This window comes from Cryobacterium soli (assembly GCF_003611035.1).
Taxonomy (GTDB): Bacteria; Actinomycetota; Actinomycetes; order Actinomycetales; family Microbacteriaceae; genus Cryobacterium; species Cryobacterium soli.
On record NZ_CP030033.1, the window covers coordinates 1,260,072 to 1,316,428 of the forward strand.

Below are 56,357 nucleotides of genomic sequence, written 5' to 3' on the forward strand. Positions count from 1 at the left end.
GCCACGACGGCCATCGCGGCTGGATCTACTACCTGGCCGTTGCCCCCTCCGAGCAGGGCACGGGCCTGGGCCGGATGCTGATGGACGCGGCCGAGGCCTGGCTCGTCGACCATGGCGCCGTGAAAGTTCAGCTCATGGTTCGGCAGACCAATGTGGCCGTCACCGGGTTCTACGACCGGCTCGGCTACGCGGATGCCGACGTGCGCGTGCTCGCCAAACGGCTCGACTGAGCGGCAGCCACCCCGTGGACCTCGCCGAATACGCCTCGCACGATGCTGTGGGCCTCCGCGACGCCATCCGCGCCGGTGCGGTGTCGGCGGCCGAGGTCGAGCGACTCGCCCGCGATGCCGTGGACTCGGTCAACGCCGACCTGAACGCCCTGGCCCGCCCGCTGTTCGACCCCGCGCTGGCGGCCGAGGCGACCGGCCCGTTCGCGGGCGTTCCCTTCCTGATCAAGGACAGCGGGCCGTTCGCTCGCGGTGTGCAGTTCGCGCTGGGCAGCCGGAGCATCCGGGGGGTCGCGGCCGGCGCCGACCATGAGTTGATGGCGCGTTTCCGCGCCGCCGGACTGGTGGCGATCGGCCAGACCACCGCCCCTGAATTCGGGCTGAACTTCGCCACCGAACCTGTGCGCACCGGCCCCACCGTGAACCCCTGGGCACTCGACCGCGGGGTCGGCGGCTCCAGCGGAGGCAGCGCGGCGCTCGTGGCCGCAGGAGCGGTTCCGCTCGCGCACGCCAACGACGCCGCCGGGTCGATCCGGGTGCCCGCGGCCTGCTGCGGCATCGTGGGCCTCAAACCCAGCCGGGGCCGCACGCCCAGTGGTCCCCTGGCCGGTGAGGCCGGCTTCGGATTGATCGGCGAATTCGCGCTCACCCGCAGCATCCGGGACACCGCCCACCTGCTCGATGCCGTGGGCTCCCCCAGCATCGGGGAGAAATACACCCTGCCCGCACCGATCGTTCCGTTCGCGAGGTCGCACCGGCAGGATCCCGGCCGTCTGCGCGTCGCCCTGGTGACAGAGGCCTGGTCGGGGGTGCCGGTGGACGCGCAGGTCGCCGCCGCGGCCATAGCCGTGGGGCGCACCCTCGAGTGGATCGGGCATTCGGTCGCCGACGCCCGACCCGAGATCGATCCGGACGATATCGTCGAGGCCGAGATGCTGGCCGTGCTGGCCAGCGGCGCCGCCCTGCTGCGTGCCCCGCGCCGCCCGGACCCGGCTCGGCTCGAGGCCGTCTCCCGGGTGGTGCTCGACGAGACGGCCCGGGCCAGCGCACTCGATGTCGCGGCCGCCATCGACGCCCAACACCGGGTGACCCGGGCGATCGGCCTGTTCTTCACCAGGTACGACCTGCTACTCACCCCGACCGTGGCCCAGCTGCCGCTGCGGGTAGGAACCCTGGACTACAACGAGGCCGGCCACACGGCCCGGTCGTGGATCCGCCGCATTCTCGAGTTCGGACCGTTCACCGCGCCGTTCAATATCTCCGGACATCCCGCGATCAGCCTGCCGCTCGGCCAGAGTCGCGAGGGACTGCCGATCGGGGTGCAGCTCGTGGCGGCGTACGGCCGCGACGACCTGCTGCTGCAGGCGGCGGCGCAGCTCGAGCAGGCGCTGCCGTGGGCCGACCGGCTGCCACCGATCCACACCGACCAGGTGTGAACGGCGACCGACCCCGGGGCCGGTCCGGCAGTTGCGGGCCGACCCGCCGTAACGCTTGGAATTGGGCCACGAGCGTGCTTCGCTGGGGACATGTCCAATCGAGGGAACACGCCCGACGAGCCCGGCACACCGGACCGTTCGCCTGACACGCGCGCGCCGGCCGACCCCGGCGGCCTGCCGATGTTCCCGCTCGGGTCGGTGCTCTTCCCCTATATGCCCCTGCAGCTGCGGGTCTTCGAGGAACGGTACCTGATGATGCTGGCGCGCATCCTGGAATCTGAGCCGGCCGAATTCGGCGTGGTGCTCATCGAGCGCGGCCAGGAGGTGGGCGGCGGCGAGCACGCCTTCAGCACCGGGACCGTGGCGCAGGTGATCGAGCTCGTGGCCCCGGAGGGCTTTGTCGGCCTCGTGGCCCAGGGCGATCGGCGCATCGAGGTCGTCGAGTGGAGCGGCGGCACTCCCTACCCGCAGGCCGTGGTGCGGGAGCTGCCTCCCCTGGTCTGGGATGAGGCTCTGAAGCCCCTGCGGGTGCTGGCCGAGCAGACCGTGCGCCGCACCCTCTCGCTGGCCAGCGAGTTCACCGACGACGCCTGGTCGGCCGATGTGGCGCTCTCCGAGGACCCCGTTGAGGCCGCCTGGCAATTGGCCGGCATCGCTCCGGTCGGCCCGCTCGACCAGGTCGACATGCTGCGCTCCACCACGATGGCCGGTCTGCTGCGAGCGATCTTCGATCACACGGAGGCGGCCGCCGATGCCTTCCGGCTTCCCGGCCCCGGCGACCTCGATGAGGGCGACCTCGACACCGACGACCTCGGCCCCGACGACCCGGGCCGGGACTCTTGACCGTCAGGCCAGATCGGGCGAGCGGATGCCGGCGAGCGGATGCCGTGGAGCGGCCGCTACTCGTGCATGAGCCCCTCGACGGGTGACCGGCGGGCCGCGCCTGAGGCCGGCACGATCGTGGCGATCAGCCCCGCCACCAGCGCGCCGAGCAGCACCAGCCCGAGTTGCGGCCAGGGCAGGTGCACCGCCAACCCGAGCTTCTGCGCCTGCAGCGACACCGCGGACAGTCCCGCCCACGCGTAGAGCACACCCAGCGCGATGCCGCACGCTGCGGCCACCACGGTGATCAGGGTCGCCTCGATACCGAGCATCCGCCGCAGCTGGCCGCGAGTGAGGCCCAGGGCACGCAGCAGGGCCGATTCGCGGCGCCGCTCGAAGACCGACAGGGCCATGGTGTTGGCGACGCCCACGCAGGCGATGACCACCGCCATGGTGAGCAGGGCCAGCACGATGAGCAGCATCACATCGAGCAGTTGTTCGTAGTAGGTCCGCTCCGGCGCACCACCGCCCACGGTGAACTGATCGCTCACCGAGAGGATGTCGGTGCTCAACTGCTGCACCTGGCTGCTGGTGATCTCGTCGGTGAGGCGCAGCTGCATCTGCCGGATGACCGGCGTCGACACCAGCGCGAGCAGGTCGGACTTGGTGAGCGTGGCCTGTTTCCGCGGAGCGGTCGCCTCCAGCGCCACCGTCAGGTCGGCGCTGCCGGCATCCCCGGTCACCGTCACGTGGTCACCGTCGTGCAGCGCACCGGCATCCTCGGGATTAAGCAGCAGTTGCCCGTTCTGCGGCACGATCACCCTCGAGCGGGCGACATCCTGCACCCGAACCGGGTCGAGACCCCGCGCGGCCAGGATCACGGGTGTCGTGGAGTCCGCCGTGATCGTGACGCGGGCCGAATCCACCGACGTCGAGCCGGCCACGTCGGTCATGTCGGTGATGCCGGATTGCTGTTCAGCGCTGAAACCCGACGGGTCTGCCGACTGCACGGTGAGGTCCACCGGGCGCTTCAGGTCGATCCGCTCGCCGATCGATTCCCGCACAGAAGTCACGCCCACGACCATCATGGTCACCAGGGTCACCCCCACGAGCAGCGCGGCGGCCGTCGAGGCCGTGCGGGCCGGATTGCGGGTGGCGTTGAGCGCGGCGAGCCGGGCGGGCGCCGAGGTCCACCCGATGGTCGCGCCGGCCGCGCGCACGATCCACGGGATGAACAATGCGGACGCCAGCAGGATGCCGAGGAAGCTGACGACCCCGGAAACCACGGCCAGGGCCAGCCCCGACCGCGTCGCTCCGAGGTAGAGCCCGGTGCCGCCGCCCGCGACGAGCACGATGGCGAGCACAAAACCGATCAGGCCGCGGCGCACGCCGGCGCCGGCGGACACCGACCGCAGCGCCGCGATCGGACGCACCCGGGTTGCCCGGTGCGCGGGCGCCAGGGCCGACACCACGGTGAGCAGCACGCCGACACCGAACCCGATGGCCAGCAGCGCCGGGTCGATCACCAGCTGCCCCAGGTGCAGGCCGGATGCGCTGTCCCGGCTGACCTCGGCCAGAACCGTCGCCCCAGCCAGGCCGATGCCCACCCCGAGCACCGACGCTCCCACTCCCAGCAGCAGCGCTTCGCCCAGCACCAGCCGGCGCACCTGCCCCGCGCTGGCGCCCACACAGCGCAGCAGCGCCAGTTCCCGCGTGCGCTGGCTGACCAGCACCTGGAAGGTGTTGGCGATCACGATGGCGGCGACGAACAGGGCGATCGTCGCGAACGCCAGCAGGATGCTGGTGAGCACGGTGGCGCTGCCGGACAGCTGGGCGGTCTGGTCGCCCACTGCCTCGGCCCGGGTCTGCACCACGATGCCGGATGCTCCGGCGAGAGCCGTGCTCACGGCGGCGGCGAGCTCGTCGGCATCGGTGTCGGTGTCGGCCCCTGGCACGCCTGCCACGAGGATCGAGGTGGACAGCGCGAAAAGGCCGGGATCGGCGAGCGCCTCGGCCGGCATCAGAAGGGTGGGCGTACCGGTGTCGACGCCCGCCGCCTGCGGCGCGGTGATGCCGACGACAGTCACGGTGCCGGCGCTCACTCCCGAGCCGACCGCGGCCACGGTGACGGTGTCGCCCTCCGTCAGCCCGATCGATTGCGCGGCGGGCTGGTCGAGGGTCGCTTCGGTGACGCTCTGCGGCCAACGCCCAGAGGCCAGTGTCTGCCAGCGCACCGAATCGTTGAGCACGACGCTGAGCTGCGCCACGCTCCGGGTCTCACCGAACCTCAGGTCCACATAGGCCAACCGGTCCACATCCGCACCGGCGACGCCCGGCAGTCCCTGCACGGTGGGTAGCAGGTCGAGGAGCACATCGGTGGAGTGCCGTGGGTCGGAGGTGGCGACCATGGCCGCCTCCGGTGTGACCGAGACCTCGGCCTTGGCCATGCTCGCGGCGAGGGAGTCGGCCGTGGTTCGCGTGAAGGTGGCCGACAGGGTGAGCGTCGCCACGACGAATCCCACCGACAACGCCACCGCCAGTCCGGTGGCGAGCAATCGCGCCAGCGTGGCCCGCAGCCCCGAGAGGAGAACCCGAATCACGCCAGCGACCGGGCAGGTGCCGGGCGTGCGCCGTGCAGTGCGGCGAGCACGGTGTCGACCGTGGGGTCCTGCAACTCACCGGAGATGCGGCCGTCGGCCAGGAGCACGACCCGGTCCGACCACGAGGCCGCTACGGCATCATGGGTGACCATGATGACCGTCTGGCCCCACTGTTTCACACTGGTGCGCAGCAGCGCGAGAACCTCGGCGCCGGCCACCGAGTCGAGATTGCCGGTGGGTTCGTCGGCGAAGATCACGGCCGGCCGGCCGAGCAGGGCGCGCGCCACTGCCACACGTTGCTGCTGGCCGCCGGAGAGTTCATGGGGCCTATGCTTCAGGCGCCCGGTCAGTCCGAGAGTCTGCACCACTTCGTCGAACCAGGCCCGGTCCACTCGGCGCCTGGCCAGCGCAAGGGGCAGCGTGATGTTCTGCCGGGCCGTGAGGGTGGGAACCAGGTTGTAGGCCTGGAAGACGAACCCGATCTTGTCGCGGCGCAGCCGGGTGAGACCCCGGTCACGCAGCCCGGTGATGGGCGTGCCGTCGATCCAGACGGTGCCCCCGGTGACGGTGTCGAGTCCGGCCAGGCACTGCATCAGGGTGGACTTGCCCGATCCCGACGGTCCCATCACGGCCGCGAACTGGCCGCGTGGAAAGGCCACGGACACCCCGTCGAGGGCGGCGACGGCCGACTCGCCGCGGCCGTAGCTCTTGCGCAACGCGGTCGCCACGACGGCATGCTCCGCCGTGCCTGGCGATCCCGCTGGCGCACTGTGAGAGTCGGTCATGGCTGGTGCCCCCTGCGCGTTGAATCGATGCTCGGGCGAGTGCGTCCGGAGACGTCCGGATGCGCGGCCGCGCGTTCACCGACACGCCATCAGGCCGGGAACGGTTTGTCAGCCGGTACTGCGCCCACAGGGCCGGATCGGTGGCATCACGCCGCCCCCCATCCAAACTGACCCCCGTTTGGGTTACACCCTACGCCTTGATTCCGGCCCGGAAGTAACACTGCCCCGCCACGCGGGTACCGTGGGCGTCCCGCCATGGCCGCGCATCCCAGTGCTTCACCCGTTCGGGAGGCCTCCGGCGCCCCATCGGGAAATCCTTGACCCTGGCGCTAGAGCGGCGAGTCTTTCCGGGGCAGCATGGAGGCATGCATCCCCCCTCCCCCGCCCCCACGCCCGAGTCAGCCGGGCCGACGCCCGGCGTGCCCGTTCCGCGACACGACCGGTTCGCGAACGGCACGCTCAAGGCCAGCGGGTTCGAACTGGACGGCAGGCTGCACGGCCACTGGGAATGGTTCAGGCTCGACGGCACCCTCATGCGCTCGGGCGAGTTCCACCTCGGCGACCAGGTCGGCGTCTGGCGCACCTGGGACCGCACCGGACACATCGTGAAGGAGACTTCCTTCGATGCGGCGCCGACGGTTACGACCGCACGTCCACACGACAGCCGGACATAGGGCTCAGATCAGTTCCACCCCGCCCCAGTCAGAGAGCAGCGGCCCCGGTCACAAACCGTTGAGCGCCGCCACGAGCGTGGGGATGACCGGCACGGTCGCCATGACGTCCTGCCGACTGGTCACCTGCAGCCAGTTGACCCCGTCGAACACGTTGAGGCTTTCCTGATCCGGCACGGCCGGATCCCACGGGACCAGGACCGCGAGCTCCACCCCTGGCAGGTCGATTTCGGTCGCACCCGGCCAGGCCAACGCCTGCGCCTTCACCCAGGCACCCCCGGGCAGTGCGACCACGGAGAAGCCGCCCAAGTCGCCCTCGGGGACGTCCGTCTGCTGGTACCAGTCACAGCCGAAGACGCCCAACGTGTCAACCGCTGCGTATATCCCCCCATCGATGTCCCCGGGTACGACGTCAGATGTGCTGCCCCGGAATCCGGGGCTCTGCAGGAGTGCGCCGACATCGACCGTCCCGTCGAGTTCAGAGCAATCCGAGAGCGACCAAGCCGTTGCCTGGGCGGCCTCGCGAGCCGGTTCGGCAAGCTCAAGCGCACGGAAGTCATCGCCCAGCGAGGTCACCGCTGCCCGGGCGTCAGCCTCGTTTTCACCCGCAGCCGTGTAGACGTGACCGCTCATCCAGAGCGGCCCGGACACGACGCTGAACGAGCATTCCATGGCCGGCAGTGAGCCGTAGCACCAGACGCCGTCGTCGACCGGGCCCGTTCCCCGGACGTCGTACGCGGTAGCGGCCTCGACGACAGTGCTCAGGGCTGCCATGTTCTGCCCGTCCCCCTCCGACCACAAGCAGGAAAGTCCGCCCATGGCGGCCACAGCAGCATGGAGGGGGCTCATGCTGCGACCGGTCACCGGAGCGACCGGTGCGCCGAGTAGTGCGCTCACGTCCGCGGTGGACAAGAGGGCCGAGCAGTCGCCGCCCAGAATTTGCTCGGGTGCGTGCAGCGGCTCGGCTACCGCGTCGGATGCTGGGACGCCGGTGGCGGAAGGCTGGTCGCTGGGGGAGGGCACCGGGACGCTGGTGGCGGATTCCTGGGCTCCCGGGGTTGCTGATGCCGCCGGTGTCTGTGCGATCGACCCTGCGCATCCGGAGGTTGCCAGCGCGCAGAGTGCCACAATCGCCAGCACGGTAAGTCGGGATCCTGAACGCGCTCTCATAGGTCGAACGCTAACAGCAAGGAGACGACCGCATTACCCCCAACACAAGGCCTAAAAGCGCGTCTATCAGGAGCTTTTCTGGCACGCCTTCGGGCAGACCGGGCAGGTTATCGCCAGGCGCCCAGGATCAGGCCCATGATGGTGAGGTTGAGGACGTCGCTGCCCACTTCGATCAACCAGACCCGGAAGCCGTGTCCGGCGAAGAGTCGGTGGGAAAGCGAGGACGCCGCCGCGAGACCGATCCCGAGCAGTAGGCCGGTGAGCCCTCCCTGCAGCGAGCCGAAGCTCGCATCCGTGGCGGCCACGAAGTGGATGACGGAGGCGACGGCGGTCGCCTCCACAAGCGCGGCGATGAAGGTCGACCCGAACAGCACCACCATGTTGCCGGTGCCCGGTTCCTCTCCTGGCCCCTTGCCCATGAGCTTCCACCAGAGCGGAAAGAAGGTCTTGGGGCCGAACCAGACGGCCCCGGCGACGAAGGCCGCCAGCGTCGCGACCAGGACGGCCAGCCAGTTGAGCTCGGCAAGAAACATGGTCTCGTCCCCTTTGGACTGATCGGGGCACCGAATTGCACCGGGACTCGACTCTAGCGACGCGACGGGCACACGAGCCAGAGCCTGAGCCAAACCGGCCCGGTCGTGACGTCCCGGTCACAAGAACCCGGTCAGAAGATGAGGCTCAACACGATCTGCAGCACCACCACGACCAGGGTGGCTCCGGCCAGGGCCAGGGCGGCCAAGGTGAGGCGTCGTCCTCTGGCCCCTGCGGGGATGACGCGATAGGCCTGCAGGCTGAAAAGCAGCCCGACGGCACCGACCAACAGGGCGGGAAGCGGGAAGACGAGCGAGACGACCAGACCGAGCAGCGCCACCCAGAAGCCGGGAACCCGGCCGGGCGCCTTCGTCCAGTCCGCCTGCGGCGCACCGAGTGCGAGGAGGCGATTGCCCTCCATCTTGGCTCGAGGGTCGGTCACTGTGTTGCTCCTTCGAGGGCCCGTTGGACCGGTTCGGCCGCGACCACTCTTCTGTCCCATTCTCGTGCATTCCCGGTCCGCGCCGTCGCACCCCAGGGCACGGTCGGGTAACGGCGGGAGTCGCTGCGGCGGACTATCGGCCGACCGTGACATTCCGGCGACCGGCGGATGCCTCCCGCTCGAGCGGGGTGACCGTGGACAGCGGCAGGTTCAGAAAATCGACCAGCGGCGCCAATGCCCGGAACCGCTCGGCGACGGCGTCGACGAAATCGTCGCCGAGGGCGGCGTCCCCGGGGAGCCGGGAGATCAGCGCCCAGCTGCGCACCCGCAGCAGGTCGGCTGCGGGGTGCTCGGCCGGGAAACCCTGGGGTGCCCGGAGCAGCGGGCGCCCGTCCAGCGGCTCGGCCAACCTGGTCACCGGCTCGGCTGCGAGCAGTTGCCGCATCTCGTCGTGATGATCCAGGAGATACTCGCGGATGGCGCGGAGCTGGGGAGAACCGGGCGACCAAGCGCCGGCGGCCACCATCACCCCGTGCACGCCCACCTGCAGGAAGAACCCGGCTCCCCCGGTCTTCTCCAGTCCCTGACGCGGCCAGTTCGCCGCCAGGTGGGTCTTGTACGGCGTCTTGTCGTTGGAGAAACGCACGTCACGGTAGATCCGCAACATCGCCTTGGGCGCGGGCCTGAGGTGCTCGGGCGCGAACGTTTCCAGCCGGGCGTTGACGGCGTCGATGACCTCGAGCATCCGCGCCTTGAGTTCGACCTCGTAGGTGGGTTTGTGCTCCTCGAACCACTCGCGGTTGTTGCGGTGCTCGAGTTCCTCGAGGAAATCGAAGGTCTGCTCGCTGAAATGGGGGCCCACCCGCACGCTCACTCTCTGTCACGCTCTGTCACGCGCACTCGTGTCGAACGCGTACGTCCATTCTCCCGCGGCTCGCCCCGGCTCTCACCCAGCAGCGATCAGCCTGACTTCTTCGTCACGGTGACCGAGATCGAGATCGGCCCGATCCCGATGGTGACGGTGACGGTTCGCACCTTGGGAGCCTGGGCCCTGGCGCTCACGGTGCTCTGCTGGCCGGCGCTCTGCGTGTGCGTGACGTCGATGGCGTCCACGGTCTTGAGGGTCACCTGGGTGTCGACGCCCACGTCGGTGAAGACCTTCTGCACGGCAAGGCTGTCGCCACTGTGCACGGCGTCGAGGAGACGTTTGGTGAGGGCGTCGCCCTTGGAGAGTGCGTCGGCCACCTGGCCGACCTGCATGGCATATTTCTGGATGCCCGCGACCTCGTGCAGCGAATCAGCCGGGGTCTCGGGGTTGCCCGTGCTCATGATGGACTCCTCCGCGCGTCGGGGTGGTACGAACGCGGCCATGCTAAACCCGGGCTGCGGTACCGGCTACGGGCGCCCCCGGCCGCGCTACTTCTTCGCGGCTTCCTTGGCCGCAGCCTTCGCGGCACGCTTGCTCTCGCGCACCTTGGCCAACGATTCGGGGTCGACGATGTCGGCCACCGAGCATAGCGAACCCTCCTCGCCGTAGGGGGCGGATGCCTCCCGCCACCCCGCAGCCTCGACCCCGAGCCGTTTGCCGAGCAGCGCCAGGAAGATCTTGGCCTTCTGTTCGCCGAAGCCCGGCAGCCCCTTCAACCGGCGCAGCACCTCGGCACCGTCCGGCGCCGTGCCGTCGCCATCCGCGGCGGACCAGATGGAGGCAGCGTCACCATGCCAGTCCTCGGCGACCACCGCGGCCAGGGTCTGCACCCGGCCGGCCATTGAACCGGGGAACCGGTGCACCGCTGGAGTCTGCTTGAAGACCTCGACGAACTCGGCGGGGTCGAACCGGGCCACGGCCGCCGGATCGAGGGTGCCCAGCCGGTCGCGGATCTTCGCCGGACCGGCGAAGGCGGTCTCCATGGGGATCTGCTGGTCGAGCAGCATGCCGACGAGGAGCGCGAACGGGTCGTCGCTGAGAAGGGAGTCTGCGGCGGTATCGCCGGTGAGATGCAGCGTCATCGGCCCATTCTCGCACCGCCGGCCCTCCCCCGCTGGCTCGCCCCGCAGGCTCGCCGACGCGCTACTGTGCCCGCAACGGACAAGTGCACCCGGCACGCCGGGCGCAGAAGTCCGGAACGGGAACAGTTGAGCCGGGTGACCCGGCGAGCGGGTGACCGGCGAGGAGGAGGACCGTCATGTTCGATGTGCCTGCGGGCAGCGTGATGCGTAGTTGGACCGGCTGGATCCGGCCGGAGGACCGGGCCGCCTACACCGCGTACCTTGAGCGCACCGGGCTGGCCGACTACCGCTCCACTCCCGGCAACCTCGGTGCCGCGACCGTGTTCCGCGACCTGCCGGACGGCCGCTGCGAGGTGCGCACCATCTCGTTCTGGCGCACCCACGCCGACATCGTGGCTTTCGCCGGCGAGGACATCGAGATGGCGGTGTTCTACCCGGCCGACGATGGGTTCCTCATCGACAGGGAGCTCACCGTGGCACACTTCGACGTGGCGTGACGGAGCATCCGCCCCTCCCTTTTTCACCCGTCCGGGCCGATCATGGCGGTATGGATGCCGTCGATGCCCTCTCCGAGATCGCCTTCTGGTTGGAGCGCGACCTGGCCCCCACCTTCAAGGTGCAGGCCTTCCGCCGGGCCGCCACGCTCATCGCGGGCCTGGACGCAGACGAGCTGGCCGACCGGGTGCACGACGGCAGGCTGCGGGCGATGAAGGGCATCGGCGGTCGCACGGCCGAGGTGATCGGCCAGTCGCTGTACGGCCTCCCCGACTACCTCGACAACCTCCGCCAGCAGGGCCGGCATCCGCTGGCATCCGGCGGCCAGGACCTGCTCGTCGCGTTGCGCGGCGACCTGCACAGCCACAGCGAATGGTCCGACGGCACGACTCCCATCGACCTCATGGTGTCGACGGCGCGGATGCTCGGCCGCGACTACCTGGCGCTGACCGACCACTCCCCCTCCCTCACCGTGGCGCAAGGGCTCAGCGCCGACCGTCTGCGGGAGCAGCTCGATGTCGTCGCCGCGGTGAACACCGCGGCCGACGACGACTTCCGGTTGCTGGCCGGCATCGAGGTCGACATCCTCGAGGACGGCCGGCTCGACCAGGCCCCCGAGCTGCTCGACCGGCTCGACGTGGTCGTCGCCAGCGTGCACTCGAAGCTGCGCGAGGACTCGATCACCATGACCCGACGGATGCTGGCGGGCATCCGCGACCGGCACACGAACGTGCTCGGCCACTGCACCGGGCGCCTGGTCTCCGGGTCCCGCGGCACTCGCCCGCCGTCGACATTCGACGCCGCACGGGTGTTCGCCGCCTGCGCCGAGAACGACGTCGCCGTGGAGATCAATTGCAGGCCGGAACGCCAGGACCCGCCGGAAGACCTGATCAGGCGGGCGATCGAGGCCGGGTGCCTGTTCAGCCTCGACACCGACGCTCACGCCCCCGGCCACCTCGATTTCCTCTCCTACGGCGCCGAGCGGGCCGCGGCCTCTGGTGTGCCGCCCGACCGCATCGTGACCACCTGGCCCGTCGACAGGCTCCTGGACTGGTCGCGCGCGGGCCAGTGAGCCTCCGCCGCCACGCCCGGGCAGACCGGCCCCTGCGCCCGGTCAGGATGCTTCGATAGGTTGGATTCCGGCCACATCGGCTGCCCCGGCAACCCACGAGGAGCTCCATGCCCATCACCGTCACAGGCGCGATCGCCCGCTCGAAGGGGGCCCCAGTGGAGCTCACCGAGATCGTCATTCCCGACCCTGGCCCCGGCGAGGTCGTCGTCGACATCGAGACCTGCGGCGTCTGCCACACCGACTTCCACTACAAGGAAGGCGGAATCAACGACGACTTCCCGTTCCTGCTCGGCCACGAGGCCGCCGGCCGGGTCAGCGTGATCGGTGACGGCGTCACCCATGTGTCCGTCGGCGACTTCGTTGTGCTCAACTGGCGGGCCGTCTGCGGCGAGTGCCGGGCCTGCACCCGTGCCGAGCCCTGGTACTGCTTCAACACCTTCAACGCCACCCAGAAGATGACACTGGTCGACGGCACCGAGCTCAGCCCGGCGCTCGGCATCGGCGCGTTCGCCGAGAAGACCCTCGTGCACGAGCGCCAGTGCACGAAGGTCAACCCGGATGCCGACCCCGCCGCGGTCGGACTGCTCGGCTGCGGCATCATGGCCGGCATCGGCGCCGCCATGAACACCGGCAACGTCTCGCCCGGCAACTCGGTGGCCGTGATCGGCTGCGGCGGTGTCGGCGACGCCGCGGTGGTCGGCTCGAAGCTGGCCGGAGCCTCCCGGATCATCGCCATCGACCGGGACCCCAAGAAGCTGGCCAAGGCCACCGAGTTCGGCGCCACGCACACCATCGATTCCTCGGCACTCGACGAGGACGGGGTCGTCGCAGCCGTGCAGGCGCTCACCGGCGGCTTCGGCGCCGACGTCGTCATCGACGCGGTCGGCCGCCCCGAGACCTGGCGGCAGGCGTTCTATGCCCGCGACCTGGCCGGCACCGTGGTGCTCGTCGGCGTGCCGACCCCCGACATGATGCTCGAGATCCCGCTGCTGGATGTCTTCGGCCGGGGAGGCTCGCTCAAGAGCTCCTGGTACGGCGACTGCCTGCCCGAGCGGGACTTCCCGATGCTCACCGAGCTCTATCTTCAAGGCCGACTGCCGCTGGCGGACTTCGTGAGCGAACGCATCCGCATCGACGAGATCGAGGCGGCGTTTGCCAAGATGGCCTCGGGCGACGTGCTGCGCTCGGTGGTGGTGCTCTGATGAACGCGCGCATCGAGCACCTCGTCACCGAGGGCACCTTCGACCTCGACGGCGGCAGCTGGGCGCTGGAGAACAACGTCTGGATCGTCGGCGACGACACCGAGTGCGTCGTCATCGACGCCGCCCACAACGCCGAGGCGATTCTCACGGCGGTCGGCGACCGCACGCTGCTGGGCATCCTCAGCACGCACGCGCACAACGACCACATCGGCGCGGCCGGCGCCGTCTCGGCGGCGACGGGCGCGCCGGTGTACCTGCACCCCGACGACCGGATGCTCTGGGACGTCGTCTACCCCAACGCCGCACCGGGCCGCGACCTCGCCGACGGGCAGCGCATCGCCGTGGCCGGGATCGAACTGCTGGTGTTGCACACGCCGGGGCACTCCCCCGGGTCGGTCTGCCTGTACGCGCCCACCTTCGGCACGCTGTTCAGCGGCGACACGCTCTTCCACGGCGGGCCGGGTGCCACCGGACGTTCCTACAGCGACTTCCCCACCATCATCGAGTCGATCACGGGCAAGCTGCTCACCCTGCCGGCCGAGACCGTCGTGAACACCGGGCACGGTGAGTCCACCACGATCGGCGCCGAGGCCCCCGATCTGCCCGACTGGCTCGCCCGCGGCCACTGACAGCGCAGGCATCCGCCGTATCCACAGCGACGCCGGCCCAGCGGCTGCGCGCACGGCCCAGCGGATGCGCCGACTTGCCGCAAAATGCCCCTTGAGCGCCCCGCAAAGGGCATTAAGCGGCATCTCGCGGTGGAAATCCTCGCCGACTTGCCGCATAACGCCCCTTCGGCGCCCGGGAAGGGGCGGTTTGCGGCAAGTCGGCAGCGGGCAGCAGCATCGAGCAGCAGCGGGCAGCAGCAGCGGGCGAGCGGGCTACTCCGGCCGACGCGCTTCCGGGCGGCCGCCATCGGACTCCCGGGCCCGGTGCCCGTAGTAGTCGCCCGCGGTCACCGCCCGGTACGAAGCCGTCACCATCTCCTCGAGCACGGCGAGGTCCACCTTCGCCAGATCGGTGAGGTACAGGCAGCCCACACCGGTCTTGTGCGGGCCGAGCCGGGCGAGTTCCCCGGCATAGGCGCCCAGCCCGTCGGCGAAGTAGATCGACATCGACGCCTTACGCGGCGAGAAGCCGGCCGCCGCGGCGTCACCCTCCCGACCGCTCTCGTATCTGTAGTGATAGCGGCCGAAGCCGATGATCGACCCGGGCCACAGCCGCGCCGGCTCCCCGGTGATGCGCCCGAACGTCCCCAGCAGCGTCTCCGCATCCCGCCGCCGGGTCGCCCCGGTCACGGTGTCGAGATGGGCGCGCACCGCGTCCTCCGCCGCCGGGTCAGCCCTGTCGTCGTGTGAGCTCATGCCCCCACGGTAGCCCGCTCAGCGGCGGATGCGCACGTCAGCGTGCGCGTCGTACCGGTACCCCGTGCCGCGGTCGGTGCGCAGGATGTCGCCGTAGCCGCCGAGCTTCACGCGCAGGCGTTGGATGTGCACGTCGATGGTGCGCGGGCTGGTGACCCGCGACCAGGTGCGCTGGGCGTCGATCAGTTCGGCCCGGCCCACCGTGACGCCAGGGCGCAGAACCAGATAACAGAGAAACCGGAACTCGCGGTAGCTGAGTTGCACGGGCAGTCCGTCGACGAGCAGCAGTTGGCGGCCGACGTCGATGAGGATGCCTTGGCCCGCAGCAGGGCCGCCGCCGGAAGCCGCCTCGCCGCCGGCAGCCGCGCCGGTTCCGGGCTCCGGCTCGATGTGCACCTGGGCATCCGGGGCCAGCCGTGCCACGACGTCGGTCAGCGCTGCGGCGAGCGCCTCCCGTGGAGCGACGTGGCCGTCAAGGCGCACGAAGAAACCGAACCCCCGCACCTCCTCCCCGTCGTGGCCTGCTCCTGTCGCGCCCCCTGCCCAGTCCATGTCACACCCTGGACGTGGTCTCGAGCAGGGCGGATTCGTCGAGGTTCCGTCCGTCGCGATAGCGGGTCGCCACGTGCGGGGGCTGCAGCCGCGCCGGCCCGCCGAAGATACGTTCCCGCAGGGTCTCCCCGTCGACATACGCCTCCCGCAGCCGGCCGCGGCGGCGGAGCTCCGGCACCACCAGCTCGATGAAGTCCTGCGCCGTGCCGAAGGAGTGGTACTGGCGCAGGTTGATCCCGTCGATGCCGATATCGTCCAGCCAGCTCTCGATGGCGTCGGCCACGACGGTGGGCGTGCCCACAACGAAGAACTGCTCGTCCCACGAGGTCGCGATGGCGTCGAGGAACTCCCCCACGCTCTGGTCCTGGGGCAGGTAGGCCGCTCCGGGGGCATCGGACTTGCCCTCGCGGGCCAGGGCCTCACCCACAGTGATGTCGCGCGGGTGGGCCGTGGGGTCGAAGGGCAGCGACGCGTGCGCGAGCCGACCCTCCACACTGGCCAGCTCCCGGTAGGCCCGCAGCTTCTCGGCCGCCTCTTCCTCGGTGCGCCCCACCACCACGCCGGCCTGCACGATGAACTTGATGTCGCCGGCCGCGCGGCCCTGCTCGACGGCCGAATCCCGCATCGCCTGTATCCCCGCCAGAACTCCGGCCGGTGTGGGCCCGCCCGTGAACACCACCTCGGCGTGCTTGCCGGCGAAGGCGGTGCCGGCCTTCGACGCCGTGGCCTGGAAGAGCACCGGGGTGCGCTGCAACGACGGTTCGGAGAGGTGCGGCCCGGCCACCGAGAAGTGCTCGCCGACATGGTTGATGTAGCGCACCTTCGCCGGGTCGGTGTAGACGAGGTTCTCGGCATCCGCCACCACGGCGTCGTCGTCCCAGGATCCCTCCCACAGCTTGTAGAGCACGTCGAGGTACTCATCCGCGATCTCGTAGCGGTGGTCGTGGTCGATCTGGTCGGCGTGGCCGAAGTTGCGCGCGGCGTTGGGCAGGTAGGACGTGACGATGTTCCAGCCCACCCGCCCCTTGGTGAGGTGGTCGAGGGTGCTCATCCGGCGGGCGAACGCGAAGGGAGGTTCGTAGCTGGTGGAGAAGGTGACCCCGAAGCCGAGGTGTGTGGTGACCGCTGCCATCGCGGGGATCACCAGCAGCGGGTCGTTGCTCGGGATCTGCAGCCCCTCCCGCAGGGCCGTCTCCGGGCCATCCCGGAACACGTCGTAGGCGCCGATGACGTCGGCGAGGAACACAGCGTCGAAGCCGCCGGCCTCGAGAAGCCGCGCCAGCTCGATCCAGTAGTCGATGTCGTTGAAGCGCTGCCGGTTGTTGCCGGGCAGCCGCCACAGTCCGTGGGTGATGTGGCTGACGCAGTTCATCTCGAAGAGGTTGAGGATGAGCCGTTTGGGTGGGTGGGTGGGGTTCTGGCTCATGGGGTTCTCCTGGGGTGATCGGGCAGCGAGCTGATGAGTTCGCGGGTGTATGGATGCGCCGGCCGGTTGAAGATGTCGTCCGGGGTGCCGCGTTCGACGACGACGCCGTCTTTCATGACGAGCACCTGGTCGCTGAGGTGGCTGATGACGCCGAGGTCGTGCGAGATGAAGAGGTAGCTCAGCCCGCGTTGTTTCTGCAGGTCGACGAGCAGGTCGAGGATCTGCGCCTGGATCGACACGTCGAGCGCCGACACGGCCTCGTCGAGCACGATCACCGACGGGTTCGGGGCAAGCGCCCTGGCGATGGCGATGCGTTGGCGTTGTCCGCCGGAGAGGTTCAGCGGAAAGCGCTGCAGGATCTCCTGCGGCAGGCCCACCTGGCGGGCGAGCTCGGCGACCCGGGCCTTCTTCTCGGCCGTGGACAGGCCGGCGGCGTCGGTGAGGCTGTCGAGGAGGATCCGCTCCGCGTTCCAGCGCGGGTCGAACGAGCTCAGCGGGTCCTGGTAGACCACCGAGATCTCCCGGCGCAGCGCCCGGCGGCGGGGCTCGGGCAGGCTCGACCAGTCCTGGCCGAGCAGGGTGACGGTGCCGGAGTCCAGCGACGTCAGCGCCAGCGCGAGCCGGGCGGTGGTGCTCTTGCCCGAGCCGGACTCCCCCACGATGCCGAGGGTGCTGCCCCGCTCCAGGGTGAACGAGACGTGGTCGACGGCCGTGGTCACGGTGCCGTCCGGAGTGGTGAATCGCTTGACCAGGTCCACCGCCTGCAGCACAGGGCCGCTGTGGCCGCGGGGCTCGGGAGCGGGCGCGGTGGCAGGCACGGGTGCGTGCGCCTGCGCGCCCAGGCGCTGGCCGCGGGTCGCCTCGCTGGGCACCGCGTTGATGAGGCTGCGGGTGTACTCGTGCCGCGGGTCGTTGAGCACCTGGTCGGCGCTGCCGCTCTCCACCACCCGGCCGCCCTTCATCACCAGGATGTGGTCGGCCAGGTGCGCCACCACCGAGAGGTCGTGGCTGATCAGGATCACCGATACCCCGCGTTCCTTGGTCTCGGCGAGCAGCGCGAGCACCTGCGCCTGCACCGTCACGTCGAGGGCCGTGGTGGGCTCGTCGGCGATGATGATCTCCGGGTCAAGGGCCAGGGCGGAGGCGATCAGCGCCCGCTGGCGCAGGCCCCCGGACAGTTCGTCCGGGCGTTGCCTGGCCCGGTTCTCCGGCGAGGGAACCCCCACGGCGCCAAGCAGGTCGACGACCTTCGCGGCCCGCTGCCGCCGGGTGCCCCAGCGGTGCAGCGCGAGGGCCTCGGCGATCTCCCTGCCCACCGGGCGCAGCGGGTCGAGAGAGACGAGGGCGTCCTGAAGGATGAAACCGATGCGCCGGCCGCGGATCTGCCGCCACTGCCGGTTGGTCGCGGCGCGCAGGTCGTCGCCATCGAGCAGGATCGACTGGGCGTCGACGACCGAGTTCTTGCCGGTCAGCCCCACGATGCTGCGTGCGGTGACGCTCTTGCCCGAGCCGGACTCGCCGACGATGGCGACGCACTGCCCTGGTTCGAGGCTGAAGCTCACGTCGTGCACCACCTGGTGCAGGATGCCGTTCCGCCGGAAACCGACGGAGAGGTTGGCGACGCTCAGACGCCCGCGTTTCGGCGCCGGGGCATCCGCCCGTGGCGTCGGGGTGCGCGCGGCCGGGGCCTGCACACTGTCGATCGTGGAGGTCATGTGTCGCCTTTCTCCAAGGTGTTCTGGATGTGCTTGCCGAGGCTGGTGGCCGCGAGGGCCAGGGCCACGATCACGAGGCCCGGGATGACGGTGAGCCACCAGGCCTGGGTGATGTAGACCCGGCCGGCGTCGAGCAGCGCGCCCCATTCCGGCGAGGGCGGGGCCACGCCGAGCCCGAGGAACGACAGGCTGGATGCCCAGACGATCGACTGGCCGACCGACAGGGCGATGATCGCCACGAGCGGCCGCACCGCGTTGGGCACGATGTGCTGCCGCAGGATCCGGCCGTCGCTGTGGCCGAGGGCCACGGCCGCTTCGACGTACCCGCTGTTCTTGGCCGAGAGGATCTGGCCCCGGATGATGCGGGCGTAGCCGGGCGCGCTGCCCACGCCCACCGCGAAGACCTGCGACAGCGCCGACGGGCCCGTGATGGCCACCAGCAGCAGCGCGAACAGCAGGGTCGGGAAGGCCAGGAGCACCTCGATCACCCGGTTCACGGTTCCGGCGGTGAACCGGCCGCCGAGCGCGGCCAGCGCTCCAAGGGCCAGAGCGGCGCTGAGGCTCACGGCCGTGGCCCCGAGCCCGATCACCAGGGATTCCCGGGTGCCGTAGACCACACGACTGAAGAGGTCGCGGCCGGCCTCGTCGGTGCCGAACCAGTACTCCGGCGACGGCGGGTGCAACGCATCCGCCAGGTTGAGCGCATAGGGGTCGTGGGTGGCGAGCAGACCCGGCGCGACCAGGGCCGTGGCGAAGAGCAGCAGGGCGCCGCTCGCGACGATCAGGCCCGCCGGCGGGGCAGCGCGCCTCCGGGCCCGGGGGGTCGGAGCGCCTGCGGTGGCCGACCCGGCGGTGGGCGGGGTCTGGCGTTCGATGGTGCTCATGCGCTCTTCAATCTCGGGTCGACGAGGGTGTACGCCACGTCGACCAGCAGGTTGGCCACGACGTACAGTGCCGCGATGAGGATGACGATGCCGGTGACAACGGGCAGGTCCTGGGAGTTGACGGCGCCGACGAGCACCTTGCCGATGCCGGGCCGGGAGAACACGGTCTCCACGACCACGGCGCCGGAGATCGTGGCGCCCAGCGCCCAGCCCGACAGGGTGATCGCCGGGAGCACGGAGTGCCGCAGCACGTGCCGCAGCCGCACCCCGGTGTCGCCCATGCCGCGCATCCGCGCCGAGATCACGAACGGCTGCTCCAGCGACCGCTCGAACTCGGTGCGGGTGGCCTGGCCCATGAACCCGGCCAGCGGGATCGCCAGGGTGAGGGCCGGCAGCACGATGCCGATTACCGAGGGTCCGCTGATGACGGGGAACCACCCCAGGCCGAGCGAGAAGACGAGCAGCAGGATGATGCCCAGCCAGTAGTGCGGCAGCCCGGCCGCGGTGGTGTCGACCACGGCCCCCGCCCCGGCCAGCCGCCCGGTGCGGCCGGCCGTGAGGGTGACCCAGGCGATCATGATCAGCCAGGACAGCACGATCGCGGTGAGCGTGAGGGCCACGGTCGGGCCGATCTGCTGCAGGATCACCTCGCTGACCGGCTTGTACTGCTGGTACGAGATGCCGAGGTCACCGACGAGGAGTCCGCGGATGTAGTCGAGGTACTGCACGACCAGGGGGTTCTGCAGGCCGTACTGCTCATTGATCTGCGCCAGTTCCGCCGGGGTGCGCTCGATGGCCTGGCCGGCGCGGATGTTGAGGATCACCGTGGCCCGGTCCCCCGGCAGGGCGGCCTGGGCGGCGAACGCGGCCGTGGCCGCCCCGAAGAGCACCACCACTGCGCCGCCGATCTTCTCGACGATCCGGCGCAGCCGGGGCCCGGTGAGCATGGGCGCCCGCCGCAGGGTCGGCACGGCCGGGCCAATGGCCGGAGCCGGGCGGGGCGGGCTACTCGACGAAGTACGCGTCATAGAAGATCGGTCCTCCCTGTGCGTTTTCCTGCCAGACGTCCTTGAGCGTCGGCGACACGGCCAGCGTGCTCAGCCGGTCGTAGACCCCGATCGCCAGGGCGTGCTCGGCGATGTACTCCTGCGCCTTCTCGTACACGGCGTTCTGCGCATCCGTGTCGACGGTGGAGTTGGCCTCGAGGATGATGCTCTCGAGCTCGGGGTAGTTGGTGAAGGACGCGTTATTGTAGTTCGGCGCCTCCGGGGTGCTCTGCTTCCAGTTGATGGCGAGGATGCCGCTGGTCACGGCCGTCCAGTAGCCCACCGTGATGTCCTTCTCGTCGGGCTGCGAGTACTCGCCCGCGAACAGGGCGCTCTGCGGCACCGGAATCAGCTCGACCTTGAAGCCGGTGGCCTTGGCTTGCTCCTGCAGGCCCTGCAGGATGGATGCGCCGTCGGCGTTCACGATGGAGCCGGCGCCGTAGGGCAGTACGACATCGAGCGTCTCCCCGCCCTTGGTGCGGTAGCCGTCGGCGTCGCGACCGGTCCAACCCGCGGCATCCAGCAGCTCGTCGGCCGTGTCGGTGTCGAGGCTGTAGAGGTCTGCCGCCTTCTGGCTGTAACCGGGGGTGGCCTGGCTGACCCCGCCGTTGCCCTCGTAGGGGATGACGCCCTGCCCGATCGTCTCGACGAGGGACTTGCGGTCCAGGCTGTAGGCGAACGCCTGCCGCACCAACTCGTCGACGAACGGTCCGGTCGAGGTGTTGAAAGTGAGCTGCTGCGGCCGGCCGGGGGTGATGTACTTCTCCAACTGGAAGCCCCCGCTCTCCAGGGTTTTCCAGGCCACGGCGGGAACGTCGTAGATGACGTCGGTCTCGCCCGCACTGAGCGAGGCGGCCCGGGTCGTGGGGTCGGCCACGAACTTCCAATCGATCTGGTCGACATAGGCGGCGCCGGTGTGCTTGGCGTTGGCCGGCGGGGAGGTGTAGTCCTCGTTGCGCACCAGCACGATCTCCTCGCCGCGGTTCCAGTGGTCCACGACGAACGCGCCGGAGCCGATCGGCGCCTCGCAGTTCTCCTCGTCGGTGCGGGTCTCCAGCGCCTGCTGAGACTGGATGCCGAAGTAGCCCTGGGTGAGGTTGTCGGCCAGGCGCGGGTAGGGCGCGGAGAGGTTCACGGTGAGGGTGCGTTCGTCAACGGCTTGGGCGGAGGCGTAGTAGCCGGCCAGCCACACGCTCGCCGTGCTGTTGCCGCCGGCGAGCCAGTAGTCGAAGTTGTACGCCACCACCGCGGCCGTGAGCGGCGTGCCGTCGGTGAAGGTGACGCCGTCCTTGAGCGTGAAGGTCCAGGTGAGCTGGTCGTCCGAGACGCTCCAGGAGTCGGCCAGCCACGGCACGACCTGGTGGTTCTCGTCGAGCGAGACCAGGCCGTCGAGCACCTGGGACGAGAGGTAGGCCTGCTCGATCCAACCGCCGAAGACGCAGGCCGGTTCCTGCTGGTGGCCGTAGACGATGGTGCCGCCGTCGACGCGGGTGGCCGTGCTGGCGGGCGCGGCGGATGCGCAGGCCGACAGGCTGAGGGCGGACACCACGCCCAGCGTGATCAGGGCTGTTGTTGTGCTGCGGGTACGAGACATGAAAGACGGAACTCCTCGGTGACGGCTGTGACTGTTGGGCACGGGGTGGGTCCGAATATAGGCACCCTCGGCCGGTGCCGAACGTCCCTCAGGTCACGCGGCGTCGCGAAGTGTTAGGAAGCGCAACAAAGCCGCCGGGCCCGCTTTTCGCCCTCGGCGCGGGCCGCCGGGCGCGATCTCGTCTTCCTTCGTCACATACCCGTCGACCGATCGACGGGTTGTCAGACTGGCTCTGAACACGAGCCGACCGGGTCGTGTGAACCACCCCATCGCGGTGTGCCCGAGTGGCCAGGGAGCAGCCTGCAAAGCTGTGTACGCGGGTTCGATTCCCGCCATCGCGTCACGGCACTGCCCGTCGCGCTCACATCCGGTTAACATGCCCAGCAGAGAATCTGACGCGCTCGGGGAGGTCTTCCATGGACAGGCACGACCACCCGCACATCCCGCTGAAGGGGTCGACCTTCGGTCGGCAGTATGCAGGGTGGACACCAACAGCGCGAGCGTTCGACGGGCTCGGGTCACGCACGCTGGCCGACCAATTCGTCCCTGTTTCCGACGGGGCCCGCCTGCACGCCGACGTGTATGTGCCGCGGGCGCCTGGTCGGTATCCGGCCGTGGTGGCCTTCGCGGCGTACAGCACCGAGGAACACACGGCAGGCATCCCGACCGGCTCCAACGAGATCGGTTCGCCGCCGGTGTTCACCGACCGCGGCTACTGCCCCGTGATCGTCGAGAGGCGCGGGATGGGACGATCCACCGGCGAGCAGGTGGTGTTCTTCGATCCAAGAGATGTCGACGACCACGAGGCAGTCATCGCATGGGCGGCCGGACAGCCTTGGTGCAACGGCGATGTCGTACTCTTCGGCACTTCGTACTACGGCATGACCCAGCCACTCGTGGCGGCCCGCCGCCCTCCGGCGCTGCGTGGCTTCTTCGCGAACGAGATGTGCACCGATTTCTACCGGCATCTCGTGGCCTTCGGCGGGGTCCCCGCCCTGTTCTTCCTCAACCTCTGGATGGGCGCGAACTTCACCGAGCGGAACTATGACGAGAGGCTCTCCCCCGACCGGCGGGCTCTGATCAGCCACGTGACCAACAGCATGCTGCATCCGCTGCTCGAGAAGATCGTGCACCGCAATGTGAGCCGCATGTTCGACTCGTTCATGGCCCGAACGCCGGTCGAAACGGTGCGACGGATGTACGCCAACTGGATCTTCGACGGCAAGACCCGCCAGACCTCGACGATCCCCGAGGGGTCCACGGGGCTGCTCGGCGACATCGATGTGCCGTTCGTGGTGGTGCAGAACCTCGGCTATTTCAACCTGCACCAGTACGGCAGCTACGACCTGTTCGAGAATGCCGGCACGGCTGCCCAAGACCGGTGGATGATCCTCGGAGCCCCGCAGTTCGACCTGCCCGTCTACGCCTGGCAGGAGGAGGCGCTCGCGTTCTTCGACCACCTGCTGCATGGCGTGGACAACGGGTACGGCCAGCAGCCCCGGGTGCGTTACTGGATCGACGGCGCCGAGCGCTTCGGTACGGCGACGACGTTCCCACCCGCCGCGGGTGCAGTGCTGCGGCTGAACCTCTCCTCGGGCGGCCCGGACGAGGCCACCCACCGGCTGGGCACCGGACCGGCCGCGGCGGGGGAAAACACCTGGGTCGCCGTTCCGCTCGGCCTGCCCACACTCGGCGGCCTCGACGACGTCGCCGCGCAGTCGCTGGGCTTCGAGTTCCGGGCGGACCGCCCTCTCCTCCTGGCCGGTGCGGTCACCGCGAACCTCCGGTTCAGTTGCAACGAGATCGATTCCTACCTGATCGCCCGGTTGTCGCGTATCGGCGACGACGGCGCGCGGCACCAACTCTCGATGGGAGCCGTGCGGCCGGCGGCTCGCACAGAAGAGCCGGAGCGCTCCACGGCGAACGAGATCGTGATCGATGCCGGGCGGAGGGAGCCTCTCGTTCCCGGGGAGCCGGTGACGCTGCGGTTCAGTCTCACCCCGGCTCCCACCCTGCTCGGTCCCGGCGAGACGCTGCGACTGGACATCGCCAGTCGAAGCGACCTGCTGCGGATGAGCCCCGCCGACGGGTACGCCCAGTTCGACCTGCCCGCGCCGCCGTACCTGTGCCGCAACACCGTGCACTTCGGCGGCGACAGCTGGATCGAGGTGTACGCGGTCGACCAGGACACGGTCGCCTAGCTAGGTACGGTCGCTTAGCTAGGTACGGCTCCTAGCTAGGTACGGCTCCTAGCTAGGTACGGTCGCCGAGGCCCGGCGGCAGCACCGGTGGTCAGGCGTGCTGCTCCGTCTTGGCCAGCTGCCGGGCCAGGTCGTCCGGGGACAGGTTGGCGTCACGGAATGCATCCGTCAGCGGCAGTTGCAGGCGCAGATCGGTGCCCAGGCAGAGCGCAGCACTGCCGCTCTTCAGCTTGAAGTCGAGCACGTGGCCGCCGCCGGTGCGGTCGTCGGTGATGAAGTGGGTGTGGCAGCCGGGCACGCCGATGCCCTGCTCATAGAGCGGTGTGCGGAAGCCGACCAGGGAGCCGGAGACGTTGTGGAGCTCGACGATGGCGTCCTCATCGGTGGCCTCCACCATCGGCCGGTACGGCTTCTGCTGCTTGACCACGGTGCGCATCCGGATCCACTCGAAGTCGCCGTCGATGCGCAGCGCGTACATGTAGTTCTCGGAGGCCGTCATGTGGTCGATGAAGGCCGAGGCCTCCGAGCGCACCACGTTGTCGGGCAGGGCGCTCTCGATGTGCGGCACGAAGTTGGTCACCACGGCGTACGGCGTGTACGCGCCGAGGTCGGCCTTGGTCACCCCGCCATCAGCCCGCAGCTGGTAGCAGCTGCCGTCGACGATGAGCATCTCGCCGTCCAGGCCGTTGAAGGTGCCGATGCCGAAGCTGCCGTGACCGAGCAGGTCGCGCACCGTCATTTCGCCTTCGTAGACGCCGTCGAGCAGCGCGCTCATCAGGCTGGTCTGGAAGATCTCGTGGCGCGACACCGTGAAGGCGGGTGCGGGGGTGTTCACAGGAGCACGTCGCTTTCCAGGTCGGCCATGAGTTCGTCGCGGTTGTTGCGGTAGTCCACCCGCACGTCGATGATGCTCGGGCCGTCGTCGTTCATGGCCTGCTCGAGCACCGCCGCGAAGTCGTCGAGGTGAGTGACCCGGTAGCCGTGCGCGCCGAACGATTCGGCGTACTGCACGGCGTCGTAGTCGCCCAGCTGCACGCCGGAGGTGCGGCCGTACTTGCCCTGCTGCTGGAACGCGACCATGTCGTACGTGCCGTCGTTGAAGATGATGTGGGTGAACTTGGAGCCGAGCCGCACCGCGGTCTCCAGCTCCATGGCGGAGTAGAGGAAGCCGCCGTCGCCGGACACCGAGACCACCGGGGTGCCGGGGCGCACCAGCGTCGCCGCGATCGCCCAGGGCAGGGCCACCCCGAGGGTCTGCTGCCCATTGGAGAACAGCAGGGTGCGGGGGTGATAGGTGCGGAAGTGCCGGGCCATGTAGATGTAGTGCGAGCCCACATCGCACAGCACCGTGGTGTCGTCGGGCAGCAGAGCGCGCATCGCCAGGGTCAGCTCGGCCGGGTGCACCCCCTCGGACTCGTCGTCGCGGTGCACGGGCAGGTCGGCCTCGGCCAGGCGGGCGCGCTCGGTGGCGACCACGGCCGACGCGGATACCGACAGGGTGAGGCCGTCGATCTCGCGGGTGAGCGCATCCATCGTCTCGGCCACATCGCCACGCAGCTCGACGGTGGGGCGATAGTAGTCGTCCAGGTCGGCCGACAGCTCGTCGAGGTGGATGATGCGGCGCAGGTGGTCCTTGTTCCACTTGGACGGCTCGTATTCGACGAAGTCGTAGCCGATGGCCAGGATCAGGTCGGCCTTGTGCAGCAGCACGTCGCCGGGCTGGTTGCGGAACAGGCCGACCCTGCCGAGGTAGTGCTCCTCGAGGTCGTGGGAGATGACACCCGCGGCTTGGAAGGTCTCGACGACGGGGAGCTTGGCGGCGCCGAGCAGCCGGTGCAGGGCCGCGACGGCCCGGTCGGAACCGGACCGGGCGCCGGCGAGGATCACCGGGAACTGGGCCGTGCGGAGTAGGTCGGCGGCCTCGTGGATGCTCGCGGCCGGGGCGGCGCCGAGCTGCGGCACCCAGTGCGGGGTGGTCATCGACACCGTGGTCGAGTCCGTGAGGACGTCGTAGGGCAGCACCACGGCGGCGGCGCCCTTGGGTTCCTGCACCGCCTGGCGGAAGGCGTTGGCGATGGCCTCCGGCACATTGTTCGCGACACTGACCTCACCGGCGGACTTGGCGACGGCGGAGAGCATGCCGACGGCGTCCATCGACTGGTGGGTGCGCTTGAGCCGGTCGCCGCGGGAGACGGCGCCGCAGATGGCGACCATCGGGTCGCCCTCTGTGGTGGCGGTGAGCAGCCCGGTGGCGAGGTTGGCGGTTCCGGGCCCGCTGGTGACAAGCACCACACCCGGTTCGCCGGTGAGGCGGCCGACGGCGGCGGCCATGAACGCGGCGTTCTGTTCGTGGCGCACCACGATCATCTGCGGGCCGCCGTCGAGCAGGGCGTCGTAGACGGGGTCGATCTTGGCGCCGGGCACGCCGAAGACCCACTTGACGCCGTAGGCCTCGAGGCACTCGACCACCCGGTCTGCGGAGCGGCGGGGTGAGCCGAGGGCGCCAAGGCCGAAGGCGGTTGCCTTTTCGGGTGCGCTGGTCGCCGTGGCGACGGTGGTCTGGGCGGGGCTGGTGTGCGCCATGATGTCCTTCCGACGACGGGTCGAACCGGCGCCTTCCTCAATGATCCCGCCGCGACCGATTGCAAACAACGCCAATAGTCGATGGCAACGATCTGTGGATGAGATCATTGACGCATGGATCTCAGGCAGCTCGAATTCTTCAGCGCCGTCGCCGGCGAACTCAACTTCACCCGGGCGGCGGAGCGGCTCACGATCGCGCAATCGGCGGTCTCGGCCGGGGTGCGGTCACTCGAGAGCGAACTCGGGGTGGAGCTGTTCGACCGCAGCCGCCGGCAGATCCGTCTCACCTCCACCGGTGAGTTGCTGCTGCCGAGGGTGCGCGAGGCTCTCGATGCCGTGAACGAGGTGCGGGATGTGGCGCAACAGTCCAGCCACGCCATCACGGGTTCCATCGTGATCGGCCTGATGACCTCGGTCACGCTCGTGAACGTGCCGCGGCTGCTCGGGCTCTACCGCAGCGGTCACCCCGGGGTCGGGGTGCGGCTGCGGGCCGCCCGACGCGGGTCGGCCGACCTCGTCGAGGAGCTCGCCAGCGGCGAACTGGACCTGGCCTTCCTGGCGCTCAGCGGCGCCGTACCCGCCAATCTCTCCGCGGTGCCCATCGCCTCCTCCCCGATGGTGCTCGTGGTTCCGGCCGGGCATCCGCTCGCCGCCTCGCCCACCGTCGACCTCGCTGCCTTGGCGGGACAGGAGTTCATCGACCTGCCGCCGGGCTACGCGAGCCGGCAGATCGTGGACGACGCGTTCGCCGCGGCCGGGGTGGAGCGCCGGGTGATGATCGAGGTCTCCGACATCGGCACCGCCGCCGAGTATGTGACCAACGGGCTGGGGATGGCGCTGCTGCCCGAGTTCGCCGCACACGATGCCCTCAATGTGCGGCGCATCCCGGTGGCGCATGTGCCCGACTTCACCGTGTACCTCGCGGCGTCGCGCAAACGCCGCGCTTCCGCCGCCGTGCGCGCGTTCGTCAACCTGGCGCTCTCCGGCGAGTAGCCTGCCCGCTCCCCCACGCACGTGCTCGCGACTGTTTCCGAAACGGACATGTGGTCCCGGTGCGCCGGGCGCAATCGTCCGATCTGGCCCCAGCTGACCGGCGAATGCCCTTGCGGCGGGTGGCGCCCGCTGCCTATCCTTCAGCCACGGAGGTTCACATGACATTCGAGGTACTCCCGGCGCACGACTTCGACGACGTGGCCACGATGTTCGCGCCGAGGAACCCGGAGTCGTCGGTGTGCTGGTGCCTGTCCTGGCGGCTGAGTTCGACCGAGAACCGGGCTTTGGCGGGCACGCAGCGGGCCGACAAGGTGCGCGAGCTCTGTGCCCGCCCGATCGCGCCGGGCGTTCTCGCCCACCTCGACGGGGAGGTCGCCGGCTGGGCCGGCATCGCCCCACGGGCGGAGCTGCATCCGTTCGCGACGTCCCGCAAGATCCCGCATGTGGACGACCTGCCGGTCTGGTCGCTCTGGTGCCTGCGGGTACGCCCGGGCTTCCGCAAGCGGGGCGTCACCGCGGCGCTCATCGATGGCGCCGTGAACTACGCGAGGGCCTCAGGTGCACCGGCGGTGGAGAGCTACCCGGTGGACAACGCCGGGCAGCGCGTGGACCTCACCATGGCCTTCGTGGGTACCCGCGCCATGTTCGAGCACGCAGGGTTCACCAAGGCGGCCGACACCACGTCCGTGTCCGGCGGTTTTCCGCGCATCCTGATGAGACGGACGCTTGACCTCTCGTCACCCGCTGAGAGAGCAGGAGCATGACCACACCCAACATCGATCCCACCATTCCGCCGAGCGGGCCGGGCTGCGTCGACTGCGAGTCGACGGACTCCTGGTGGCTGCACCTGCGCCGGTGTGCGGCCTGCGGGCATGTGGGGTGCTGCGACGATTCCCTCAACCGGCACGCGACGGCGCACGCGGCTGCGTCGGGTCACCCGGTGATCCAGAGCTTCGAACCCGGCGAGGACTGGTTCTGGAACTACACACTGAACGAGTTCGTGACCGGGCCCCGGCTCGCCGACCCGCAGAGCCACCCGGCGAGCCAGCCCGTGCCGGGGCCGGCCGGCCGCGTGCCCGTGGACTGGGAATACCGGCTCGGCGGTTGAGCGCCGCCCGACTCGTTCCACCGGCGACGGAGCCGACGCCGGTCGGCCCCGCACCCGTGCCATACTTCGCCGGTGACGCTCTTCGAATCCGATCACGGCGAACCGCGCCCGCCCCGCTCCCGCGTCCAGGCGCGGCGCTCGGTCGTGACCTGGATCATCCTCGTGCCGACGCTGGCGGCGGCCGGGCTGCTCGCTCTGACGATTCTGCCGTCCGGACCGCCGTGGGACCCGGCTGCAACGAGTTTGTCGGCAGAGATGGAGCAGGTCAGCGGCCGGATCGGGCTCACTGACGAGGGCCGCGCCATATTCACCGACACGCGGCCGGAGTTGCTGGACAGCGCGGATTTTCGCGAAGCCTGCGGAAGCACCTCCGAAAGCTCTGAGGATGGTCGCTGGGCGGTGGTCGGCTGTTACTACGGGATGGGCGGCGAATCCGGCCGGGTGGCGATCTTCCGCCCCGGTGATGAACGCCTCGCCGATCAGGTCGTTGTGACCGCCGCCCACGAGTTTCTGCACGCCGCGTACGCCCGGCTCGAGCCCGGCGAGCGGGACCGGCTCGACCCCCTGCTGGAGGCACGCTGGTCCTCGGTTCCCGTCGACGATCCGGTGCAGACCAGCCTGGCCTCCTCGGTCGGGACAGCCAGCGAGAACCGCGCGACCGAGCAGTTCGCCTATCTCGGCACCGAGATCGCGGATGCGGGCGACCCGGCACTTGAGGCCTTCTACGCCCCCTACTTCGCCGACCGGCAGGCTCTCGTGGCGATCGACAGCGCGCTGGACTCCCTGTGGGCCGGGCTCTGGGCCGACTATCAGACGCAGACGGACGCCCTCATCGGGCACGAACAGGCCGACGCCGACGCGGCTGCGCAGGCGCAGGCCGACCGAGCACGGCTGGAGGCCGAGCTCACCCTGCACAACGATCAGGTGAGCCAGTACAACGCGTTGACCGCAGAAGAGCAGTCCCGACTGGTCGTGCTGAACGCCGACGGCAGCCTGGGCGACGAGGCGTGGGGAGCCTATCTCTCGCGCAGAACCAGTGAGATCACGGCGGCGGAGTCGGAGCTGGCCGGGCGGCAGGCTCAGCTGGACGCATCCGTCAGCGCCGCGCAGGGCGAGCGCACGGCTGTCGAATCGCTGGGCGCCGAGCTGCGCGCACTCGAGGCGGCCTCCGTGCCGTCCGAGGGCTGACCGTGGGCGCGCCGGGTCGTGCCCAGCGTCAGCGGGCGCGCCCGGCGTCGAGCAGCGCCTCCGCGCGACGCCGATGCCGCTCCAGAGTGCCCGGGTCCATGGTGTCCAGCAGGGAGGTGACCATCCGCGTGCGCGGGTTCGCTGCGAAGACCGCCCGGTGGTCATCGATGAACGTCCAGTACAGACCGTCCCAGTCCGCCGTCCAGCCGCCCGCGGGCAGGTCCGACATCTTCCGCAGGTAGTTGCTCCCCGACACGTAGGGCTTGGTGGTGATCTCGTCTCCCGCGGCGAACTGGCTCATCGCGTAGACGTTGGGCACCATCACCCAGTCGTAGGCGTCGATGAACATCTCCATGAACCACTCGTAGACCGCGTCCGGGTGGATCCGCAGGAGCGCCATGGCGTTGCCGAGCACCATCAGCCGTTCGATGTGGTGCGCATATCCGGTGTCGAGGACGCGGGAGATGACGAGGTCCACCGGCGGCAGGCCGGTGCTCGCATCCCACCAGCCGGCGCCGAGGGCGTGCCGGTGGTCGAGCCGGTTGGCGGTGCGCATCCGCCGCCCGCTGGTTCGGTAGGTGGCGCGCATGTACTCGCGCCAGCCGATCACCTGGCGCACGAACCCCTCCACGGAGGCCAGCGGGGTGTCGTGGCCGGCGCCGTCGAGCACCGCCTGCACGATGTCGCGCGGGTCCAGCAGGCCGATGTTCAGCGCCGCGGTGAGCAGGCCGTGATTGACGAACGGATGCGTGTTCGAGATCGCGTCTTCGTAGGGCCCGAAATCGTGCAGGCGCTCCCGCACGAACTCCTGCAGGTGCGCCCTGGCCTCATCGGCGCTGGTCGGCCAGGCGAAGAGCTGCGGGTCGCCCGGAGCATCCGGGAACTCGGCGCTGACCCACTCGATGGCGCGCTCGACCTCGCGCGGCACCAGGGTGCGGGCGGTGTCGTGCAGCAGCGCGTCGAAGTCGAAGGTTCCCTCTCTCTGAAGGGTGGGATGGCCCGCGAATCGGCCCACCGCAGGCGGCGTGTACCCGCGCGGCAGCTTCTTGCGATTCTCCGTGTCGAACGACCATTTGCCGCCGACCGGCTTGCCGTCGTCGACGAGGATGTCCAGCCGTCGGCGTTGCCAGACGTAGAAGTCCTGCATCCGGGAGCCGTTGTGGGCGAACCAGTCGTCGATCGCTGCCCGGTCGGTGAGGAAGTTCGGGGTCTCCAGCACGTCGTCCGGGCGCATCAGGTACCCGCCGGCGGCGAGCGCGGCGAACAGGTCCTTGTCGAGCCAGTCGTCGACCACGTCGAACCAGCGCACTCGTGCCGGGTCGCGGTGTCGCACGAACTCGGCGAGCTGGTCGTGGGAACTCCGCTCGCCATCGCTCTGCAGCTGGACGACCTCATACCCCTGCTCGCGCAGGCGGCCGGCGAAGCGGGCCATCGACGCGCGGTGCAACACGAGCTTGTGCGAGTGAAACCGGTACTGGCGAAAGAGCAGGTCATGCTCGATGAGAACGAACACGGTACCGCGGGCTGCCTCGAGGTGTTGATCGAACAGCTGGTGCGGCAGCACGAGGCGCACACTCTGGCCGGAACTCATACCCTCACGATAGACGGAGCGCGCCGGATGGCCCCCACGTGGTCCACCCGGTTCAGCAGGTGGGATGTGTAGCGACGATGCACCAGTCGACCACTTCGCCGACCTCGTCGTTCACGAAGATGCTGACACCGGCGAAACTGGGCGGAAGCGCGGCATCCGCGGTGCTGGAGAAGTGCTCGAATGCATCGGCACCCTGACCCGTCAGCTCATCGAGGACCCGCACGGTGGCCGAGAAGTCACCCGTTGACGCGTCATAGGCCGGCTCGCTCACCTCCGCCACAAGAGTGTCGGCGGAGCCGCCGGCCTCGTGCAGAACAACGGCGACCGTCGGGGGGTCGGCGACGAACCCGAATCCTGCCCAGTCGTCGACCAGATCGGCCGTGTCGAGGGTGCCGGAGAGACGCGCGGGCCGGTCGGAGAACCACACTGTGTGCCGGTCTGCTGCGAACAGGACAAGGGTGAAGTCGGTCGCCGACCCCTCGACGGGCGTCAGGGCGCCGGTGTCCGCCGAGAGCGTGTACAGCACCGATATCGCTTCCGCGGGGGAAGACGTCGGTGACGGCACCACAACGTCCGCTACGGGGCTCGAGGGTGCGACAGCAGGCGTGCCCGCTGCGGTGCAGGCCGCAAGCCCCAGAGTCAGCACACCGACCACGACGAAACCGAGGGCGAGTCGGGCGCGGGATCGAGTCCCGGGAACTCGAGTCCTGGGAACTCGAGTCCCGGTAAGGGGTGAAGTGGATGTCATCTGCGATCTCCCGCTGTTCCTGCGATGTTTCGTGTGCATTCTCACCATGTCGCCGAGGCTCCGAAGTGCCCGTGTCCAGGGATCTCAACATGGATGCTTGCCGAACACGAATCGTCACCGGTGGTGCTCAGTGAGCACTCGACACTGCCGCTGACGTTGTTCCCGGTCACCGTCCCCCTGAAGCCAAAGGTGGCCACGCTGGGGTGGTTGGTGTCTAGCGAGAACTCGAGGAAAATCGCGATCGATGCTCCCCGCTCGTATTTGTAGCCGCCAGGCGTGAACCTGTGGGTGCTGTTGTGGCTGAAGCTCCAGTCCAGTGCCCCGGACAGCATCCCGGTGTCCTGAGAGTAGGCGATATCAAACCCGTAAGTCTGGTTGTTGTGCGAGTAGTCGAAGTCGATGGTGAGGGTGTGGAGGACACCGCACGTCTCGCTGAACGTCCCGTCGAACTCGATGTGAGTCTTCTTACCCATTGACAGGCTTCCACTCGTGTCCGCGCTGAAGCTGCCGCACGCTGTCGTTGAGGTGTCGAAGGTCATCTGGAAGCTGAATGACTCCATGTCGAAACCGCTCGAGCCGCCGCTTTCGCTGAGAGTCCAGTCGACGAGCGACACGGCTCCATCGAAGTGCACACCACCTCCGGCGGCCGCGGTCAGATCAAAGCTGGAGTGCATGCTGCCCACTGTGAGAGTGAAGTTCCCGACGAAGGTCACGCTCTGTGCGGCAGCGGTGAGGGAGATGGTCAGCCTCATGTCGATAACCGTCATCGCGCCAACCTTGACGTTCTGCACCTCGGTACTTGAGGTGAACGTCGGCGCGCCGTTCGCGTCCCGACCGATTGCGAGGTCGATATGAACCTCCGCCTCCGTGCCCAGGGTGGCATCGAAGATGAAGCTCGATCCCGCGGGCAGTCCAAGGGTGCCGATTTCGCATCCCTGAGGGGCGATGGCGAGCTGGAAATTCGAGGTTTTGAGCACCCCGCCCTTGACCTGCAGGTAGGTCTGGGGGTCGCTACTGCCGAAGTCGAACATGAAGCAGGGGGTCACGTCCGACACGTTGACGTAGAAGTCACCCTTCATCCAGGTGGTGCCGTGGAAGAGGTTGGGAACATCCTGCGGGTTGAGGTACACCGTGGCACCGACACCGAAGCCAGGCGTGCCGCCGGTGACCTCGACCTGGCCGGTGACGCTCCAGAGATGTACGCCTGGGACGCCACCGAAAGCATTGGTCAGATAGGCGTAACCCGTTTGGGGTGTCGCCAGGGGCACGCTCACGCCATCACACGTCGGGTCACAGGAGTGTGCTGTCGTGGGGGTTCCCGTCGCTGTCAGCGAGACGGTCAGTCCGCTCCCACTGCCCGCAGCAAGTTTGAGAACGACCGGGTAGGTGTGGCCATCCACCGAGTAGGACGCGTCGACGCCGAGAGAGATATCGGCGCTTGTGGCGGTCCGGGCGAGGTGTACCGTGACCGCGTTGAGCGCGAATCCCTGGCCTGTGGAACCGACGGCTAGTCGGGCATCGACTGTGAAGCTGGCCTTGGCGAGGGAGAAGTTCGCATCGGACAGCGTGCCGATGGCCGGTGCTGCGGCGTTGACTCCGGACTTGCCGACCGCATCCAGGAGCGCGCCGGGCAGCGCCACGGTACCGGCGAGGGTGCTCCTTCCCTTCGTGAGGGTGACCTGCGCCCCGTTCAGGGTCATCTGCGGGGCAGAGGTGAGGTTGGTCCAGCCCAACCCCGTGAAGGTGGTGGGGCCCACGGCCACGCCGGTGCCGCCACTACCCGCGGAACCGGCGGTTGCGTTACCGCCTGGGGTGCTGCCGTCGAGTCCGACCATGCCGACGGCAATCCCGTTCGGTGTCCAGTCGACGCAGCCGCCCGACGACTTGCCTGAGTCGATGGCGGGGATCCTCATGTCGAGATCACCACAGAATTCGACCTCGAAGCCGCTGTTCTCGGCGCTCAGGTCGGGCATCCCCAGGCCGGGTATGGTGCCGGGGTTCTGACTCCCCTTCGAGATCGTGAGGTCCGCGTTCGTCAGGCTCACGTCAGCACCGCCTGGTCCGACGAAAGTGGTTGATCCCGCATCCGCTTGGATGAACGCCCACGAGCCGTCAATGCGGATGGCGCCCTGCGCCGGCACGGGATGCATCGGCGCCGGCAGCCCCAGTTTGCCGTCGATGAACCCGAAGAAGATTCCCGTGGTCGTGCCGCAGTCAGTGGTCGGGGTCAACGGGCAGGTGTTGGTCAGGGTGAGGGTCCCGGCCAGAGAGACACCTTTGGCCAGCGTGCCGCTCGCCCCGCGGACGGAGAGCGCCCACACCAATCCGCCCTGCGGTGTGCTGGCGATGCTGCCCGACACCTTCTCGGTCTTGATGTTCATTCCGGAGAGGCCGGCCGGCGCCCACGCCTTCGCGGAGCCCTCACCGTCGATCGCGAGGGTCCAGTTGGCCGGACCGAAGTAATCCAGCTCGGCCTGGAGGGTGAAGGCGTTGTTCGCCTGGGGCTGCACCCTGGCGGTTCCGAAAATACCGGATTCTTCGCTTGAGACTGTGACCTTGCCCGTGGCGATCGTGGCGCCGCCGTCGAGCGAGACCCCGCTGAGGGATCCGGTCAGCTTCCACTCGGGATCCGTCTGGCTCATTCCCGTCTGGGCGTTGGTGCCGCCCGATTGATACAGGCCCGTCATCGCAACGGCCGTGCCGTTCATGTGCAGCACGCCGCCGCCTGCGAGGGTGTATCCGGTTGGCGTCCAGGGGCCGGAAACCGTCAGTGAGTCGGAGCCGGAGCTCGCGGCAACCGACAGCGTGACGCTTCGATTCACCGACGACGCGTCACCGGCGACTCTCGAGAACCCCAGGTTGATGGCTGTGGACTTCGTCCAATTCGTCGGGAGCGACCTGACGAACTTGTGTGTGCCGCCGAATGCGACGCGCACGTTGCCCGATATCGTTCCGGACGCATAGGTGATCGAGCCCGATGCGGCCGACGCGGTCAGGGTTCCGCTATCGGTGTCCGGCAGCACCCCGGCGACGCCCGATGCGGCGAATGTCCAGTCGCGCGGGCCGGTGATGGTGAGCGCGCCGGTGGTGTCGAGCGGCTCGGCTGACAGCTTCGCCGGCACGGTCACTGCCCAGGTGGCGCCCGCGTTATGCCTGACGATCGTGCCGGTGATGCGACCGGGTTGCAGGGTGAGCGCTTCCAGCGCACTCGAGCCACCTCGAACCGCGTTGATGGTGAGGGTCCATCCCCGCGCCCGGGCTTCCGTGTACGGGGCCGCCGCCGGGTTGGTGCAGGTGAAAGTGGCGTCCAGCGTGAGGCCGTCTGGGCCGACGAGGGTGACATCACCCATTGACTGCCGGACGAAACCCCTTGTCTGTTGGCGGGGAGCGCTGAAGCTCGTGGCAATGAGGCCGTCTGCCAGTACCACTGCGCCCACGCTCGCACTGGAGCAGAACGGCGAGGCGGTCACCTCTGCTGCGGGCGGTATGACCGGCAGCTGCGCATCCGTCATGGTCGCTCCCAGGAAGATCGCGCCCGTGATGTCGGCACCCAGCAGGTTGGCTCCCGTGAGGTTCGCGCCGGTGAAGTTGGCGTTCAGCAGCTTCGCCCCACTGAGGTCTGCTCCGGACAGGTCTGCTCCGGTGAAATCAGCGCCGGTGAGGTTCATTCCCGCGAGCTTGGCTCCGGCGAGGTCGGCGCCCACGCACACCGTGAACGGTTGGAGCAGGCAGCCGTTCACGACCGCGCCCGTCACGTCGTCGATGAAGAGCGATACTGCCGTGAAGGATGCGGGAAGGGCCGGGTCCGCCTTCGCTGAGTGCTGCGCCAGCGTGCCGGCGAGACCATCCTGTTCAACCTGCTCCAGGACACGGAGGGTCGCGCTGAAAACACCGGTGTCTGCGTCGAAGGCAGGTGTCTGCATCTCCGCGACGACAGTGTCTTCCTCCTCCGCCGCATCTTGCAGGATCACAGCGACATTGGGCGGGTCCTCGGCGAATCCGAATCCGGCCCACTCGCTGGCGAAGCCGCTCGTCGGCAACACGCCCGCTTTTCGGGACGGCTGGACTGCGAACCACAGCACGTGCGCGTCGGTGTGGGAAAGCTCGAGAGTGTACTCGTCCGACGACCCGGCGAGGGGCGTCAGCGTGCCCGCGCCGGCGCTCAGGGAGTAGAGCAGCGAAACCTGGCCGGCGGAATCCGTGGTGCTGGTCGATGCGTCCCGGGCTTCTGGACCGGACGTCGACGAGGTTGCGGGTTCCGCAGCCTCGCCCGGCACGATGCTGGGGCGTACTGCGCCGGCGCTCACCAGCGCCCAGCAGGCCAGAGCACTCGCGATGATGAGGATCAGTCCAGCGAGGGCCGCTCGGCTCCGGCGGGACATGCCTCGACGGCGTTCTTCTGCTTCAGTCGCGATCGGCGAAGACTCGTAGCCGGAAGGGTCGTTCTCGGTGATGGTTCTCTCCCGGGTGGCATCGGTCAGCGCGGTGCACAACGATCAACTGACGTTTTGCCTCGTCGAAAGAGTAGTGACCCGAACGGGGGAACACACTCCCCCCTTCGGGGGACATAAGGTGGATTTCGGGGTACAACGAGGCCGAGAGTCACCTGATGAAGTCATTCCCCGACCGCATTACGTCACGGATGCACGCCTTCAGTCATTGTCTTCGCCTTCCTCGACGGCCACCAGGCGACAAAGGCTGGGGTACAGGTCATCGGAGGGGATGAACAGCAAGCACGACGTTCCCCAGGCTCGAGCGCTCCAGTCGGCCTTGCGCACGGCGGCCGGTCTGAAGCCGTCGGCGCACCTGTTACGTCGTTGCGGCAGGTCGCCGCGAATCCAGCCCATCCAGCATCGCCTTCAGCCCGTCCACCTGAGCCATCACAAGGTCACGATCGCCGAGCGCGACGCGAACGTGGTGGTCTTGCACCTACGCGCCGGAAGCCTTCCTGAAGAGCTCCAGCGCCGCCGCATACCGTGTTGGATCCTCGCGTGTGTTCGCCGTGACCAACAGGGCCGACCTTCCGAGCACCCGCGTAAAGTCACCCTTGCACGGGATCGTGACGACCATTTCGAGTCCTGCCTCCCATGCAGGCACCAACGCGCTCAGCGCACGCCGCTCTGGCGTCTCCTCGAGCGGTACGGCGTTCTTCCTGCCCAGGGACTCATACCAGGCCTGTGACCATTCGCCATATGACTCGGCGAAGGCGTCTGGTCCAAATGCCTCTCGCCAACTCGGTCCGGAGAGCTTGCTGAGCAACTCAGCGCGCTCGACTGAGCCATCCTTGGTGGCCTGAAGCTTCTCGAAGAGACGCGGGTCAGAGCCTTGCGCAACGTGATCCAGGCACGCTCTCCACAGGGACGGCCACACGTCTTCCCAGGCTTTGATCTGGTCGACGCTGACCTGTCCCGCTCCGGCTTCTCCAGAAACACCCGACAGCGTGGTCGGTGGGTTTTCCAACAGAGGTGGGACGTCCTCACCGGATGGCCCGAGTTGCCAGGCCTCACGCAGCCAGAGAAGCTCCAGCAGAGAGTAGGCGCTGTTCTCAATGGTGATCATCATGCTGGCCGGCCAGGAATTGCCGACCTCTGGGTCGAGTGGCTGCATAGTATTTGGGTCCTTCCTGGATACCTGTGCTGGTGGAATCGCTGTGAACGGCCATGCGGGGACCGAGATTCACTCCTCAGCCCCCGAATGGTGTTCTGCGTTGCTCTGTTCCATGTTTCTCTGTTCGGATTACATCCGGTTACGGCTTATCCGAATGTGAAGCTCGGTCCGCCCGAGTAGCAGGTCGCTCCGTCAACGAGCTTGACCATGGCCACCGAACTCAGCGGGGGCACCAGAGCCCAGCCTGGGCCGATTGCCGTGGTCGATCCGGCCTTGCTCCACACCGCGCCGCCCGCGCCCTGGGCGTAATTCTGCTCGCCCGAGGTGATGGCGCCGATGGCTGATACCCGCCACTGGTGCAGCTGCACCGGGAGCCGCACGGAGTAGCCCGTCGTGAAGCTCACCTTGTTGTTTGCACCCTTGCTCCCATTGAGCCAGGCCTGGCCACAGTTGCCCACGACGGTGTCGCGCGCGCCAACTTCCGGGGCCTCAGCTTCAGCCTCGGCCGCGGCGACGAGTGCTTTTGCTTCGTCGGTGACCGGGATGGAACGGGCTTCACCTGACTCGTCGGTGACGATCTCGAAGCCGTTGGCTTCTGCGATCGCCGCGTCGTAGCTGTGGACCGACATCGGCATGCTGGCGCTGACGGTCTGAGGTGGTTCTTCCTGTTGCGTGTCTGCGAAAGCTACCTGGGGAGTGAAAACGGTGACAAGTGCCAGCACCGCCACTCCCGAAATTGAAAGGGCGCGTCGCGCCGTTTTACCGGACATGAATCTCCTTCGATTGATTGTGTCTATTGGCTTCTGAGCTACAGATCGACGCGCCTGGCTAGGGTACTCGTCACTCAAATTCGTGATTAGGCCGGGACGGATTGACCCGGCTTGCTATGACATGTCCGACGGCCCTGGAAAGGTTCACGGTGTCGAGTTCGCCGAGATCGCACGAAGCGCCCACATGAATCTGAAGGGTGTGACCCCCAGCTGGGGCGGAGAGAGCCGAGGGACATATTCGTATGCTGAGCACGGGGGGGGGATCGACATGCGGGAAGACGAGTCGGATGCGGCCCTGTGGCTAGAGGCGCTATCGGGTACTGAGCATGCGTTCGTGATCATCTTCGACCGCTACCGGGCCCGGATATTTCGTGCGGCCTATCGCAGTACTGCGGACATCGGCCAGGCGGAGGAAGTTGTCGCGATCGTGTTCCTGGAAGCATGGCGTCTGCGAAAGCGAGTGCGCATCGTCGATGGATCTCTGCTTCCATGGTTACTGGCCGTGACGACGAGGGTGACCTATAACCTCACTCGAGCGCAGCGTCGTTACTCACGAATGATCGCGCAACTGCCCCCTCCGCTGGAGCAAGAAGACCACTCCCCTCACGTCGAAGAGCGACTCGATGGTCGTGATCGCCGAGAAGCGCTAAGGAATGCCATCGAATCTCTATCCCCCGGAGATCGCGCCGTGGTCGAGCTATGCCTGGTCGAAGAACTCTCGATGGCGGCCGCGGCCTCGGTGCTGAATCTTCCCATCGGCACTGTGAAGTCCCGACTGAACCGCGCGCGTCGTCAGCTCCGAACCAAACTGGAAGGTCCGGACATGTCAATGCATCCACGGACGTCGAACGCCGACGAGTGGAGGCTGACATGAAACCTGACGAACCAGAGATGACAGACGCACGAACCGAGGCAATGAGAAAGGTCCTCGCCGAGCGTGTCCGCAGCGAGCCCAGCGTCCAGCGCCACCGTCGCCGACGAGTCGCGATCTGGAGCGGAGCGGGCCTGGCCACCGTGGCCGCGCTCACCACCGGTGCCACGATCATCCTCGGAGAAGCTCCCGTCACGGACAAGACCATCGTGCACTGCCTGAGCTCCACCACCGTCGGCGCCGATGGCTCGTATCCCGGGTCCTCTGCGACGATCGCAAACGGCGACGGCCCTGGCCGCGTTGAGGATGCCCTAGCCCTGTGCACACAGATGTGGGATCAAGGCGTGCTGAGCCCGAGTGTCGATCCCACCGCACCGACTCAGGTCCCGGGCGATGTGACCGTGCCCGCTTTGCAGGTCTGCGTTATGCGCGATGGGACCGCCGCCGTCGTTCCGAGCGACAAACCGTCTGTGTGCCAGTCGCTCGTCATGGCGCCTCTTGAAGAATCTGCCGACTAAGGACTCGGCTGACTACGCGCCCAGCTGACTAGCAGGCCACTCACCCGAACGTGCCGTTGGGGCGAAAGACCAGCGACTTGACGTTGTCGTTCCATGTCCCGATCGAGGCGCAGTACGGCGTGCAGTTGAGCCGGCTGCCGCCGTAGCTTGTCGCTGTATAGGCCGTGACCCAGCACCCGTTGGATGCGCGGACCGAGCTGATGCTGTTGTTCCACCCTGATGCCAGGGAGGGGAACCCGAAGGTCACGCCCGAGCACCCACTTGCACCCCAGAACGTCAGGCTCGCCCCGGACCCGTTGGTGTCCTGGTAGACGGTGCCGACCACGGTGCTGGCCGCCGCGGCACCTCGGGCCGAGGTCTTCGCTACGCCGATGCTCGCCAAGTACCCGGCGACTTCAACTTCAGTGTCGAAGCACACCGGTGCTCCGGACGGTTCCGGCGTCGCGGTCGGATGCACCTCGACTGCGCAGTGCGGTCCGGATGCCTCCTTGGCCGACGCCGCAGTGGCAGCGGGTGCCGCCCCGAATGGGATCGTGAGCAGCAGCGAGAGTACGCCGGCCGCCGTGAGCAAGTTCCGTTTACCCATGGGTTCTCCTGTCTCTTCTGACGAGGGAGGAATCCCCCGTCAGAAGAGGCATGTCCGCCGAGAACCATTCGGTTCACGGGGCGCTCGGCTGCGCTCGACGAGCTGTGAACGACGGCAGAAGCTATCGCCTCGAGAGCCGCTAGCCCGCGGGCAGCCAGACATCGTGTCGCTCTCAGCTGCCGTGTGATCGGATTTGAGTCCGGGTGCACCCGACTTTGCTTCAACCACGACCAGCCAGTTGCCCATGACGGACTGTCGGTGCTGCGGCTACAGAGAAACGCAGCGCAGCCGAAGTAACCCGCTGCGCTGCGTCAGTGTCCAGCAAGAACTACACGTTGAAGCGGAACTCCACCACGTCGCCATCGTGCGTGAAGTACTGCGCCACCGCCACCCGGGTCCGGGTCAGACGCCGGTCTCCGCCTGGAGGCGTCCGGACGCGACGGCCCGACGTAGCTGCTCGAAATCGGCCTCGGCGATATCGGCGTAGGCGGCCGACCATGCCGCGGTCGCCTCGGCGAACTCCTCGGATCCGCCAAGGTAGCCCACGACCGCGGCCGAGGCAGGGGACTGCCCGTGCGCCCGAGCCAGGAGCGCGGCACACAGCGAACCGTAGGAGCAGAACTGGTCGGCGTCGAGCGTGGCCGGCTCGATCGACCCCTTCATGTCGCGGAACTGCCTCCAGTAGTAGTCCACCCGGTACCGGTCCGCGGAGTCACCGGCCCAGCCGCGCATCCAACCGACGAAAAGATCGGAATTGGCCTGCAGTATCCGCTGGGCGGCGACGACGCGGTGACCCTCGATGAAGTCCGTCACGCCGGGGCGACCCGGGATGACCGACCGGCGGCCCCCATACGTCGTCAAGACGGAGGGCGGAGCCTCCTTGGCTTGGAGGAAAAGGATGTCGCCAGTGGGGCCTTCGACGGCGATGAGGTAGCAGCGGGTGCCGACGCTGCCGACACCCACGACCCGCAGGGCGAAGTCGACAACGCGGTACTGCTCCAATAGGAACGCGATATCTTCGCGTAGGGTCGCGCGGTATTGGGTGAAGAGATCGGTGACCTCACCCATGGTCGCGTGGTCGACGTGGCGCAGGACGGGAGGTTGATCGACTATGCGAATGCCGCCGTCGACCGAAATGGTCGTCAGGCGATGCAGGAGCCGTTCGGAGGTGCGTGCGCGGGCCTTCTTGGCCGCTTTGCGAACCGTCTGCTCTCCTCTCTCCCCGAGGTGGCGAGCGACCACGGACGTGTCGACCCGGGTGTAGTAGCGCTCCCGAGTCGAGAGGCGGCAGTATGCCCGCAACGTCTTGCGATAGGCGTCGGCCGCGGCGAAGGCCGCGGCGCGACATGCGTCCTCGCCCAAGCCGATGTCGCGTCCGCTGATGTGCACGCTCGCGGTGAGCCGACGCACGTCCCACTCCCACGGTGCGACACCGCCCTCGTCGAAGTCGTTGAGGTCGAAGACGAGCGCGCGTTCGGGCGAGGCGAAGAAACCGAAGTTTGAGATGTGGGCGTCCCCGCAGGAGACGACCTCGAGGTCGGTGGTGGGTGCCCCGCGCATGTCGGCCGCCATGACCGCCGCCGTGCCCCGGTAGAACGAGAGCGGGGATTGCAGCATCCGTCCGACCCGCACAGGCACGAGGTCCTTCAGTCTCGACGCGTGCTGTTCCTCAAGGATGCCGAGGGGATCCCGGTCGACGGGAAGGACCAGCTCGGCCAAACTCCGCCGCGGTAGACGCTTGCGCACCCGACGCCCGGCTTCGTCCGCGGATGACCGTCGATCGCCAATGCCCATGTTTCAGGCTACCGCTCTACTGCCAGCGACGGGTGGCGGACGGTGACATCCGTCGTTGCGACTCGCACGCGGTGGACGTGGCCGAATGCGGGGCAGGGCCGAAACGTCAGTTGTTTTGAAACGCGAACTCGAACACGGCGCGGCTCGAGATCGGCCGATCACCTGACATCACATCTCCTCAACGACCTAGTTGTTGAGGAGGAACTCTCCCGCGCTCCGTCACCGGGCAACCTCAGCGGTCAGGCGAACCGAAGACCGAGCCCCTCACAGGCGGGGAGGGAGGCGTTGGAACGCACACTGGGAGAAGGCGACTCCCGCATGATTCCGCGGTTCTGGTGGTTGTCACCGATCGCAGGGAGTGATTGGTCTGCAGACCCCTTATTGGTCTGCAGACCCCTTGCGGATTCGCTGCGGACTCAGTACCGTTTAACCAAACGTTGGTTCAGGTCTGGGACTGTCGACGGTTCAATTCCGTTCGTGGGTCTCTTGGTTGCATTCGTTCCCTCTAGATTTCTGTGTGGGCAAACATGCGCGAATTCAGAAATGTGTTTCGCACCTCAAAGAAACTGAAGGACTGGAGCAAAGCGCATGTCACGTGAAACTGTCATCGCAGCAACAGCTAAAGAGGCAGGCTTCGTGGTCGGGGTCCAGTCCTGAACTAATGTCGCTGGGATTGACCTAGATACCCCTCCCGGCCAATTCGTCATGACGTAGACACGTGACTGTGCGCACGCGACGAAGGCGTTCTTCGAGTGCGTGCAGGTGATGGACTATCAAACGTTCCTACACGTTGCAGCGGAATTTCACCACGTTCCGAAGTCTCCAAACGTCGCGCCTCGGGGGAAGAGTCACGAGTTCCTCGACCAGCGCGAGCGTCAAACACGGCTATCCTCCGGACCGAAGATCTTCCGTTGGCCGTCAGTTTGTGAACCAGCGGCCGTACCATCCTCTTCCTTCCGGCAGCGCCGGAGTGCCGTCCGCGGCGGGCTCCGGATCGGTGCGGCCGTCGGCGGTGCGGGATGAGAGATCGGTCCGTAGCCAACTCAACGGCCGCGGCGTAGAGTTTCGTTGGTCAGATACCAAGGAGACGATCATGAACAATGACCAGAGCCGGTCAGCCGCCGAGGAGGAGTTCGTCCTGGCAGTCACGTCCGGGCCGCTTACTGAAATAGCCATCGTGGAGGTCGTGGACGGTGACCACGTCGACCTGGCGATCGACGCCGTAGCCATCGATCCTGACACCGGGGACGCCGTTCCGGTGAGCATCGCCCTTAATCCGGACGACTCCGCGTTCGTCGTCAACGTCGCAGGCGTGGAGCGGGTCGTGCCCTTTGTCGAAACTGCCGAGGAGTCCTACAGCGGGAAAGCCGGCGCGATGGAACCGCTGCGCAAACTGCACGAACTGGCAACCCGGGTCGAGAACGAAGCCAAGGGTAAGGCCCGCCAGTTGGCCGAAAAGTTCAAACGCCCGCGTGGATCCGGCCCGAGCACATAGAGGGGCAAGGCCACCAGTTGAGGCTGCGCTAGGCCGGAAATCGACTACACATTGAATCTAAATTCAACGACGTCGCCGTCCTGGCTTGGTGGTGGGCAGGCCGAGTTCGCGGGAGGTCTTACGCGTCCCGGGCGCCGGCCGGTGCCACGTAGCTCGCCTCACCCGGGAAAGGGCGGGCGCTGTGCGGAAAGTTGTCGCGCGTGATCTCGACGGTTCCGGGGTGCCTCTCAAACCAGGTGCGGGCTTGGTCGTCTGTTACGGCGTAGCTGGGCCGCGGCAGGCCCTTGGCGTGCCGAAGCCGTCGTGCCCGCCACTCCTGACGGAGTGCCCTGACCCCGAGCAGCCAGCCACCGCTGAACAGTGCCGTGCATGCGAGAGATGCCACGATGATGGTCGGGCCCATGAACATGTCTTGACCGTCAGCGATGGAACGCACGAGTACGACGATCCCGAAAAGCAACCCCAGCGGGGCCAGGACGGCCGGGATCGTCATGAGGGCGGTGACGAGGCCGAGGCCGGTGAGGGTTCTCGCCCGGTAGTTGCCGCCGGCGGGGTGATTGCCGCCGAGCCCCCACTCTTCGGTGGTGTACGCGTGGATGGTGACGGTGTCGGCGGACACGTCAGTTGCGTATCCGTACCAGTACCGGGGCATGTCTTCCTCTTGTCTCGGCCGGGTCCTGACCGTTCGACTGCCGACATCCTCTGGCCAGGTTGTGACTCCGACGAGAATCGGATGATCTGCACGAGCCCACACCGTTTCTGTGCCGTGAGCCCGAGCCCAAACGGCTATACGTTGAAGCGGAACTCCACGACGTCGCCGTCCTGCATGACGTATTCCTTGCCCTCGATGCGGGCCTTGCCCTTGGCGCGGGCTTCGACAACCGAACCGGCGTCGATGAGGTCTTGGAACGCGAAGACCTCGGCCTTGATGAAGCCCTTCTGGAAGTCCGTGTGGATGACTCCGGCGGCCTGCGGGGCGGTCCAGCCCTTGTGGATGGTCCAGGCCCGCGTTTCCTTGGGGCCGGCGGTGAGGTAGGTCTGCAGGCCGAGGGTGTCGAAGCCGATGCGGGCGAGCTGGTTGAGCCCGCTCTCCTCCTGGCCGGTGGAGGCCAGCATCTCGGCGGCGTCTTCTTCGTCGAGTTCGGCGAGTTCGGATTCGAGCTTCGCGTCGAGGAACACGGCCTGCGCCGGGGCGACGAGGGCGGCCAGCACGGCGAGCTTCTCGGCATCCTGCAGCACGGCCTCGTCGACGTTGAAGACGTAGATGAACGGCTTGGTGGTGAGCAGGCCGAGTTCGCGGATGGGCTCGACGTCGATCTTCGATGCCGACAGCGGCTTGCCGGTGTCGAGGAAGGTCTGAGCTTCGAGGGCGGTCTTGAGCACGCTCGGGTCGAGCTTGCGACCCTTGGTCTCCTTCTCGTACCGCACGATCGCCTTCTCCAGCGTCTGCAGGTCGGCGAGCACCAGCTCGGTGTTGATGGTCTCCATATCGCCGGCCGGGTTGACCGCACCGTCGACGTGCACCACGTCCGGGTCGGCGAAGCCGCGGATGACTTGCGCGATGGCGTCGGCCTCACGGATGTTGGCGAGGAACTTGTTGCCCAGGCCCTCACCCTCGCTGGCGCCGCGCACGATGCCGGCGATGTCGACGAACGACACCGGAGCGGGCAGCAGGCGCTCGCTACCGAACACCTCGGCCAGCTTGGCGAGGCGCGAGTCCGGCAGGTTGACGATGCCAACGTTGGGCTCGATGGTGGCGAACGGGTAGTTCGCCGCGAGCACGTTGTTCTTGGTCAACGCGTTGAAGAGGGTGGACTTGCCGACATTGGGCAGTCCGACGATTGCAATAGTAAGAGCCACGAGCATCCATCGTACCGGCTCTGCCTGTGTGCCGTTCTGCCGCATGTTTTCGCGGCACAACCGGTGTGCGGATGTGCCGGCGGGCGCCGAGCGGGAAGCGCACGTTCCATGGCGGCCCGCGCAGCGCGCCCGGCAGCGTCGGTGGCGCGTGAGAACATGAGGCGTGCCCGTCAACTTCACCGCCATCGATTTCGAAACCGCCAACTCCTCGGCCGCCTCGGCCTGCTCCGTGGGGTTGGTGAAGGTGCGCGACGGCGTCGTCGTCGACAAGATCGGCTGGTTCATCCGCCCGCCGCTGGGTCACGACGCGTTCCTGGAGTGGAACATCCGGATCCACGGCATCTACCCCGAGCAGGTCGTGGACGCGCTGAGCTGGTCCGAGCAGCTGCCCGATCTGGTGGACTTCGCCGACGGCGACGTGCTCGTTGCGCACAACGCGGGCTTCGACCTGGGCGTCATCAAGACAGCCTCGACGATCACCGGCATGACGGTGCCCGATTTCCGCTACGTGTGCAGCCTGCAGGTGGCCCGTAAGACGTACCACCTGGACTCCTACCGCTTGCCGGTCGCCGCCATGGCCGCCGGGTTCGAGGACTTCTCGCACCACAATGCCCTCGCGGACTCCGAGGCCTGCGCCGCCATCATGATCCACGCCGCCGACCGGCATGGAGCGGACACCATCGAGGACCTGGCCCGCATCTGCGGCGTCAACGTGGGCGTGATCGGCCCGGTCGCCACCCAGGAGCACCGCGCCACCCACGGCCCGATGGCGCTTAACTAGCCTCACCTCATCCGCGGCTGCGCGCCGACCGGCACGACTCACCCGGCGACGCGCGCACCGCCTCACAGCCGTGTCGGTGGCCGCTGTCAGACTGGCCGCATGGATCCCCTCGCGCTTCTCCTCGGTCTCGTTCTCGGTGCGGTTGTCGGCGCCCTCGTCAGCGCCATGCTCCTCCAGCGCCGCCGGTCGATGACCCCGGCGGGCGAGGACCCCGCCGTGCTCGAGGCCCGGCACCAGGTGGTGCTCGCCGAGACCCGTGCCCGGGAGGCGGCCGTGCAGTCGCTGCTCCGCGAAGAACTCGCGTCGATGCAGGCCACCGCAGACGGTCTGCGCGACCAGATCGCCGACCAGAAGCGGCAGTACCGTGAGATCACCGACCGGCAGCGCGACGACCAGGCGGCCCGCACCGAACGGGACCGGCAGGAGAGCCAGGTGCTGCAGGCCCTCGCCCCGGTCAAGGACAGCCTGGTGACCATGCAGCAGAAGGTCGCCGAGCTCGAGCAGCAGCGCAGCCTGCAGCACGGTGAGCTCACCGAGCAGCTGCGCTCCGCCACCGAATCCGAGGAGCGTCTGCGCAGCACCGCCGAATCCCTCGCCTCAGCCCTGCGCGCCAACAACACCCGCGGCGTCTGGGGCGAGACCCAGCTGCGCAGCGTGGTCGAGGCGGCCGGGCTCATCGAGCGCGTCGACTTCGACGTGCAGTCGAGCATCCACTCGGATGCCGGCGCCGGCCGGCCCGACATGGTCGTGCACCTGCCCGGCGGCAAGAACATCGCCGTGGACGCCAAGGTGCCCTTCACCGCGTTCCTGGAGGCCAGCCAGATCCCGGCGACCGCAACCGGTGCGGATGGCGCCCAGCGGGCCGTCTTCATGAAGGCGCATGTGAAGGCCGTGCGCGACCACGTCACGGCGCTGGGCAGCAAGGCGTACTGGCAGGGGCTCGACGCCTCCCCCGAACTCGTGATCGCCTTCATCCCGAGCGAATCGCTCGTCTCGTCGGCGCTGGAGGCCGACCCGTCGCTGATGGAGTTCGCGTTCAGCAAGCGCGTCGCCCTGGCCTCCCCCGTCACCCTCTGGTCGGTTTTGAAGACCGTGGCCTTCAGTTGGCAGCAGGATGTGCTCACCCACGACGCGCAGGTGCTCTTCGACCTCAGCCGCGAGCTCTACTCCCGACTGGCCACCACCGCCACGCACATCGAGAAGCTCGGCCGCGCCATCGAGCGCACGGTGAAGGACTACAACGGCTTCGTCGGCTCGATGGAACGCCAGGTACTGCCCACCGCCCGCAAGCTCAACGCCCTCGACGAGTCGAAGGTGCTCGCGCCGCTGGTGGGCATCGAGGAGGCGCCCCGGGAGCTCGTGGCCTACGAGTTCGTGGCCGCGCTGGAGACCGACGCGCTGGAAGCGATCCCCACCCGGGACTGAGCCGCTGGGCACCCCCGCGCCGGCGCAACTCACCGCGCGGCCGGGCCCTCGGGCGCCGTGCGGGTGTGTCGCGAGTTGCTGCGAATTGCCCTCTCCGCGTCCCCGAAGCGGCATCTTGCCGCGAGTCACCGAGGAACTCACTCACGAGTCGCCGCAAAGTGCCCTCTCAGCGGTGCCGACGGGGACCTTTGCGGCAACTCGACGTTGAGCTTTCCCTCGAACGACGGGCCCAGCCCAGTGTTGCGCCGCTACGGGATGGCGCGGGCGGTGCGCTCGATGTCGGAGACCGGTTGTTCGCGCTGGGTGGCGATCGCGGCACCGGCCGCTCCGCACACCACGAGGATCGCCAGCTGCTGCTGCAGCAGGAGCACCTCGCCGAGCACCAGAACGCCGAAGATCGCCGCAACGACGGGTCCGAAGCTCGTGATGATCGCGTACAGCCTCGGGGTGATGCGCCGGAGAATGTACGTGTCGAGCGTGTACGGGAACGCCGACGACAGCAGCCCCACCGCCACGAGCAGCCCGATGACGCCCCAGTCGAGCTTCGAGTAGTCCACGGTGACGACTGCCACCGGAACGAGCAGCACCAGGCTGACGAGGCTGGCGATGGTGATGCCCTCCAGGCCGGGCAGCTGGGTGGCCACCCGGCGGGTGAGCAGGATGTAGCCGGCCCAGGCCGCCGCTGCGGTGAGCGCTAGGGCGATGCCGAACGGGTCGAGCGTGCCATCCGACCAGGTGAGCAGGAACACCCCACCGGCGGCGGCCGCGGCGCAGACGAAGTCGAGCGCCCGGCGGGAGGCGGCGAGCGCCACCGCGAACGGGCCGAGGAACTCGATGGTGGCGGCCACGCCCAGTCCGAGCCGGGCGACCGACTCGTAGAAGGTGAGGTTCATCACCGCCAGCACCACACCGAGGGCCAGCGCCGGCCAGATTCGGGCCCAGGTGAAGGTGACGAACTTGGGCCTGTAGAACGGCAGCACGGCCACGGCCATCACGAGCTGGCGCACGGCCACGACGACCGGGGAACCGACCATCGGGATGAGCAGCCCGGCCAGGGACGAGCCGTAGTTGATGCTCACCTCGGTGACGAGTTGGGCTCCGGCGCCGGTAAGGCGGTCACGCTTGGCTGTCACTGTTCTCCCCCACCGCCGGATGCGGCACTCTGACGAGAATACCGGCCCGGCCGCACAGGCTGCCCACCGATCAGGCCACTGCGGCTGCTTCGTTTCCCAGCTCCGGCATCCGGCCGAGGCTCACCCGAACACCGACCGCGCCACGGCGGTCACCTGCACGGGCAGGCCGTCGGGCACGAACAGGGTCAGCACCGGCGGGCGCCACCAGGCTTGCAAGGTGATCGTGGCGCTCTGGCCGTCCACCGTGGCGGCGCGGGTCAGCGTCAGGTCTTCCAGCCCTGGGTGGCTGGCGGCGGCGAGGTATCCGGTAGCGGCGGCGTGGATCTCGGGGCTGGTCAGCGCGGCGTGCAACTCACCGGATTCGATCGCAACCGCGTCGAGGTCGAACGATTCGGCTCCGGCGAGGGCCGCACCATCCGCCAGGGTGAAGAGCTGCTTGCGCTCGAGGTAGAGACTGGTCGCCGCCACGACGATCAGCACCACCGCAAGGGCGAGGACCCCGTAGAAGATCGTGAGCAGCAGTGTGGAGCCCTCCTCGCCGCGCTGACCCCGGATGAGCTGGATCGTCTGCCGCCCGAGCGTGTGTGCCCGGAACAGGAATCGTCGGCTCGGGTCTCTCCGTGGCCCCCGCAGTCGCATCCCCCGTCGCCGCACCGGCCTCACCCCTCATGCCAGAACCGGGACACGGTCTGGGTCGCCGATGCCTCCAGCGGGATGCTTCCGCCGCGAGACCGTGTGAGCACCCCGGGCGTGAACGGCAGGTCCACCTGCACCCGAACCGTCACGGTCACCATGCTGCGCCGGAACAGACAGTCTCCCCCGGCCCCACACGTGATGCTCACCTCTGCGGCGTCAGCGTCGATCCCGTAGTCGGCCAGGCCCACCAGCACGGCACGTTCGGCGCGCGCCACGGCGTCGGCCGGAGTGGGCGCCAGCACGTACACGCGGGCGGCCTGTCGTGCGGCGCCTTCCACAGCGAACGCCCCGCCCTGCAGCACCGACATCGCCAGAATCAGGTAGACCAGCGGAACGAGAAGGATCAGACCAGCCGTGATGAACTCCAGCGAGGCCGAGCCGGTCTCGTCCGTGAGCACCGATCGGCGCTCACCCGCCAACCGAGCCCTCCACGACGGCATGCCCCTCCACCTCCAGCCCGTCGGTCACACCCAACAGCCCGAACAACGGCAGCGGGGCCACGACCCGCACGCGGACGCCCGGCTGACCCGCGACCGTCGCGAAATCGGCCGTCACGTGGGCGGCGTAGTCCGGGCCGAGTGCCGCTGTGATCAGGTCCCGGCTGCGCTTGGCGCCCTGGCCGAGGCCGCTGTCAGCTAGGGCGGCGTACCGGGCGCCCTCGGCCGCGGCATCCAGCACGGTGTTGCGGATGTGCAACGCCAACGCCAGCTGCAGCACCGCCAGGGTGAGACCCGTCAGCAGGGCGCCCACCATGACGAACTCGGCCACCGCCGTTCCACGCTCGGCGTTGCCCCGCCGAGCGATTCGACGAAGGGCCGCGCCACGGTCGGCGCCAACACGTTCGGCAGGACCCCGGGCGGCGCCACGGATCCTGCGGCGCACGATCATGACGCCGGTCAGATGCCGCTGACCCGGTTGATGGCCTGCTCGAAGATCCCGCTGAGCGCGGGCCCGGCCAGACCCCAGATGATCATCACCAACCCAGCCGTCATTAATGTGATCAAGACCCATCCGGGCACATCGCCCCGGTCGTCGTGCAGTCCGGCGCGGAAACGGTTGTACAGCGGGGTGGTGAGGCTCACGGTGTCCTGCTTTCTCTGGGGTGGTGCACGAACGGAACGGGATGGTTCGGGTCAGAAACGTCTAGAAACCTGCCTGCAGCACGAAAAGGCCGGGGAAGATCGCGAACAGGATGGTCATCGGCAGGATCAGGAAGACCAGCGGCACCATCATGGCCACCTCCTTCTTCCCGGCGGCCTCGAGTAGGGTGCGCTTGGCTTCCTCACGGCCGTCCTGCGCCTGCGCCCGTAGTACCTCGGCGAGCGGAGATCCGCGGTCGATCGCGCCGACGACCTGGTCCACGAAACGGGTGAGCGAGGTCAGCCGCATCCGCCGGGACAGTTCGGTGAGCGCCGTGGTGACGGACACGCCCGCGTGCACGTCGTTGATCAGCCCGGCGAACTCCCGCGACAGCTCCCCCGATGTGCTGCCGGACACCCGGCGCAGGGCGTCGAGGATGCCTTCGCCGGCCGCGAGCGACAGGGTCAGGAACTCGAGGATGGTGGGCAGTTCACTGTCGATGCGGGCCAGGCGCGCCGTGGCAGCCCGTTTGAGGACCGTGTCGCGCAGCACGACACCCGCCGCCGCCGCCGTGACGGGCGCAGCGACCTGCACGATGAGCGGCCACCCGCGGCCGAGTGGGGTGCCGACCACCACGAGAAGCGCGCCCGCCGCGGCGATCAGGGCCCACGCGAGTTGCTCCGACCGGAACGCATCGACAGTGCGGGTGGACCCGGATTGCCGCAGCCGGCGCTCCACGGCGTCTGCGCCACCCAACGCGCTGGCGAGGGCCTGCGCGAGCGACCCGAATACTGGCGAGAAGAGCGTTCCCAGCACCGGAATCGGGTCGATGGAACGGCGGCCGACGAACACCCGAGCCTCCCCGGACACATCGAGAAGGTACGGGGCCAACCTGTGGGCGAGCCGGGGCCGGCTCAGCCGGGGCGTGAGGCTCACCAGCGACCAGAGCCCGATGCCGAGCACCGCGCCGAAGAACGCACCCCAGGCCAGCGCGGTCATTGGAACCACCGCCGTTCCTCGGGCAACCGGCCCAGCGCGAGCATCACCCGGTAGGCCAGCACCGAGACCGTGAGGCCGCCGAGGATCACGACGGTACCCGCCGCGGTGTTGAACGCCTGCGCCGCCTCCGGCCGGGTGCTGATGAGAACCAGCACGATCCACGGGGCCGCCACCCCGAGGCGCGCCGCGTTCACCACCCAGGACTGCTTGGCCTCCACCTCGGCGCGCACCGCCGCATCCTGCCGTAACCAGCTGGACAGACTGCGCAGCACCACGGTGAGGTCGCTGCCGCCCACCTCCCGCGCCATACGGAGGGTTTCCAACAGCCGGTCGGCGAACGGGTCGGCGAGGGACGACTTGAGCGTGTCGACGCAATAGCCGAAGTTGCCGGTGGCCCGGTAATCGCGTTCGAACTCGGCGAACGCCACCCGGGTGGGCACCGGACCGGACTGCGCCAGGCTGCTCACCGCGTCGGGCAGCGCCAATCCCGAGCGCACGGCGGAAACCAGGTGGTCCACGACATCGGGCCACACCGTGCGGTTGAGCCGCCGCCGGGCCCGCGCCCGCCAGAGCACGATCAGACTGGGCAGGACCAGCCAGAGCACCCCGGCCACCACGGTGAGAGCCCGCACCCCGAGGATCGCTTCGGCGAGCGCCGCGGCCGCCACCGCCAGAACCCAGGAAACCGTCGCGAACACCGACAGCGGCAGCCCGCCCAGGCCGGCCTGGGCAAGTCGGGCCCGCCAGCCATCCGTCAGCCGGTTGCCGCGCCGGCGTGTGGTGGCGGACGGCCAGAGGAACGGCGCGCTGAGCAGCACGAGTCCGGCACCCAGGAGACTGCCCAGCACAAGGGTCATGCCGCTCCCCTCCGGAGCACGTCGGCCGGGTCCAAACCGGCGGCGCGGAATTTGGCGAGCTTGGTGGGGAAACCGCCGGTGTGCTCGAGGACACCATTCGTCATCTGGAACAGCGGGCTGGCCTCGATCGTGGCGCCGCTGAGCTGGCCGCTCGGCGCGATGATCTCGGTCACCCGGCGCCGGCCGCGCCCGTCCATCTCGCAGTGCACGACGATGTCGATGCAGCCGGCCACGGTGGGAAGCACGAACGACGAGTCGATGTTGCGGCCGGCCAGGAGCGGCAGCGTCGACAGCTTGGCCAGCGCGTCCCGTGCACTGTTGGCGTGGATGGAGCACATACCCGGCAGGCCGCTGTTCAGCGCGATGAGCAGGTCGAGGCTCTCGGCCTCCCGCACTTCGCCCACCACCAGCCGGTCGGGCCGCATCCGCAGGGATTCCTTGATCAGCCGGCGCAGGGTGATCTCGCCGGTGCCCTCCAGGCTGGGCTGCCGGCACTGCATGGCCACGACGTCCCGGGCGGCCACGCTCAGTTCGAAGGTCTCCTCCACCGTGATGATGCGTTCGGTGCGCGGCGCGGCCGCAAGCAGCGCGTTGAGCAGGGTGGTCTTGCCGGTCTGTGTCGCCCCGCAAACCAGGATGTTCTGCCCGCCTCGCACGCACACTCGAAGGAACTCGGCGGCCGGCTGAGTCAGGGCTCCCAGGGCCACGAGCTGGGCGAGATCGCGGATGCGCCGGGTGAACTTGCGGATGTTCACCGACCAGAACCGCTGGGTGATGTCCGGGATCACCACGTGCAGGCGCGACCCATCGGGCAGGGATGCGTCGACGAACGGGGAGGACAGGTCGACGCGGCGGCCAGAGGCCTGCAGCATCCGTTCGACGAGGTCGCGCACCTCGCGCTCCGTCAGCACCATGGTCGTCAGCTCCGGAACGCCGTCTCGGGCCACGAACACCCGGCTGGGCGCGTTGATCCAGATCTCCTCGATGTCGGGGTCGTCCAGGAACGGCTGCAGCGCCCCGAACCCGGTGAGGGCGGCGACCACCTCACGGGCGGCCTGGAACTCGTCGGCGAGCAGAGGCGCGGACCCGCCGAGGGCGCGCTCGCTGTACCGGCGCACCTCGTCGCGCACATACTGGTCGGTGAGGGTGCCGTCGCCGGCCAGATCGACGCCGTCGCGGCGCACGCGGAGCCGCACCTGCTCGGTGATGATGCGCACGGCCTCGCTCATACAGGCATCCTGCTGCAGAAGCCCCGAGGCGCGTGCGAGTTATCCACAGGGGCCGTTTCAGCACCGAAACAGCGGGCACTCTAGACTGGAGCCGCACTCGCGGGAGTGGTGAAATTGGTATACACGCAGGTTTTAGGTACCTGTGCCGGAAGGCGTGAGGGTTCAAGTCCCTTCTCCCGCACCGACGGGCGTCGGCGTCAGCACACAGGAGCTGAACGGCTCCGCTGCCACCGAGAAATATTCTCAATTCTGGCCACTCGATTCTGCTTAGGTTAGGATTGCCTTACTCGTCCTCCAGCAGATCGGTTCCCATGACCGCGACCCACGGCACCACCCCGCACACCCTGGACCAGCAGCCCAGCCTGGCCGAGTACCTCCGGGCAAGTTCCAGCGGTCAGCACCGCGACACCGAGACCCGGTCCTTCATCACCGAGCTGATGAGCGGCCACCTCTCGCTCGAGGACTACACGCGCTACCTCGGCCAATACGCCTGGGTCTATGAGGCGCTCGAACAACTCGTCGACAGGGTGTCCCAGATCGACCATCTCGATCTCTTCGATCCCGACCTTGAGCGGCTGCCCGCCATCGAGAGCGACCTTGCCGCACTCGGCGTGCGGGACTGGCGCCACGAACATCCGCCGCTGCCGGCCACGACCGCGTACATCGAACACCTGCAGTCGCTCACCAATGCCGACAGCGTGCGCTGCCTGGCGCACCACTACACCCGCTACCTCGGCGACCTCTCCGGCGGGCAGGCCATCGCCTCGCTTGTGGCCCGGCACTATGGCGCGGAGCCCGAGCAGCTCGGCTTCTACAGGTTCGACGCGATCAACAACATCGTGCAGTACAAGCGTGCGTACCGGGACCGGCTCAACGCCCTCTCGCTGGCGCCCGCCGACGTGGACACCCTCGTCGCCGAGGTCGATGCGGCGTTCACCTATAACGGCGCGGTCTTCGACGGGTTGGCGAACTAACCGATGCTGCGCACGGCGGCACTCGACGGCCAGCTCAGCGATTTCCTCGCGAGTACCGGCGTTGTGTTGTTCTACCTGCTGGTCTGGGCGCTCGTGTTCGCGGGCACCGCCCTGTTCCTGGGCGTCTTCATCCCGTTCATCACGGGCGACTCCCTGCTCTTCGGCTCGGGGCTGGTGGCGGCGTCGAGTTCGAACCTCAACATCGTGGTCCTCGCCGTCGGCATCGGAATCGCCGCGTTCCTCGGCGACCAGGTGGGATTCCTGCTCGGCCGCCGCTACGGCCGGGGATACCTGGACCGGCGCGGCGGACGCCGCACCCAGCTGGCCATCGTGAAGACGGAGTCGTTCTACCTCAAGTACGGCTGGTGGGCCGTGGTGGTGGCGCGCTTCATGCCCTGGGCGCGGGTGTTCGTGCCCGTCGTGGCGGGCGTCGGACGGATGAACTACTACAAGTTCCTCACCAGCAACGTGGTGGGAGCGCTGGCCTGGGGCGTGGGCATCACCCTGACCGGCTATTACGCCGCTGCCATCCCTGGGGTCAAGAGTGCGGCGTATGTGATCGCCGCGTTCTTCATCACGGCGTCGATCGTCTTCGGCCTGCGCACGTGGCTGGCCGACCGCGCCCAGACCCGGCTCGAGGCTCAGACCAGTACCGGTCCTCACAACACTTTGGGGGGTTAGCCCACCCCTTGATCAGGGTTTCCGGCCGGGTTTACGCGATAACCTGTAGCGACGCATGCGATCACCGCCGACTGGCCGATCTAGCCGCCGACGACTGGAGTTTTCTTCGTGATTAACACCGCACTCATCCCGTGGCTCGACCCGGAGATCCTTATCAACGGATTCGGGCCGTGGGCTCTGCTGGGCGTCTGCGCGATCGTCTTCGCGGAGACGGGCCTCCTGATCGGATTCCTGCTTCCCGGCGACACTCTGCTGGTGATCACCGGTCTGTTCGTCTTCTTCGACATCATCAAGATCGATATCTGGTGGGTCGCCCTGGCCATCGGAGGCGCCGCGTTCGTCGGCGGCGAGGTGGGCTATCTGATCGGCCATCGCCTCGGCCCGCGGGTGTTCGAGCGCAAGGAATCCGGGCTCTTCAGCGTCAAGAACGTGCAACGCACCAACGCCTTCTTTGTACGGTTCGGCGGCTTCGCCGTGATCGCCGCCCGCTTCGTGCCGATCGTGCGCACCTTCGCCCCGGTCGCCGCGGGAGTGGGGCACATGGA

General features: G+C 68.4%; 56 protein-coding genes and 2 tRNA genes (2 of these 58 cut by a window edge). 23 read left to right on the forward strand and 35 right to left on the reverse strand.

Annotation, left to right across the window (positions count from 1 at the left end; translation table 11 throughout):
• From DOE79_RS05710 to DOE79_RS05720, 3 genes are all read left to right on the forward strand, one after another.
• Positions 1–230: the 3' portion of a GNAT family acetyltransferase gene (locus DOE79_RS05710; RefSeq protein WP_120337658.1), read on the forward strand. Its footprint begins 226 nt before the window's first position; the window shows 230 of its 456 coding nt (coding positions 227–456); its start codon lies beyond the left edge, outside the window; the stop codon is at positions 228–230.
• Positions 231–244: 14 nt separating this feature from the next.
• Entirely contained in the window at positions 245–1,663 is a 1,419-nt protein-coding gene (locus DOE79_RS05715; RefSeq protein WP_120337659.1) for an amidase, read from the forward strand.
• Positions 1,664–1,753: 90 nt separating this feature from the next.
• A complete protein-coding gene (locus DOE79_RS05720; protein WP_245977142.1) occupies positions 1,754–2,506 on the forward strand; it encodes an LON peptidase substrate-binding domain-containing protein in 753 nt (250 codons plus the stop codon).
• 56 nt (positions 2,507–2,562) lie between these two features.
• On the opposite strand, the gene DOE79_RS05725 is transcribed toward DOE79_RS05720, so the two are convergent.
• The gene (locus DOE79_RS05725; RefSeq protein ID WP_120337660.1) at positions 2,563–5,085 is read right to left on the reverse strand and encodes an ABC transporter permease; all 2,523 of its coding nucleotides are present in this window, start codon (positions 5,083–5,085) and stop codon (positions 2,563–2,565) included.
• Positions 5,082–5,870: an ABC transporter ATP-binding protein gene (locus DOE79_RS05730; protein WP_120337661.1), complete on the reverse strand. Its 789-nt coding sequence runs from the start codon at positions 5,868–5,870 to the stop codon at positions 5,082–5,084. Before DOE79_RS05730 ends, DOE79_RS05725 begins: the two co-directional genes overlap by 4 nt.
• A 365-nt stretch (positions 5,871–6,235) precedes the next feature.
• On the opposite strand from DOE79_RS05730, the gene DOE79_RS05735 reads away from it, so the two are divergent.
• A complete protein-coding gene (locus DOE79_RS05735; RefSeq protein ID WP_120337662.1) occupies positions 6,236–6,544 on the forward strand; it encodes a toxin-antitoxin system YwqK family antitoxin in 309 nt (102 codons plus the stop codon).
• Positions 6,545–6,592: 48 nt separating this feature from the next.
• Here DOE79_RS05735 and DOE79_RS05740 read toward each other — a convergent pair whose 3' ends face one another.
• From DOE79_RS05740 to DOE79_RS05765, 6 genes are all read right to left on the reverse strand, one after another.
• Positions 6,593–7,315, reverse strand: a complete 723-nt coding sequence (locus DOE79_RS05740; protein WP_220094288.1) for a hypothetical protein — start codon at positions 7,313–7,315, stop codon at positions 6,593–6,595.
• A gap of 503 nt (positions 7,316–7,818) precedes the next feature.
• Positions 7,819–8,244 carry a DUF1761 domain-containing protein gene (locus DOE79_RS05745; RefSeq protein ID WP_120337664.1) on the reverse strand — a complete coding sequence of 142 codons (426 nt, stop codon included), beginning with the start codon at positions 8,242–8,244 and terminating at the stop codon, positions 7,819–7,821.
• A gap of 131 nt (positions 8,245–8,375) precedes the next feature.
• Positions 8,376–8,684: a hypothetical protein gene (locus DOE79_RS05750; protein ID WP_162942612.1), complete on the reverse strand. Its 309-nt coding sequence runs from the start codon at positions 8,682–8,684 to the stop codon at positions 8,376–8,378.
• 133 nt (positions 8,685–8,817) lie between these two features.
• Complete coding sequence (locus DOE79_RS05755) at positions 8,818–9,552, reverse strand: DUF2461 domain-containing protein (protein ID WP_220094289.1); 735 nt, start codon at positions 9,550–9,552, stop codon at positions 8,818–8,820.
• Positions 9,553–9,644: 92 nt separating this feature from the next.
• On the reverse strand, positions 9,645–10,013 hold the full coding sequence (locus DOE79_RS05760; RefSeq protein WP_120337666.1) for a hypothetical protein: 369 nt from the start codon (positions 10,011–10,013) through the stop codon (positions 9,645–9,647).
• An 87-nt stretch (positions 10,014–10,100) separates the two neighbouring features.
• Positions 10,101–10,694, reverse strand: coding sequence for an HhH-GPD-type base excision DNA repair protein (locus tag DOE79_RS05765; protein ID WP_120337667.1), 594 nt, complete (start codon positions 10,692–10,694; stop codon positions 10,101–10,103).
• 176 nt (positions 10,695–10,870) lie between these two features.
• Here DOE79_RS05765 and DOE79_RS05770 point away from each other — a divergent pair, with 176 nt between their 5' ends.
• The 4 genes from DOE79_RS05770 to DOE79_RS05785 all read left to right on the forward strand — a co-directional run bounded on the left by DOE79_RS05770 (position 10,871) and on the right by DOE79_RS05785 (position 14,092).
• On the forward strand, positions 10,871–11,191 hold the full coding sequence (locus DOE79_RS05770) for a hypothetical protein (RefSeq protein ID WP_245977144.1): 321 nt from the start codon (positions 10,871–10,873) through the stop codon (positions 11,189–11,191).
• Positions 11,192–11,241: 50 nt separating this feature from the next.
• Complete coding sequence (locus tag DOE79_RS05775) at positions 11,242–12,261, forward strand: PHP domain-containing protein (RefSeq protein WP_120337668.1); 1,020 nt, start codon at positions 11,242–11,244, stop codon at positions 12,259–12,261.
• 107 nt (positions 12,262–12,368) lie between these two features.
• Positions 12,369–13,463, forward strand: a complete 1,095-nt coding sequence (locus DOE79_RS05780; RefSeq protein WP_120337669.1) for an S-(hydroxymethyl)mycothiol dehydrogenase — start codon at positions 12,369–12,371, stop codon at positions 13,461–13,463.
• The gene (locus DOE79_RS05785) at positions 13,463–14,092 is read left to right on the forward strand and encodes an MBL fold metallo-hydrolase (RefSeq protein WP_181445862.1); all 630 of its coding nucleotides are present in this window, start codon (positions 13,463–13,465) and stop codon (positions 14,090–14,092) included. Before DOE79_RS05780 ends, DOE79_RS05785 begins: the two co-directional genes overlap by 1 nt.
• Positions 14,093–14,344: 252 nt before the next feature.
• Here DOE79_RS05785 and DOE79_RS05790 read toward each other — a convergent pair whose 3' ends face one another.
• From DOE79_RS05790 to DOE79_RS05820, 7 genes are read right to left on the reverse strand one after another with little or no spacing between them, the layout of a single operon-like run.
• Entirely contained in the window at positions 14,345–14,827 is a 483-nt protein-coding gene (locus tag DOE79_RS05790; RefSeq protein ID WP_120337670.1) for a DUF1801 domain-containing protein, read from the reverse strand.
• Positions 14,828–14,845: 18 nt separating this feature from the next.
• Positions 14,846–15,379, reverse strand: a complete 534-nt coding sequence (locus DOE79_RS05795; protein WP_162942613.1) for a winged helix-turn-helix domain-containing protein — start codon at positions 15,377–15,379, stop codon at positions 14,846–14,848.
• Between the two features lies 1 nt (position 15,380).
• Positions 15,381–16,805 (reverse strand): NtaA/DmoA family FMN-dependent monooxygenase, encoded by a 1,425-nt coding sequence (locus tag DOE79_RS05800; RefSeq protein ID WP_120337672.1) that lies wholly within the window; start codon positions 16,803–16,805, stop codon positions 15,381–15,383.
• On the reverse strand, positions 16,802–18,520 hold the full coding sequence (locus tag DOE79_RS05805) for a dipeptide ABC transporter ATP-binding protein (protein WP_220094290.1): 1,719 nt from the start codon (positions 18,518–18,520) through the stop codon (positions 16,802–16,804). The genes DOE79_RS05800 and DOE79_RS05805 overlap by 4 nt, the downstream gene beginning before the upstream one ends.
• Positions 18,517–19,404 (reverse strand): ABC transporter permease, encoded by an 888-nt coding sequence (locus DOE79_RS20780; protein ID WP_120337674.1) that lies wholly within the window; start codon positions 19,402–19,404, stop codon positions 18,517–18,519. The genes DOE79_RS05805 and DOE79_RS20780 overlap by 4 nt, the downstream gene beginning before the upstream one ends.
• Positions 19,401–20,432 (reverse strand): ABC transporter permease, encoded by a 1,032-nt coding sequence (locus DOE79_RS05815; RefSeq protein ID WP_120337675.1) that lies wholly within the window; start codon positions 20,430–20,432, stop codon positions 19,401–19,403. Before DOE79_RS05815 ends, DOE79_RS20780 begins: the two co-directional genes overlap by 4 nt.
• Entirely contained in the window at positions 20,410–22,044 is a 1,635-nt protein-coding gene (locus tag DOE79_RS05820) for an ABC transporter substrate-binding protein (protein ID WP_120337676.1), read from the reverse strand. Before DOE79_RS05820 ends, DOE79_RS05815 begins: the two co-directional genes overlap by 23 nt.
• Before the next feature lie 270 nt (positions 22,045–22,314).
• Here DOE79_RS05820 and DOE79_RS05825 point away from each other — a divergent pair.
• Positions 22,315–22,385 (forward strand) — tRNA-Cys (locus tag DOE79_RS05825).
• A 75-nt stretch (positions 22,386–22,460) separates the two neighbouring features.
• Positions 22,461–24,245, forward strand: a complete 1,785-nt coding sequence (locus tag DOE79_RS05830; protein ID WP_120337677.1) for a CocE/NonD family hydrolase — start codon at positions 22,461–22,463, stop codon at positions 24,243–24,245.
• A 91-nt stretch (positions 24,246–24,336) separates the two neighbouring features.
• Here DOE79_RS05830 and budA read toward each other — a convergent pair whose 3' ends face one another.
• Entirely contained in the window at positions 24,337–25,080 is a 744-nt protein-coding gene (budA, locus tag DOE79_RS05835; protein ID WP_245977145.1) for an acetolactate decarboxylase, read from the reverse strand.
• Complete coding sequence (gene alsS, locus DOE79_RS05840; RefSeq protein ID WP_120337678.1) at positions 25,077–26,828, reverse strand: acetolactate synthase AlsS; 1,752 nt, start codon at positions 26,826–26,828, stop codon at positions 25,077–25,079. The genes budA and alsS overlap by 4 nt, the downstream gene beginning before the upstream one ends.
• 114 nt (positions 26,829–26,942) lie before the next feature.
• On the opposite strand from alsS, the gene DOE79_RS05845 reads away from it, so the two are divergent.
• The 4 genes from DOE79_RS05845 (at position 26,943) to DOE79_RS05860 (ending at position 30,117) form a co-directional block, all read left to right on the forward strand.
• Positions 26,943–27,821, forward strand: coding sequence for a LysR family transcriptional regulator (locus tag DOE79_RS05845; protein WP_120337679.1), 879 nt, complete (start codon positions 26,943–26,945; stop codon positions 27,819–27,821).
• A gap of 158 nt (positions 27,822–27,979) precedes the next feature.
• A complete protein-coding gene (locus DOE79_RS05850) occupies positions 27,980–28,585 on the forward strand; it encodes a GNAT family N-acetyltransferase (protein WP_120337680.1) in 606 nt (201 codons plus the stop codon).
• Positions 28,582–28,929: a UBP-type zinc finger domain-containing protein gene (locus tag DOE79_RS05855; RefSeq protein WP_120337681.1), complete on the forward strand. Its 348-nt coding sequence runs from the start codon at positions 28,582–28,584 to the stop codon at positions 28,927–28,929. Before DOE79_RS05850 ends, DOE79_RS05855 begins: the two co-directional genes overlap by 4 nt.
• Positions 28,930–29,001: 72 nt before the next feature.
• Positions 29,002–30,117, forward strand: a complete 1,116-nt coding sequence (locus DOE79_RS05860; RefSeq protein ID WP_120337682.1) for a hypothetical protein — start codon at positions 29,002–29,004, stop codon at positions 30,115–30,117.
• A 28-nt stretch (positions 30,118–30,145) separates the two neighbouring features.
• Here DOE79_RS05860 and DOE79_RS05865 read toward each other — a convergent pair whose 3' ends face one another.
• From DOE79_RS05865 to DOE79_RS05885, 6 genes are all read right to left on the reverse strand, one after another.
• Positions 30,146–31,708, reverse strand: coding sequence for a cryptochrome/photolyase family protein (locus tag DOE79_RS05865; RefSeq protein WP_120337683.1), 1,563 nt, complete (start codon positions 31,706–31,708; stop codon positions 30,146–30,148).
• Between the two features lie 52 nt (positions 31,709–31,760).
• Positions 31,761–32,234, reverse strand: a complete 474-nt coding sequence (locus DOE79_RS05870) for a hypothetical protein (protein ID WP_120337684.1) — start codon at positions 32,232–32,234, stop codon at positions 31,761–31,763.
• Positions 32,235–32,497: 263 nt separating this feature from the next.
• The gene (locus tag DOE79_RS05875) at positions 32,498–36,838 is read right to left on the reverse strand and encodes a pentapeptide repeat-containing protein (protein WP_220094291.1); all 4,341 of its coding nucleotides are present in this window, start codon (positions 36,836–36,838) and stop codon (positions 32,498–32,500) included.
• A gap of 270 nt (positions 36,839–37,108) precedes the next feature.
• Positions 37,109–37,303: a hypothetical protein gene (locus DOE79_RS20435; protein WP_162942614.1), complete on the reverse strand. Its 195-nt coding sequence runs from the start codon at positions 37,301–37,303 to the stop codon at positions 37,109–37,111.
• Between the two features lie 82 nt (positions 37,304–37,385).
• Positions 37,386–38,063 (reverse strand): hypothetical protein, encoded by a 678-nt coding sequence (locus DOE79_RS05880; protein WP_120337685.1) that lies wholly within the window; start codon positions 38,061–38,063, stop codon positions 37,386–37,388.
• Between the two features lie 146 nt (positions 38,064–38,209).
• Positions 38,210–38,833 carry a hypothetical protein gene (locus tag DOE79_RS05885; protein ID WP_162942615.1) on the reverse strand — a complete coding sequence of 208 codons (624 nt, stop codon included), beginning with the start codon at positions 38,831–38,833 and terminating at the stop codon, positions 38,210–38,212.
• 334 nt (positions 38,834–39,167) lie between these two features.
• Here DOE79_RS05885 and DOE79_RS05890 point away from each other — a divergent pair, with 334 nt between their 5' ends.
• Positions 39,168–39,707: an RNA polymerase sigma factor gene (locus DOE79_RS05890; RefSeq protein WP_162942616.1), complete on the forward strand. Its 540-nt coding sequence runs from the start codon at positions 39,168–39,170 to the stop codon at positions 39,705–39,707.
• Between the two features lie 17 nt (positions 39,708–39,724).
• Positions 39,725–40,222: a hypothetical protein gene (locus DOE79_RS05895; protein WP_162942617.1), complete on the forward strand. Its 498-nt coding sequence runs from the start codon at positions 39,725–39,727 to the stop codon at positions 40,220–40,222.
• A 40-nt stretch (positions 40,223–40,262) separates the two neighbouring features.
• Here DOE79_RS05895 and DOE79_RS05900 read toward each other — a convergent pair whose 3' ends face one another.
• Both DOE79_RS05900 and DOE79_RS05905 read right to left on the reverse strand, forming a co-directional pair.
• The gene (locus DOE79_RS05900) at positions 40,263–40,808 is read right to left on the reverse strand and encodes a peptidase inhibitor family I36 protein (RefSeq protein WP_120337689.1); all 546 of its coding nucleotides are present in this window, start codon (positions 40,806–40,808) and stop codon (positions 40,263–40,265) included.
• A 402-nt stretch (positions 40,809–41,210) separates the two neighbouring features.
• Positions 41,211–42,602, reverse strand: a complete 1,392-nt coding sequence (locus tag DOE79_RS05905; RefSeq protein ID WP_120337690.1) for a DUF2252 domain-containing protein — start codon at positions 42,600–42,602, stop codon at positions 41,211–41,213.
• Between the two features lie 1,093 nt (positions 42,603–43,695).
• On the opposite strand from DOE79_RS05905, the gene DOE79_RS05910 reads away from it, so the two are divergent.
• Positions 43,696–44,097 carry a hypothetical protein gene (locus DOE79_RS05910; RefSeq protein WP_120337691.1) on the forward strand — a complete coding sequence of 134 codons (402 nt, stop codon included), beginning with the start codon at positions 43,696–43,698 and terminating at the stop codon, positions 44,095–44,097.
• Between the two features lie 118 nt (positions 44,098–44,215).
• On the opposite strand, the gene DOE79_RS05915 is transcribed toward DOE79_RS05910, so the two are convergent.
• Complete coding sequence (locus DOE79_RS05915) at positions 44,216–44,716, reverse strand: hypothetical protein (RefSeq protein ID WP_162942618.1); 501 nt, start codon at positions 44,714–44,716, stop codon at positions 44,216–44,218.
• A gap of 167 nt (positions 44,717–44,883) precedes the next feature.
• A complete protein-coding gene (gene ychF, locus DOE79_RS05920) occupies positions 44,884–45,957 on the reverse strand; it encodes a redox-regulated ATPase YchF (protein ID WP_066599136.1) in 1,074 nt (357 codons plus the stop codon).
• 163 nt (positions 45,958–46,120) lie between these two features.
• Here ychF and DOE79_RS05925 point away from each other — a divergent pair, with 163 nt between their 5' ends.
• Together DOE79_RS05925 and DOE79_RS05930 are read left to right on the forward strand one after the other, a co-directional pair.
• Positions 46,121–46,738 (forward strand): exonuclease domain-containing protein, encoded by a 618-nt coding sequence (locus DOE79_RS05925; protein WP_120337693.1) that lies wholly within the window; start codon positions 46,121–46,123, stop codon positions 46,736–46,738.
• Between the two features lie 99 nt (positions 46,739–46,837).
• Entirely contained in the window at positions 46,838–48,163 is a 1,326-nt protein-coding gene (locus DOE79_RS05930; RefSeq protein ID WP_120337694.1) for a DNA recombination protein RmuC, read from the forward strand.
• A gap of 248 nt (positions 48,164–48,411) precedes the next feature.
• Here DOE79_RS05930 and DOE79_RS05935 read toward each other — a convergent pair whose 3' ends face one another.
• From DOE79_RS05935 to DOE79_RS05970, 8 genes are all read right to left on the reverse strand, one after another.
• Complete coding sequence (locus DOE79_RS05935) at positions 48,412–49,296, reverse strand: EamA family transporter (RefSeq protein ID WP_120337695.1); 885 nt, start codon at positions 49,294–49,296, stop codon at positions 48,412–48,414.
• A gap of 120 nt (positions 49,297–49,416) precedes the next feature.
• On the reverse strand, positions 49,417–49,935 hold the full coding sequence (locus DOE79_RS05940; RefSeq protein ID WP_120337696.1) for a pilus assembly protein TadG-related protein: 519 nt from the start codon (positions 49,933–49,935) through the stop codon (positions 49,417–49,419).
• 20 nt (positions 49,936–49,955) lie between these two features.
• Positions 49,956–50,432, reverse strand: a complete 477-nt coding sequence (locus tag DOE79_RS05945; RefSeq protein ID WP_120337697.1) for a hypothetical protein — start codon at positions 50,430–50,432, stop codon at positions 49,956–49,958.
• Positions 50,401–50,760: a TadE/TadG family type IV pilus assembly protein gene (locus DOE79_RS05950; RefSeq protein WP_245977148.1), complete on the reverse strand. Its 360-nt coding sequence runs from the start codon at positions 50,758–50,760 to the stop codon at positions 50,401–50,403. The genes DOE79_RS05945 and DOE79_RS05950 overlap by 32 nt, the downstream gene beginning before the upstream one ends.
• Positions 50,761–50,888: 128 nt before the next feature.
• Positions 50,889–51,074, reverse strand: a complete 186-nt coding sequence (locus tag DOE79_RS05955; protein ID WP_120337699.1) for a hypothetical protein — start codon at positions 51,072–51,074, stop codon at positions 50,889–50,891.
• 61 nt (positions 51,075–51,135) lie between these two features.
• The gene (locus tag DOE79_RS05960; protein WP_120337700.1) at positions 51,136–52,071 is read right to left on the reverse strand and encodes a type II secretion system F family protein; all 936 of its coding nucleotides are present in this window, start codon (positions 52,069–52,071) and stop codon (positions 51,136–51,138) included.
• Entirely contained in the window at positions 52,068–52,928 is an 861-nt protein-coding gene (locus DOE79_RS05965) for a type II secretion system F family protein (RefSeq protein WP_120337701.1), read from the reverse strand. Before DOE79_RS05965 ends, DOE79_RS05960 begins: the two co-directional genes overlap by 4 nt.
• The gene (locus DOE79_RS05970; protein WP_120337702.1) at positions 52,925–54,157 is read right to left on the reverse strand and encodes a TadA family conjugal transfer-associated ATPase; all 1,233 of its coding nucleotides are present in this window, start codon (positions 54,155–54,157) and stop codon (positions 52,925–52,927) included. Before DOE79_RS05970 ends, DOE79_RS05965 begins: the two co-directional genes overlap by 4 nt.
• Positions 54,158–54,256: 99 nt before the next feature.
• Here DOE79_RS05970 and DOE79_RS05975 point away from each other — a divergent pair.
• The 4 genes from DOE79_RS05975 to DOE79_RS05990 all read left to right on the forward strand — a co-directional run.
• Positions 54,257–54,338: transfer RNA gene (locus DOE79_RS05975), tRNA-Leu, on the forward strand.
• 130 nt (positions 54,339–54,468) lie between these two features.
• On the forward strand, positions 54,469–55,131 hold the full coding sequence (locus DOE79_RS05980) for a biliverdin-producing heme oxygenase (RefSeq protein WP_120337703.1): 663 nt from the start codon (positions 54,469–54,471) through the stop codon (positions 55,129–55,131).
• Positions 55,132–55,134: 3 nt separating this feature from the next.
• The gene (locus DOE79_RS05985) at positions 55,135–55,812 is read left to right on the forward strand and encodes a DedA family protein (protein WP_120337704.1); all 678 of its coding nucleotides are present in this window, start codon (positions 55,135–55,137) and stop codon (positions 55,810–55,812) included.
• A 111-nt stretch (positions 55,813–55,923) separates the two neighbouring features.
• Positions 55,924–56,357 carry the 5' portion of a DedA family protein gene (locus DOE79_RS05990; RefSeq protein ID WP_425455715.1) on the forward strand. The gene runs 295 nt beyond the window's last position, so the window shows 434 of its 729 coding nt (coding positions 1–434); the start codon lies at positions 55,924–55,926; its stop codon lies off the right edge, out of view.

Bases quoted from the DNA above. Each gene is read 5' to 3' on its own strand.
- DOE79_RS05720 (WP_245977142.1), top strand. From the start codon at position 1,754: ATGTCCAATCGAGGGAACACGCCCGACGAGCCCGGCACACCGGACCGT.
- DOE79_RS05730 (WP_120337661.1), bottom strand. From the start codon at position 5,870: ATGACCGACTCTCACAGTGCGCCAGCGGGATCGCCAGGCACGGCGGAG.
- DOE79_RS05735 (WP_120337662.1), top strand. From the start codon at position 6,236: ATGCATCCCCCCTCCCCCGCCCCCACGCCCGAGTCAGCCGGGCCGACG.
- DOE79_RS05740 (WP_220094288.1), bottom strand. From the start codon at position 7,315: ATGGCAGCCCTGAGCACTGTCGTCGAGGCCGCTACCGCGTACGACGTC.
- DOE79_RS05745 (WP_120337664.1), bottom strand. From the start codon at position 8,244: ATGTTTCTTGCCGAGCTCAACTGGCTGGCCGTCCTGGTCGCGACGCTG.
- DOE79_RS05760 (WP_120337666.1), bottom strand. From the start codon at position 10,013: ATGAGCACGGGCAACCCCGAGACCCCGGCTGATTCGCTGCACGAGGTC.
- DOE79_RS05765 (WP_120337667.1), bottom strand. From the start codon at position 10,694: ATGACGCTGCATCTCACCGGCGATACCGCCGCAGACTCCCTTCTCAGC.
- DOE79_RS05770 (WP_245977144.1), top strand. From the start codon at position 10,871: ATGTTCGATGTGCCTGCGGGCAGCGTGATGCGTAGTTGGACCGGCTGG.
- DOE79_RS05775 (WP_120337668.1), top strand. From the start codon at position 11,242: ATGGATGCCGTCGATGCCCTCTCCGAGATCGCCTTCTGGTTGGAGCGC.
- DOE79_RS05780 (WP_120337669.1), top strand. From the start codon at position 12,369: ATGCCCATCACCGTCACAGGCGCGATCGCCCGCTCGAAGGGGGCCCCA.
- DOE79_RS05785 (WP_181445862.1), top strand. From the start codon at position 13,463: ATGAACGCGCGCATCGAGCACCTCGTCACCGAGGGCACCTTCGACCTC.
- DOE79_RS05790 (WP_120337670.1), bottom strand. From the start codon at position 14,827: ATGAGCTCACACGACGACAGGGCTGACCCGGCGGCGGAGGACGCGGTG.
- DOE79_RS05795 (WP_162942613.1), bottom strand. From the start codon at position 15,379: ATGGACTGGGCAGGGGGCGCGACAGGAGCAGGCCACGACGGGGAGGAG.
- DOE79_RS05800 (WP_120337672.1), bottom strand. From the start codon at position 16,805: ATGAGCCAGAACCCCACCCACCCACCCAAACGGCTCATCCTCAACCTC.
- DOE79_RS05805 (WP_220094290.1), bottom strand. From the start codon at position 18,520: ATGACCTCCACGATCGACAGTGTGCAGGCCCCGGCCGCGCGCACCCCG.
- DOE79_RS20780 (WP_120337674.1), bottom strand. From the start codon at position 19,404: ATGAGCACCATCGAACGCCAGACCCCGCCCACCGCCGGGTCGGCCACC.
- DOE79_RS05815 (WP_120337675.1), bottom strand. From the start codon at position 20,432: ATGACGCGTACTTCGTCGAGTAGCCCGCCCCGCCCGGCTCCGGCCATT.
- DOE79_RS05820 (WP_120337676.1), bottom strand. From the start codon at position 22,044: ATGTCTCGTACCCGCAGCACAACAACAGCCCTGATCACGCTGGGCGTG.
- DOE79_RS05830 (WP_120337677.1), top strand. From the start codon at position 22,461: ATGGACAGGCACGACCACCCGCACATCCCGCTGAAGGGGTCGACCTTC.
- alsS (WP_120337678.1), bottom strand. From the start codon at position 26,828: ATGGCGCACACCAGCCCCGCCCAGACCACCGTCGCCACGGCGACCAGC.
- DOE79_RS05845 (WP_120337679.1), top strand. From the start codon at position 26,943: ATGGATCTCAGGCAGCTCGAATTCTTCAGCGCCGTCGCCGGCGAACTC.
- DOE79_RS05850 (WP_120337680.1), top strand. From the start codon at position 27,980: ATGACATTCGAGGTACTCCCGGCGCACGACTTCGACGACGTGGCCACG.
- DOE79_RS05855 (WP_120337681.1), top strand. From the start codon at position 28,582: ATGACCACACCCAACATCGATCCCACCATTCCGCCGAGCGGGCCGGGC.
- DOE79_RS05865 (WP_120337683.1), bottom strand. From the start codon at position 31,708: ATGAGTTCCGGCCAGAGTGTGCGCCTCGTGCTGCCGCACCAGCTGTTC.
- DOE79_RS05875 (WP_220094291.1), bottom strand. From the start codon at position 36,838: ATGTCCCGCCGGAGCCGAGCGGCCCTCGCTGGACTGATCCTCATCATC.
- DOE79_RS20435 (WP_162942614.1), bottom strand. From the start codon at position 37,303: ATGGGCTGGATTCGCGGCGACCTGCCGCAACGACGTAACAGGTGCGCC.
- DOE79_RS05880 (WP_120337685.1), bottom strand. From the start codon at position 38,063: ATGCAGCCACTCGACCCAGAGGTCGGCAATTCCTGGCCGGCCAGCATG.
- DOE79_RS05885 (WP_162942615.1), bottom strand. From the start codon at position 38,833: ATGTCCGGTAAAACGGCGCGACGCGCCCTTTCAATTTCGGGAGTGGCG.
- DOE79_RS05895 (WP_162942617.1), top strand. From the start codon at position 39,725: ATGACAGACGCACGAACCGAGGCAATGAGAAAGGTCCTCGCCGAGCGT.
- DOE79_RS05900 (WP_120337689.1), bottom strand. From the start codon at position 40,808: ATGGGTAAACGGAACTTGCTCACGGCGGCCGGCGTACTCTCGCTGCTG.
- DOE79_RS05905 (WP_120337690.1), bottom strand. From the start codon at position 42,602: ATGGGCATTGGCGATCGACGGTCATCCGCGGACGAAGCCGGGCGTCGG.
- DOE79_RS05910 (WP_120337691.1), top strand. From the start codon at position 43,696: ATGAACAATGACCAGAGCCGGTCAGCCGCCGAGGAGGAGTTCGTCCTG.
- DOE79_RS05930 (WP_120337694.1), top strand. From the start codon at position 46,838: ATGGATCCCCTCGCGCTTCTCCTCGGTCTCGTTCTCGGTGCGGTTGTC.
- DOE79_RS05940 (WP_120337696.1), bottom strand. From the start codon at position 49,935: ATGCGACTGCGGGGGCCACGGAGAGACCCGAGCCGACGATTCCTGTTC.
- DOE79_RS05945 (WP_120337697.1), bottom strand. From the start codon at position 50,432: ATGCCGTCGTGGAGGGCTCGGTTGGCGGGTGAGCGCCGATCGGTGCTC.
- DOE79_RS05960 (WP_120337700.1), bottom strand. From the start codon at position 52,071: ATGACCGCGCTGGCCTGGGGTGCGTTCTTCGGCGCGGTGCTCGGCATC.
- DOE79_RS05965 (WP_120337701.1), bottom strand. From the start codon at position 52,928: ATGACCCTTGTGCTGGGCAGTCTCCTGGGTGCCGGACTCGTGCTGCTC.
- DOE79_RS05970 (WP_120337702.1), bottom strand. From the start codon at position 54,157: ATGAGCGAGGCCGTGCGCATCATCACCGAGCAGGTGCGGCTCCGCGTG.
- DOE79_RS05980 (WP_120337703.1), top strand. From the start codon at position 54,469: ATGACCGCGACCCACGGCACCACCCCGCACACCCTGGACCAGCAGCCC.
- DOE79_RS05985 (WP_120337704.1), top strand. From the start codon at position 55,135: ATGCTGCGCACGGCGGCACTCGACGGCCAGCTCAGCGATTTCCTCGCG.